Annotated in this window: 50 protein-coding genes, 18 tRNA genes, 3 rRNA genes, 1 other RNA gene, 1 pseudogene, 1 riboswitch and 1 other annotated feature (2 of these 75 cut by a window edge); of the genes and pseudogenes, 13 read left to right on the top strand and 60 right to left on the bottom strand. The window is 38.4% G+C overall.

Annotated elements, in window-relative coordinates:
- From LG296_RS01475 to LG296_RS01465, 3 genes are all read right to left on the bottom strand, one after another.
- Positions 1–195: the 5' portion of a hypothetical protein gene (locus tag LG296_RS01475; RefSeq protein ID WP_404427266.1), read on the bottom strand. Its footprint begins 75 nt before the window's first position; the window shows 195 of its 270 coding nt (coding positions 1–195); its start codon is at positions 193–195; the stop codon falls past the left edge of the window.
- A 16-nt stretch (positions 196–211) separates the two neighbouring features.
- Entirely contained in the window at positions 212–823 is a 612-nt protein-coding gene (locus LG296_RS01470) for a hypothetical protein (protein ID WP_404427265.1), read from the bottom strand.
- A gap of 308 nt (positions 824–1,131) precedes the next feature.
- Entirely contained in the window at positions 1,132–1,998 is an 867-nt protein-coding gene (locus LG296_RS01465; protein ID WP_251401953.1) for a DMT family transporter, read from the bottom strand.
- A gap of 402 nt (positions 1,999–2,400) precedes the next feature.
- Here LG296_RS01465 and LG296_RS01460 point away from each other — a divergent pair, with 402 nt between their 5' ends.
- From LG296_RS01460 to LG296_RS01450, 3 genes are all read left to right on the top strand, one after another.
- Positions 2,401–3,921 (top strand): aldehyde dehydrogenase family protein, encoded by a 1,521-nt coding sequence (locus LG296_RS01460; protein ID WP_251401950.1) that lies wholly within the window; start codon positions 2,401–2,403, stop codon positions 3,919–3,921.
- A 19-nt stretch (positions 3,922–3,940) separates the two neighbouring features.
- A complete protein-coding gene (locus tag LG296_RS01455) occupies positions 3,941–4,303 on the top strand; it encodes a DUF779 domain-containing protein (protein WP_251401947.1) in 363 nt (120 codons plus the stop codon).
- Between the two features lie 158 nt (positions 4,304–4,461).
- Positions 4,462–4,692, top strand: a complete 231-nt coding sequence (locus LG296_RS01450; protein ID WP_107936924.1) for a DNA-binding protein — start codon at positions 4,462–4,464, stop codon at positions 4,690–4,692.
- Positions 4,693–4,762: 70 nt separating this feature from the next.
- Here LG296_RS01450 and LG296_RS01445 read toward each other — a convergent pair whose 3' ends face one another.
- Both LG296_RS01445 and LG296_RS01440 read right to left on the bottom strand, forming a co-directional pair.
- Complete coding sequence (locus LG296_RS01445; RefSeq protein ID WP_251401944.1) at positions 4,763–5,749, bottom strand: homoserine dehydrogenase; 987 nt, start codon at positions 5,747–5,749, stop codon at positions 4,763–4,765.
- Between the two features lie 418 nt (positions 5,750–6,167).
- Complete coding sequence (locus tag LG296_RS01440; protein ID WP_251401942.1) at positions 6,168–6,557, bottom strand: hypothetical protein; 390 nt, start codon at positions 6,555–6,557, stop codon at positions 6,168–6,170.
- A gap of 565 nt (positions 6,558–7,122) precedes the next feature.
- A riboswitch (SAM riboswitch) is annotated at positions 7,123–7,233 on the bottom strand.
- A 153-nt stretch (positions 7,234–7,386) separates the two neighbouring features.
- Between LG296_RS01440 and LG296_RS01435 the strand changes: the two genes are divergently transcribed.
- A complete protein-coding gene (locus tag LG296_RS01435) occupies positions 7,387–8,016 on the top strand; it encodes a glycerol-3-phosphate acyltransferase (protein WP_251401941.1) in 630 nt (209 codons plus the stop codon).
- 201 nt (positions 8,017–8,217) lie between these two features.
- Positions 8,218–8,952 carry an oxygen-insensitive NADPH nitroreductase gene (nfsA, locus tag LG296_RS01430; protein WP_251401939.1) on the top strand — a complete coding sequence of 245 codons (735 nt, stop codon included), beginning with the start codon at positions 8,218–8,220 and terminating at the stop codon, positions 8,950–8,952.
- Positions 8,953–9,218: 266 nt separating this feature from the next.
- Here nfsA and LG296_RS01425 read toward each other — a convergent pair whose 3' ends face one another.
- A complete protein-coding gene (locus LG296_RS01425) occupies positions 9,219–10,904 on the bottom strand; it encodes a hypothetical protein (protein WP_251401937.1) in 1,686 nt (561 codons plus the stop codon).
- A gap of 141 nt (positions 10,905–11,045) precedes the next feature.
- On the opposite strand from LG296_RS01425, the gene LG296_RS01420 reads away from it, so the two are divergent.
- The 3 genes from LG296_RS01420 (at position 11,046) to LG296_RS01410 (ending at position 14,065) form a co-directional block, all read left to right on the top strand.
- The gene (locus LG296_RS01420) at positions 11,046–11,699 is read left to right on the top strand and encodes a lysoplasmalogenase (protein ID WP_251401935.1); all 654 of its coding nucleotides are present in this window, start codon (positions 11,046–11,048) and stop codon (positions 11,697–11,699) included.
- 28 nt (positions 11,700–11,727) lie between these two features.
- Positions 11,728–12,957, top strand: a complete 1,230-nt coding sequence (gene pepT, locus LG296_RS01415; RefSeq protein ID WP_251401933.1) for a peptidase T — start codon at positions 11,728–11,730, stop codon at positions 12,955–12,957.
- A 142-nt stretch (positions 12,958–13,099) separates the two neighbouring features.
- A complete protein-coding gene (locus tag LG296_RS01410) occupies positions 13,100–14,065 on the top strand; it encodes a multidrug resistance efflux transporter family protein (protein WP_251401920.1) in 966 nt (321 codons plus the stop codon).
- A 171-nt stretch (positions 14,066–14,236) separates the two neighbouring features.
- Here the strand turns inward: LG296_RS01410 and LG296_RS01405 are convergent, their stop codons facing one another.
- A complete protein-coding gene (locus LG296_RS01405) occupies positions 14,237–14,665 on the bottom strand; it encodes a DUF4395 domain-containing protein (protein ID WP_251401918.1) in 429 nt (142 codons plus the stop codon).
- Between the two features lie 132 nt (positions 14,666–14,797).
- On the opposite strand from LG296_RS01405, the gene LG296_RS01400 reads away from it, so the two are divergent.
- Complete coding sequence (locus tag LG296_RS01400; RefSeq protein WP_251401916.1) at positions 14,798–15,505, top strand: Fe-S oxidoreductase; 708 nt, start codon at positions 14,798–14,800, stop codon at positions 15,503–15,505.
- Positions 15,506–15,593: 88 nt separating this feature from the next.
- Here the strand turns inward: LG296_RS01400 and LG296_RS01395 are convergent, their stop codons facing one another.
- From LG296_RS01395 to LG296_RS01325, 15 genes and pseudogenes are all read right to left on the bottom strand, one after another.
- Positions 15,594–16,580 carry an alpha/beta fold hydrolase gene (locus LG296_RS01395; RefSeq protein ID WP_404427264.1) on the bottom strand — a complete coding sequence of 329 codons (987 nt, stop codon included), beginning with the start codon at positions 16,578–16,580 and terminating at the stop codon, positions 15,594–15,596.
- An 89-nt stretch (positions 16,581–16,669) separates the two neighbouring features.
- The gene (locus LG296_RS01390) at positions 16,670–17,887 is read right to left on the bottom strand and encodes an MFS transporter (RefSeq protein ID WP_107936947.1); all 1,218 of its coding nucleotides are present in this window, start codon (positions 17,885–17,887) and stop codon (positions 16,670–16,672) included.
- A gap of 147 nt (positions 17,888–18,034) precedes the next feature.
- Positions 18,035–18,300: a binding site (T-box leader), on the bottom strand.
- A gap of 78 nt (positions 18,301–18,378) precedes the next feature.
- Positions 18,379–18,723: a hypothetical protein gene (locus LG296_RS01385; protein ID WP_107936949.1), complete on the bottom strand. Its 345-nt coding sequence runs from the start codon at positions 18,721–18,723 to the stop codon at positions 18,379–18,381.
- 92 nt (positions 18,724–18,815) lie between these two features.
- Positions 18,816–19,469, bottom strand: coding sequence for a hypothetical protein (locus LG296_RS01380; RefSeq protein ID WP_107936951.1), 654 nt, complete (start codon positions 19,467–19,469; stop codon positions 18,816–18,818).
- Positions 19,470–20,011: 542 nt separating this feature from the next.
- A pseudogene (locus LG296_RS01375) lies at positions 20,012–21,357 on the bottom strand (IS3 family transposase).
- Between the two features lie 489 nt (positions 21,358–21,846).
- Entirely contained in the window at positions 21,847–22,374 is a 528-nt protein-coding gene (locus LG296_RS01370; RefSeq protein ID WP_107937782.1) for an HPP family protein, read from the bottom strand.
- Positions 22,375–22,495: 121 nt separating this feature from the next.
- Entirely contained in the window at positions 22,496–23,197 is a 702-nt protein-coding gene (locus LG296_RS01365) for an N-acetyltransferase (RefSeq protein WP_107937780.1), read from the bottom strand.
- An 11-nt stretch (positions 23,198–23,208) separates the two neighbouring features.
- A complete protein-coding gene (locus LG296_RS01360; protein WP_107937778.1) occupies positions 23,209–24,324 on the bottom strand; it encodes a mandelate racemase/muconate lactonizing enzyme family protein in 1,116 nt (371 codons plus the stop codon).
- Between the two features lie 33 nt (positions 24,325–24,357).
- A complete protein-coding gene (locus tag LG296_RS01355; protein ID WP_107937776.1) occupies positions 24,358–25,473 on the bottom strand; it encodes an amidohydrolase in 1,116 nt (371 codons plus the stop codon).
- A gap of 189 nt (positions 25,474–25,662) precedes the next feature.
- Positions 25,663–25,809, bottom strand: coding sequence for a hypothetical protein (locus tag LG296_RS01350; RefSeq protein ID WP_181418119.1), 147 nt, complete (start codon positions 25,807–25,809; stop codon positions 25,663–25,665).
- Between the two features lie 303 nt (positions 25,810–26,112).
- Positions 26,113–26,658 (bottom strand): 5' nucleotidase, NT5C type, encoded by a 546-nt coding sequence (locus tag LG296_RS01345; protein ID WP_107937774.1) that lies wholly within the window; start codon positions 26,656–26,658, stop codon positions 26,113–26,115.
- Between the two features lie 226 nt (positions 26,659–26,884).
- Positions 26,885–28,900, bottom strand: coding sequence for a TRAP transporter permease (locus LG296_RS01340; protein ID WP_107937786.1), 2,016 nt, complete (start codon positions 28,898–28,900; stop codon positions 26,885–26,887).
- Between the two features lie 31 nt (positions 28,901–28,931).
- Positions 28,932–29,450: a DUF1850 domain-containing protein gene (locus LG296_RS01335; protein ID WP_107937772.1), complete on the bottom strand. Its 519-nt coding sequence runs from the start codon at positions 29,448–29,450 to the stop codon at positions 28,932–28,934.
- Between the two features lie 116 nt (positions 29,451–29,566).
- Entirely contained in the window at positions 29,567–30,535 is a 969-nt protein-coding gene (locus LG296_RS01330; protein ID WP_251401912.1) for a TAXI family TRAP transporter solute-binding subunit, read from the bottom strand.
- Positions 30,536–30,959: 424 nt separating this feature from the next.
- Entirely contained in the window at positions 30,960–31,526 is a 567-nt protein-coding gene (locus LG296_RS01325) for a superoxide dismutase family protein (RefSeq protein ID WP_107937768.1), read from the bottom strand.
- 147 nt (positions 31,527–31,673) lie between these two features.
- Between LG296_RS01325 and LG296_RS01320 the strand changes: the two genes are divergently transcribed.
- The 3 genes from LG296_RS01320 (at position 31,674) to ssrS (ending at position 33,214) form a co-directional block, all read left to right on the top strand.
- The gene (locus tag LG296_RS01320) at positions 31,674–31,859 is read left to right on the top strand and encodes a YjfB family protein (RefSeq protein WP_107937766.1); all 186 of its coding nucleotides are present in this window, start codon (positions 31,674–31,676) and stop codon (positions 31,857–31,859) included.
- A gap of 316 nt (positions 31,860–32,175) precedes the next feature.
- Positions 32,176–32,817, top strand: coding sequence for a YfbR-like 5'-deoxynucleotidase (locus tag LG296_RS01315; protein ID WP_181418120.1), 642 nt, complete (start codon positions 32,176–32,178; stop codon positions 32,815–32,817).
- 205 nt (positions 32,818–33,022) lie between these two features.
- Positions 33,023–33,214: non-coding RNA, 6S RNA (gene ssrS, locus LG296_RS01310), on the top strand.
- A 240-nt stretch (positions 33,215–33,454) separates the two neighbouring features.
- Here ssrS and LG296_RS01305 read toward each other — a convergent pair.
- The 29 genes from LG296_RS01305 to LG296_RS01165 form a co-directional block, all read right to left on the bottom strand.
- Positions 33,455–33,526, bottom strand: a tRNA-Glu gene (locus tag LG296_RS01305).
- Between the two features lies 1 nt (position 33,527).
- Positions 33,528–33,602: transfer RNA gene (locus tag LG296_RS01300), tRNA-Asn, on the bottom strand.
- A gap of 9 nt (positions 33,603–33,611) precedes the next feature.
- A tRNA-Ile gene (locus tag LG296_RS01295) sits at positions 33,612–33,688 on the bottom strand.
- 4 nt (positions 33,689–33,692) lie between these two features.
- Positions 33,693–33,766 (bottom strand) — tRNA-Gly (locus tag LG296_RS01290).
- 6 nt (positions 33,767–33,772) lie between these two features.
- Positions 33,773–33,848, bottom strand: a tRNA-Phe gene (locus LG296_RS01285).
- Between the two features lie 25 nt (positions 33,849–33,873).
- A tRNA-Asp gene (locus LG296_RS01280) sits at positions 33,874–33,949 on the bottom strand.
- A 3-nt stretch (positions 33,950–33,952) separates the two neighbouring features.
- Positions 33,953–34,027: transfer RNA gene (locus tag LG296_RS01275), tRNA-Met, on the bottom strand.
- Positions 34,028–34,063: 36 nt separating this feature from the next.
- Positions 34,064–34,156: transfer RNA gene (locus LG296_RS01270), tRNA-Ser, on the bottom strand.
- Positions 34,157–34,165: 9 nt separating this feature from the next.
- Positions 34,166–34,242 (bottom strand) — tRNA-Met (locus tag LG296_RS01265).
- Between the two features lie 19 nt (positions 34,243–34,261).
- Positions 34,262–34,337, bottom strand: a tRNA-Ala gene (locus LG296_RS01260).
- Between the two features lie 20 nt (positions 34,338–34,357).
- A tRNA-Pro gene (locus tag LG296_RS01255) sits at positions 34,358–34,434 on the bottom strand.
- Between the two features lie 5 nt (positions 34,435–34,439).
- A tRNA-Arg gene (locus LG296_RS01250) sits at positions 34,440–34,516 on the bottom strand.
- Between the two features lie 10 nt (positions 34,517–34,526).
- A tRNA-Leu gene (locus LG296_RS01245) sits at positions 34,527–34,615 on the bottom strand.
- A 5-nt stretch (positions 34,616–34,620) separates the two neighbouring features.
- Positions 34,621–34,695, bottom strand: a tRNA-Gly gene (locus tag LG296_RS01240).
- 46 nt (positions 34,696–34,741) lie between these two features.
- Positions 34,742–34,816, bottom strand: a tRNA-Lys gene (locus tag LG296_RS01235).
- Positions 34,817–34,823: 7 nt separating this feature from the next.
- Positions 34,824–34,907 (bottom strand) — tRNA-Tyr (locus LG296_RS01230).
- A 10-nt stretch (positions 34,908–34,917) separates the two neighbouring features.
- Positions 34,918–34,990 (bottom strand) — tRNA-Thr (locus LG296_RS01225).
- A 7-nt stretch (positions 34,991–34,997) separates the two neighbouring features.
- Positions 34,998–35,073, bottom strand: a tRNA-Val gene (locus LG296_RS01220).
- Positions 35,074–35,087: 14 nt separating this feature from the next.
- Positions 35,088–35,203: ribosomal RNA gene (gene rrf / locus LG296_RS01215) — 5S ribosomal RNA — on the bottom strand.
- A 65-nt stretch (positions 35,204–35,268) separates the two neighbouring features.
- A 23S ribosomal RNA gene (locus LG296_RS01210) occupies positions 35,269–38,191 on the bottom strand.
- A gap of 439 nt (positions 38,192–38,630) precedes the next feature.
- Positions 38,631–40,184: ribosomal RNA gene (locus LG296_RS01205) — 16S ribosomal RNA — on the bottom strand.
- Together the 16S, 23S and 5S rRNA genes with 18 tRNA genes alongside form the textbook arrangement of a ribosomal RNA operon.
- A 545-nt stretch (positions 40,185–40,729) precedes the next feature.
- A complete protein-coding gene (locus LG296_RS01200) occupies positions 40,730–41,335 on the bottom strand; it encodes an alpha/beta hydrolase (RefSeq protein ID WP_107937905.1) in 606 nt (201 codons plus the stop codon).
- Between the two features lie 21 nt (positions 41,336–41,356).
- Positions 41,357–41,968 carry a flavin reductase family protein gene (locus LG296_RS01195; RefSeq protein ID WP_107937904.1) on the bottom strand — a complete coding sequence of 204 codons (612 nt, stop codon included), beginning with the start codon at positions 41,966–41,968 and terminating at the stop codon, positions 41,357–41,359.
- Between the two features lie 19 nt (positions 41,969–41,987).
- On the bottom strand, positions 41,988–42,926 hold the full coding sequence (locus LG296_RS01190; RefSeq protein ID WP_107937906.1) for a ring-cleaving dioxygenase: 939 nt from the start codon (positions 42,924–42,926) through the stop codon (positions 41,988–41,990).
- Between the two features lie 382 nt (positions 42,927–43,308).
- A complete protein-coding gene (locus LG296_RS01185) occupies positions 43,309–44,586 on the bottom strand; it encodes an IS110 family transposase (protein ID WP_107937931.1) in 1,278 nt (425 codons plus the stop codon).
- A 328-nt stretch (positions 44,587–44,914) separates the two neighbouring features.
- Positions 44,915–45,505 (bottom strand): NADPH-dependent FMN reductase, encoded by a 591-nt coding sequence (locus LG296_RS01180; protein ID WP_107937613.1) that lies wholly within the window; start codon positions 45,503–45,505, stop codon positions 44,915–44,917.
- A gap of 16 nt (positions 45,506–45,521) precedes the next feature.
- The gene (locus tag LG296_RS01175) at positions 45,522–46,505 is read right to left on the bottom strand and encodes a ring-cleaving dioxygenase (protein WP_107937611.1); all 984 of its coding nucleotides are present in this window, start codon (positions 46,503–46,505) and stop codon (positions 45,522–45,524) included.
- Positions 46,506–46,725: 220 nt separating this feature from the next.
- Positions 46,726–47,253 carry a YceI family protein gene (locus LG296_RS01170; protein WP_107937609.1) on the bottom strand — a complete coding sequence of 176 codons (528 nt, stop codon included), beginning with the start codon at positions 47,251–47,253 and terminating at the stop codon, positions 46,726–46,728.
- Positions 47,254–47,457: 204 nt separating this feature from the next.
- Entirely contained in the window at positions 47,458–48,456 is a 999-nt protein-coding gene (locus LG296_RS01165) for a M23 family metallopeptidase (protein ID WP_404427954.1), read from the bottom strand.
- Between the two features lie 259 nt (positions 48,457–48,715).
- Between LG296_RS01165 and LG296_RS01160 the strand changes: the two genes are divergently transcribed.
- Positions 48,716–49,033, top strand: coding sequence for a co-chaperone YbbN (locus LG296_RS01160; RefSeq protein WP_107937607.1), 318 nt, complete (start codon positions 48,716–48,718; stop codon positions 49,031–49,033).
- A 182-nt stretch (positions 49,034–49,215) separates the two neighbouring features.
- Here the strand turns inward: LG296_RS01160 and LG296_RS01155 are convergent, their stop codons facing one another.
- From LG296_RS01155 to hydA, 9 genes are all read right to left on the bottom strand, one after another.
- Entirely contained in the window at positions 49,216–50,247 is a 1,032-nt protein-coding gene (locus LG296_RS01155; RefSeq protein WP_181418116.1) for a hypothetical protein, read from the bottom strand.
- A 185-nt stretch (positions 50,248–50,432) separates the two neighbouring features.
- Positions 50,433–50,777 (bottom strand): GIY-YIG nuclease family protein, encoded by a 345-nt coding sequence (locus LG296_RS01150; protein WP_107937603.1) that lies wholly within the window; start codon positions 50,775–50,777, stop codon positions 50,433–50,435.
- 24 nt (positions 50,778–50,801) lie between these two features.
- Positions 50,802–51,557, bottom strand: a complete 756-nt coding sequence (locus LG296_RS01145; protein ID WP_107937601.1) for a DUF2087 domain-containing protein — start codon at positions 51,555–51,557, stop codon at positions 50,802–50,804.
- A gap of 235 nt (positions 51,558–51,792) precedes the next feature.
- A complete protein-coding gene (locus tag LG296_RS01140) occupies positions 51,793–53,883 on the bottom strand; it encodes an MMPL family transporter (protein ID WP_107937599.1) in 2,091 nt (696 codons plus the stop codon).
- Positions 53,884–54,002: 119 nt separating this feature from the next.
- Positions 54,003–54,566, bottom strand: coding sequence for a TetR/AcrR family transcriptional regulator (locus LG296_RS01135; protein ID WP_107937597.1), 564 nt, complete (start codon positions 54,564–54,566; stop codon positions 54,003–54,005).
- A gap of 151 nt (positions 54,567–54,717) precedes the next feature.
- The gene (locus tag LG296_RS01130; RefSeq protein WP_107937595.1) at positions 54,718–54,933 is read right to left on the bottom strand and encodes a hypothetical protein; all 216 of its coding nucleotides are present in this window, start codon (positions 54,931–54,933) and stop codon (positions 54,718–54,720) included.
- A 59-nt stretch (positions 54,934–54,992) separates the two neighbouring features.
- Positions 54,993–56,258, bottom strand: coding sequence for an NAD-dependent dihydropyrimidine dehydrogenase subunit PreA (preA, locus tag LG296_RS01125; protein WP_107937593.1), 1,266 nt, complete (start codon positions 56,256–56,258; stop codon positions 54,993–54,995).
- 15 nt (positions 56,259–56,273) lie between these two features.
- The gene (locus LG296_RS01120; RefSeq protein ID WP_107937591.1) at positions 56,274–57,641 is read right to left on the bottom strand and encodes an NAD(P)-dependent oxidoreductase; all 1,368 of its coding nucleotides are present in this window, start codon (positions 57,639–57,641) and stop codon (positions 56,274–56,276) included.
- A 22-nt stretch (positions 57,642–57,663) separates the two neighbouring features.
- Positions 57,664–57,671, bottom strand: the final stretch of a protein-coding gene (gene hydA, locus LG296_RS01115) for a dihydropyrimidinase (RefSeq protein ID WP_107937589.1). The gene runs 1,423 nt beyond the window's last position; 8 of the gene's 1,431 nt are visible here — the last part of the coding sequence; its start codon lies beyond the right edge, outside the window; the stop codon is at positions 57,664–57,666.

Genomic DNA, 57,671 nt, shown 5'->3' with positions numbered 1-57,671 from the left:
TAAAATTATTTCTTCCACAAAACAATCGGTATCTTTGGTTACATAATTTAATTCCTGTAATTCAGGGAAAAAATCTTCAAGTTGGTACTCTTTACTATTTGTTACGATTTTACTCTCTTGTTCTTCAAAACTCACTTTTAGACCTAATTTTTCAGCTAACTCAATTGCTTTTACTTTATTTATTGAATTTGTCATGTTATCCACTCCTATACTATACAGATAATCTTCGTGGCTCTTTTCTTTTATTTCTTTTATATAACTTTATTTCTTTACCGTTTATACTATTCCCATTTATTACATTTTTATTCCTAACACAGACTTGAGCTCCAATTAAATTGAGTTGCATCTGGCTAAATAACTCTTTTTTATCGAATATAGATTTTACAGGGAAACTACGCTGTATCATCCAAATTTCATCAGATACTAATGATAGTAGAAAACATCGAACTTTTGCAGAAGATTTTTCATCATTTTCATTATATTCGATTACTATTCCCTCTGATCTTAATTTTTTTATATGACTATCAAGATAATTAAGACCTTTTCTGCTATCTAAATTTAAGACATTTTCTTCAATTGCCTCAAGTATTACTTCTATAACATACGGTGTTTCACCTTTATAATCAGAAGAATTTGTTACTTTTGAAATTGCCCATTGAACAGCTTGTTCTTCATCGTCTTTAAAAAAATATGCTCCTTGACCTAACCAATGGTCTTCTCTAGGTTCCCCCAGCTCAAATTCTTTTGTTTCTAGAATGTTATTGGCGCAACTTTCAGCCGTACCATGAAAACCATAAAATTTATAAAATCTCTGTTTTTCCATTCCCACCTAGTCCTATTTTCGAATAAATGCACACAAACATACTTAAATACACGTAAATACACGTAAATACACGTATTTAATGATATTTTTATAATATCATATAATCATAAAAATAAATAAGTTAAAATACTCCACGAATAGTTTTGTATTGCCAGATAAGTTATTAAAGATTATCGAAGTAGTTCTATTTTCTAGTATTTTGGGGTACAAATTGGGGTACACGATATTTACATACCTATTTAATACCTCTATATAGCAATCTTTTAACGTTATGAATCTTAAGAAATTCTTAATTTTTTATAAATAACTTACTCTTCCCCCGTTTTCCGACTCCCCAATGTCAGCACAATAATCCCACCTAATAATAAAACAACACCTACCCATGAAGTTGGGCTTAGGTATTCTCCAACTAAAAAGACGCCCAGCAATGCGGCGGTTAGGGGTTCTGCCAAGGATAAAGTGACTGCAGAGGATGAAGAAATCTTCTCTAACCCTCCTAAAAATAAAAGGTAGGCTACACTTGTTGCGGCCAAGCCCATGAAAATCATAGGGAACAGATTTTGACTGTTGAATGCCCACATGACTCCGTCTCCTGAAAACGGCAATAGCAGCAGGGCACATAATGTGAAGGTCATTGCCACTGCAGGAAGTGTTTCTTCTTTTTCTGTTAATTGCTTACTACAATTTGTGTAAAGAGCGAACATTAGTCCAGCACATAAAGCCAATAAAATTCCAATTGGATTTACTGAAGCTTCTCCTCTATTCACAAATAATAAAACACATCCAATAATCGCTAGAGCTGTTGCGATCGCCCAAACTCGATTCGGCTTTCTTTTCCAAATTGCCCATTCGACTAGACCTGAAAATACTGGAGAACTCCCAATTGTCACAACTGTTCCTAATGCAACACCAGTAAAACGTACAGAGGTAAAAAATAGTGATTGGAACAGAGCAATCATTATTGCTGCTAGAATCGTCCACTTCCACGACCAAGTTTTAAACTTGATTTTTCGCATGAAGAGGGCCAATACAAGTAGTACCCCTCCCCCAATTGCTGAGCGGACTCCTGCCACTGCTATGGAAGAAACCTCTGCTTGTAAAAAGGTTTGCGTTGTACCCACTGTTCCCCAAAGCATTGCTGCTAATAACACAAATATGTATGCCATTAAATTCATTAAATACACCCCATAATCACACTTTTTATGAATCATCTATCTAATACAAACAACTTGTTAAATTATACCAAAATCGAATGAGAATCGATAACATTTCTTATTAATAGGAAATGACGAAAACTGTTGTACAACACTCATCAGGGAAATTCTCGCAAATTAATAAACTATAAGATTTTCTCGCATATACTTACTTTCCCTTTATATATGAAGAAATTTCTTTTCGACAAAAACCGATATTTTTTACTTGATAATTTCATGATTAAGGTTCATTATATGATTATAGCAGTAGAAAACTAGTTAAAAAATTCTTCATAGAATATTTTTTTATACAGAAATGTAAGCGTCAACATTTCTATATTTTCAAAGTTTTCACTGTATATACTTCCTAAGGGGGATCACATTATGATCTATGCAAATCCTAACACAGCAGGAGCAATTGTTAATTTTAAAGAGAAGTATGATAACTTTATCGGCGGCGAATGGGTTGCACCGGTAAAAGGACAATATTTTGAAAATAGAACACCAGTAACTGGTGAAGTATTCACAAAAGCAGCTCGCTCAACAGAAGAAGATATTGAATTAGCATTAGATGCAGCTCATGCAGCAAAAGATGCTTGGGGAAAAACGTCAACTACTGAGCGCGCGATTATTTTAAATAAAATTGCAGATCGTTTAGAAGAGAAACTAGAATATCTTGCAGTAGCAGAAACTTGGGAAAACGGGAAAGCTGTTCGTGAAACGTTAAATGCTGATATTCCATTAGCAATCGATCACTTCCGTTATTTTGCTAGCACAATTCGTTCTCAAGAAGGACATATGACGCAATTAGATAATGATACAGTAGCATATCATTTCCAAGAGCCACTAGGTGTTGTTGGACAAATTATCCCTTGGAACTTCCCGATCCTTATGGCAGCATGGAAAATCGCTCCAGCGTTAGCTGCTGGGAACTGTATCGTTCTAAAACCAGCTGAACAAACTCCAGTTTCAATCATGGTATTAGTGGAGTTAATCCAGGACTTACTTCCAGCAGGTGTTTTAAACATCGTTAACGGTTTTGGTATTGAGGTTGGTAAACCACTTGCTACAAATCCAAGAATCGCTAAAATTGCCTTCACGGGTTCTACAGCTGTTGGTCGTCAAATTATGCAATATGCAACAGAAAATATTATTCCAGTAACTCTTGAGCTTGGTGGTAAATCGCCAAACGTATTCTTTGAAGACGTTATGGACAAAGACGATGAGTTCTTAGATAAAGCAATCGAAGGTTTAGTATTATTTGCATTAAACAATGGTGAAGTTTGTACTTGTCCATCTCGTGCCTTAATTCAAGAATCTATCTATGATAAATTTATGGAACGTGCATTAGAGCGTGTTAAAGCCATTAAAGTTGGTAACCCACTTGATACTGAAGTAATGATGGGTGCGCAAGCTTCTTCTCAGCAAAAAGAAAAGATTCTTTCTTATATCCAGCTTGGACAAGAAGAAGGAGCAGAGTTACTAATTGGTGGTGAGGAAAACCATTTAGGTGGTGACCTTGAAAACGGTAACTACATCAAACCAACAGTATTCAAGGGCAACAACAAAATGCGTATCTTCCAGGAAGAAATCTTTGGTCCAGTACTTTCTGTTACAACATTCAAGGATTTCGATGAAGCAATTGAAATTGCAAACGATACACTTTATGGTTTAGGTGCTGGTGTATGGTCACGTAGTGGAGATATCGCTTACCGTGCTGGTCGCGCTATCCAAGCTGGTCGCGTTTGGACAAACACTTATCATCAATACCCAGCAGGTGCTGCATTTGGTGGCTTCAAAATGTCAGGTATCGGCCGTGAAAATCACGCAATGATGTTAGATCACTATCAACAAACAAAATGTATTTTAACAAGCTATAATAGAAATGCTATGGGCTTCTTCTAAATCGAAGGGAGATTAGGATATGATAGATCGTGTTATCGCAACAGATGAGGCACTTGAATTCTTAAAGCTGCTTAAAGAAAAACATGACTCTATTATGTTATATCAATCTGGAGGTTGCTGTGATGGCTCTGTACCAATGTGCTACAGAGAAGGAGACTTTCTGTTATCAGATTCTGATGTCTATCTAGGTTCATTAAATAATGTGCCCTTCTATATTCATAAAAGCCAATATGAATATTGGAAGCATACACAGCTGATAATTGATGCACTTGTTGGTGGCGGTGCGGAATTCTCGTTAGATAGTATAGAGGATAGACACTTCATTACACGCTCACGAATTTTCACTGAGGAAGAATATTCAGAGGTAAAACAGCTATTCTAATTAAATAATCGAGCAGTCTGATTGGATGGAAGTTCAATTGGACTGCTCGATTTTGTTTGTAGCGTTTTTTGCAGAATAACTTATAATAAATAAGGGAAATCTCTCATTAATTAGTTTGAGAGACTAGAAAATACAATATGAATGGAGGTCACCATAAAATGTATAAAACTGTTGCTGAGACTGCGCAAGAAATATCTATGCCCGAGGAACAAGTACTTCGTTACATCTATGCTGGCCGCATTAAAGCAGTGCATGATGGAACTCAATACCTCGTAAACAGTGCTCAATTTGATTTGTATCATGAGCAGCTGGAACGCATCAAAGAGGAAATTGAAATTTGGCGCAATACACCGATTCCTGAAGATCCAGATATTAAGGATGAGGATTAATCTATATCCTTCACTTATAAACGCAAAAAACATCTTGAAGCGCGAATTTCTTTTCACGCCTCAAGATGTTTTAAATTGTTACGACAAAGCCCGCACGTTTGCCGATAATTTCTGCATAGTCTTCCACCATGACACTTGCTGTTGGGTACATACCTGCTCCAGGTCCGACCAGTGTTAAAGTTCCAATATAATTCGTTTCCATTGTAACTGCATTAAACACGTCATCGATTGGATATAGTGGATGCTCTTTATCTACTAGCATTGGCGCTACTTTTGCATATAGCGATCCATCTGGATACTTTTCAACCTCTGCTACATGACGATACCGTAAACCTTTTTCTATGGAATCAGATACCTGTTCAGCAGAAATGCTGTCAATCCCAATTACTTCTACATCTGCCCAGTTTGGCTGATCTCCAAATGCCAAGGAGGAGAGAATCATAAGTTTTTTGAATGCATCCTGCCCAGAAATATCATTATATGGATCAGCCTCTGCATAACCCAGTACCTGTGCTTCTTTTAAGGCATCTTCAAACGACCAGCCTTCTGCACGCATTTTTGTCAAAATATAATTTGTTGTACCATTTAAAACCCCTTGAATTCTGGAAACATCATTTACTAATAGAATATTCTTCATGGTTTTAATAACTGGTACCCCACCTGCTGTTGTTGCTTCATATCCAACAAATACTCCATTTTGTCTTGCTAATTCCTGTAATTCTAATCCCCTTTTAGCAAACATTACTTTGTTGGCAGTAATCACATGGCACTTATTTTCAACAGCCTTCTTTAAATAACCAAATGCAGGCTCTTCGTTTACAATCGCTTCAAATACAACCTGGATTCCTTTTACTGAAAGACAATCATCTATACTGTCTGTTAGTAAATGTGCAGTCCCTGGTACGCGTTCCTTTGTTGTATCTCTAACTAGGATTTTAGCTACTTCTAATTCAAGCCCTAGTTTCGCACGTAGCTCTTCACGTTTTTCATTTAAAATATGATATATTCCCTGACCTACTGTGCCAAAACCTAAGATGGCCGCCTTGATTGTTGCCATTTCTATACTCGCCTCCATCTTTACTCTACATGTTATACCTTTATTTGGCATCTACGAATCTAAATCTATAAGGATAGGTGATGTACGATTCCTTACATTATCTTACGCCAAACCGATAAGTATATTTCAACACAAAAACAAACAATTCGAAAAATTTAACTTAAGTGAATTTTATCTTATATTTGGAAGGAACTCAAGAAAATTCTTCCTAAGGAGGACAATTGTTTTTCTAAGAAGGTCAATAAGATTTATAAATTATTTCTATTTTAATATGCCTATAATAAATTTCAATTAATTAGCTCGTACAGCTTTTTTTATAAATAAAAAGGCATCTCATGATTCGAGATACCTTTTTAATTTTAATTGATTCGAAATCCGTTACTTGTATCGGGAAAGTGAATTATTAAATGGGAGATTACTAGGATGCTATCTTTAAAGAGATTTTACAAAACTTGTTAAGTACACTGTTAACTATCAGTGCTTCTTTTGATGTAAAAACTGGCACGCCATACGTACGTTGGACAAGCTGAAATTGTCCATATTCTAGATGCCACTCTTTAGCAGGTAATGTTAAATGCTGATTACCAAACTCCTCGTATGTTTCGTAAATGTCTTTTACATAGTAATTACTTTCTGAAAAAGATGCTGTATCTTCCTTGAAAGCACTATGTCCAAAGGTCTTATACCAAAGCTTATCAACCACAGCCAATAAACGCTGAAGAGAATGCGAGTTTATAAACGCACCTTTTTCATTTAATTCATATATAAAATATGCTGCAATGTTTTGCGCACTATAGATGTTTCCCATTTAACAACTCTCCCTTTCTAAGTAAACAAAAGTCAAACCTTGTTTAACTACGCATCCTGCAAGTGGTAGATTTTAATTCCGACAATTCTTCTCTATATTAACTAGTATACGAACTAAAACCTCTTAAGTCAATAAAACAAATTAATTTACTTGGTTTTAATATTTATTGCTGCCCAATGATTGGCACGCTTCCTAAATCGGCCGTGAAAACCATCCTTTTCACAAATGAGTTAAAGGTACTTTCATCTAACCAATTTAGTTATTTTCGCTAATGAATGCGATATTTTTCATAAACTTCACAAATGAGTGATTTTACCATAATTGCTGGTTGTCCACGCAAATGAAGCGTATTTTGACAATGCAAATGGTAACGCAGGGATGAGCTGCTTTTTAGATCTTTGCTTTTAGTGAATTTACTTTGCTAGCCCAATGAATGGCCAAGTTATTACTTGTTTCCCCCTCCTTATTTAGAATCGATGGTTCGATCTTAACTTTGAGGAGGACTTTTTGGAAAAATAAAAAGCCCTCTTCTAAGAAGAGGGCTGCATAGCTGCAATTTTTCCTCCCCTTATCTCTCAGATCTAATCAAAAATCTGTAGGAATTAGCACCTTTGCGTAAAATACGCCGGTTGCTGGGCATCGTAGGGCCTAGTCCCTCCGCCTCTCTGGATAAAGGTATTTGATTTTATGTTCCATCGTTAAAGCTACTATAAAGTATAGTAATCTACTATGTCAAGTGTACTTTTTAATTTTTCTAATTTTTTCGATACTTCCTTTATAATCTTAGAGTATATTGTTATAAAGGGGATTACTGGAAGGGGTTTTTATTTTGCTTTATGCTAATATTATTGTTTTGTTGGCAGGTTATCTTCTGGGCTGTGTTCATGGCTCTAATATTGCTAAATTATTATCTGGCGTTAACTTAAAAGAAGTTGGACATGGAAATGCAGGCGCTTCTAACGCTACCCTATCCTTGGGCTGGAAATACGGTATTCTAGTTGCTTTAATTGACATTGGAAAAGCGATTGCGGCGATTGTATTAGTCCGCCTTTACTTAAATAACATGGAGACGTTCACTACTGAACAAGCTTCTATATTACTCTACCTAACTGGAGCAGCAGTCATTCTGGGGCATAACTTCCCTATTCACATGAACTTTCGTGGTGGAAAAGGGACGGCATCTTTGATTGGTATTTTTATCGCCCTAGACTGGAAATTGGGGTTAATTGGGGTACTCGCTTTTGTAGCCGCTTCACTTATAACAAATTATATACTAATTGGTGTTTTTGTTTTATATATAATATTCGCTGTAACTGCGCTTTTAATGGAGCCAACCATTTGGCCGTTTATAATCTCATTGACTTTAATTTTAATTGCGCTCTTTCTTCATATCGAGAACATTAAGCGTATGCGCCACGGTACGGAACCAAAAGTTACTGCGGCTTTTAAAAAGAAGTAATCAGCGGTAACGTTTCTATTGAATGTAGCTCCCTTTTGTGTGACTGCCGTTAAGGCTTTCTTCACAAAAAAAATACAATCTCTCATGTATCAAACGAGAGATTGTATTTTTGTAAAAATTTTTAAAATATACTAAGATTGCCTTATAGGGTACTTTTGCTCTGTAAGGCTTAAAACATGCAATTTTTGGGGAGGAAATGAAATGTCAACAAAAGGATTATTACGTAGTCATTCATCTGTAAGAAAGTATACAGGTGAAGCTATTTCAAAAGAGACAGTTGTAGATTTAATCAAATCTGCGCAAATGGCAGCTAGCTCACACTTTGTACAAGCATATAGCGTTGTTTGGGTTACAGATGAAGAAAAGAAACAAAAACTAGGTGAGCTTTCAAAAAACGATTTCCAATTCCAAACAGCTGGTGCTGCTTTTCTATTCTGTGTAGACTTTAAACGTCTTCAGGTTGCGGGACAAAAACACGGTGTCGACATTGTTGCTGATAGTGCCGAGAACGTGCTAGTGGGAATTGCAGACGTTGGCATTTTTGCTCAAAACTTTGTAATCGCTGCCGAAGATGCAGGCTATGGTATTTGTTATATTGGCGGTGCTCGTAACAATCCGCAGGAAATAAGCGAGCTATTTAACTTACCTGACTATGTGTTCCCTCTCTTTGCGATGACAATCGGAACACCAACAAAACGAAATGAAACGAAACCACGTCTTCCAGTAGAGGCTATTCTACACGAAAATGGGTATGACGTTAAAAAATACGATACGTTACTTGATCAATACGATACAACAATGGAAGAGTACTACGCTAGCCGTAGCTCAAATCAAAAAATGGCTAACTGGACGAAACAAATGGCCGACTTCCTTGTTGAACAAAGAAGACCACATATTAAAGAATTCCTAGCTACTAAAGGCTTCAACTGGAAATAAAATAAAGAGGGTGACACCAAAGGCAATTTAACCAATTGCATTGGTGTCGCTTTTTTATTAAGTGCATGGGAAGATTTTGTGTAGAGTGGAGCAGAATCTAGCGACTTTTTGCCATAATCTAGCCAGTTCGAGAAATATTCTAGCCACTTTTCTTAATAATCTAGCCACTCTCTCCATTAATCTAGCAACTTCAAAATTTCCGCCTAAAACTCACCCAACTTGCACATAAAAGCCCAAACCAGGTGAGGTTTGGGCTACTATCTAATTTACTGTGTGACAATATCTTCAATCATAATTTCTTTAACAGGAAGGAATTGCTCTTTCGTCGCATAATACGTAATTACGACATGGTCACCTTCTTGCAGATAGATTGCTAATGGTGCATTCTGTGAGCTAATTGTAAAGTTTTGCCCCGTGTTTAGCAGGAACGACACGACTGTGTAATCACCGACACGTTCCTTATAGACACGAAGTACATCGCCGGAAATGGTAGCTTCCTCAGAATTCGAAGTACCATCCACCGTTCCACCACCACGACTTAGGGCAGTTCGATATTGCTTCAACGCATCGTTTGGTGTTGTACCAAATGCTGAGATTTCAGGATTTGCAGCCGAAACAATAAAGTAGTTTTGCAGGAATCCATTCGAATCTAGAACCGGTGCTAGCCAGCTTGCTTCTCCGTAGAAGTTATAAAGAATTGGCATTTCGCCTTCCCATTCTTTTTCGATGAATTTCTTTTCAATGATATCTAATGCCCCTCTTGAATCCATATAAGATTCTTCAAGGTTACCTGTATAATATGTGGATTCCCCTGAGCGAGCATCTGTTAAAGCATACCCTAGCATCGAGTCCACTCCCTCTTTCGGACTTGTAAAGTCTGTGAAGTAATACATTTCGCCATTCTCATTAAAGATTGGACTTACATTTGCTTCAGTTCCTTCATCTGAAGGCAGCTTCACATCTTTTTTACCGAATACACTATTCCAAAAACCGTGTATATAGTTTCCGAAATAGCTGTTTTGAAGACTAACCGATTCTGGAGAAACCGCGCCATCTATAAATTCAGGTACTTCATCTAATGTTAGTACTTGAGAGTCTCCTGTTGCTGCATCAACCATCACGATTCCTTTTACATCGAAACCATTACGAGCAGAGATAAATTCTCCATAAGAACGAATATAAAATGGTTTCCCTTCATCATCCACCTCAAGCTGCGGATCTCCATAGAAGATCAAGGTTGGATTTGCTAAGCGTATATGACGTTCAAGATTTTTGTTTAAATAGGCAGAGGGTACATAAGTCATCTCTGATTTTACAAATTTCGGATTATCTGTTGAATCTGTTGCGCTCATCGTGAAATAACCCGGAGTTGTTTTTCCGTTAAACCATTTGAAAAGCCCTGAAAACTCAACTGGTGCAATATAAACATATTCCCCATCCACTTTTTGAATTTGTAAATTTCCAAGCTCATAGTAGCTTGTATTTGGTACTTGCCCAAAGGCTTTTTTCATCTTATTTTGTGCAAAGCGAGGAGGGACACTTGCTGGTGTTTTTGTTTCATCGAAAGGTTCAATTTCAACCTGTTCTTCCTTTTGAGCAGATTCATACTTTTTATCTGCATTAAAGAACGGTGCACTAAACATATAGCCAAGCAGAAGTATGCTTGCTAAAAACAAAAATCCTTTAAGAGTTTGTTCTACTCCCTTAGAAACCAGCGCCCCTATTAAAGTAATAACCGGTAATACGTATGCGAAAACTGTCCAATGCAGATCGATTTTTGTAATATAAATGATTGTAAAGCCAATGACAAAGCTTGCGATTAGGACAAAGATAAACGAATTTAAAAGCTGCTTATTTGTTATTTCTCCTTTTTGTACCTTCTTTGTAAGTGGGACAATCAGAATTGTAGTAATGACCGAAGCAATTAACGCCATTATTAATGTTTGAGTCAATTGAACCCTCCTTTCTCTTATATTTGTTCTACGGAATAGCTAACCATATAGTTTCATAAATATAATAAATCCTTACTTTTCTGAAAAATGAATAGACAATATTACACTTAGTTGTTAAATTCTATAAAAGGAGTGGTGCATTTGTTACGGAAAATACTTTTAGCTCTCATTATTATTTTAGGCTTGTATTATGTTTTCTTTATTAATACCATTAGTGAACAATTTGTTATGTTCTTCAAATTACTGCCCATGGTACTAATCATTTTATTAGCAATACTAACCAAAGCTGAAAATGTTATTCCTTATAAATCACTGATTATCATTGCTCTAATTTTTTGCGCCTTAGGAGACTATACGATTCAATGGTTTATCATTGGTCTTATTTGTTTCTTAATTGGCCATTTGTTTTATATTCGTGCTTTTTTAACAGCTAAAGAAACAATTGCTCCCCTATGGATTACCATATGCTTAAGCTTATATGGTTTAGCCATGATGATTTGGATTGGTGGCTCTCTCATAAAAGAGGATAATATGATTCTGGCGATTGCAGTCTTTGCTTATATGATTATCATTTTAATAATGGGCTGGACTTCCTTTAGAGCTGGGTCAAAGCTTGCAATTCTTGGTGCCTTCTTGTTTATCATTTCGGACTCAATTCTAGCAATCAATAAATTTATGTTCCCAGTGGAATATTCTCATCAGCTAATTATGCTGACTTATTATAGTGCACAAATTTTAATAGTTTTAAGTATCCCAAAATATTCCGCTATTCGAAGCAAAGTGATACAATTATAACAACCAATCTGTTAGGAGGCTTTATATAATGAAAGAACAAGTGATTGAACGATTAATTCGCTATGCAAAAATCGATACTGAATCAAATCCTGAAAGCTTAACTACCCCATCAACAGAAAAACAATTCGATCTATTAAACGTGTTAAAAACTGAACTAGAAGAAATCGGACTAACAGAAGTTACTCTGGACGAAAATGGATATTTATTTGCCACTTTACCTGCCAATACAGATAAAGAAGTTCCAACAATCGGCTTTTTAGCCCATATTGATACATCACCTGATTTTTCAGGTAAAAACGTTAAACCTCGTAGAATCGACAATTACGATGGTGGAGATATTCAGTTAAATGATGAGCTTACTATGTCTCCTAGCTACTTCACTAACTTAAAAAATTATGTTGGGCAAACTCTTATAACAACGGATGGTACTACACTTTTAGGTGCTGACGATAAAGCCGGAATTGCTGAAATTGTAACGGCTATGGAATACTTAGTACAGCATCCAGAAATCAAACATGGCAAACTGCGTGTGGCTTTCACTCCAGATGAAGAAATCGGCCGTGGTCCACATAAATTTGACGTAAAAGCCTTCGGTGCTGACTATGCTTACACAATGGATGGCGGTCCACTTGGTGAATTACAATTTGAAAGCTTTAATGCTGCCGGCGTTAAAGTAACAACTCGAGGAACAAGTGTACACCCTGGTTCTGCAAAAGGAAAAATGGTCAATGCCATTACATTAGCTATTAAATTCCAAAATTCGATGCCTGTAGATGCTGTCCCTGAAAAAACAGAAGGCTACGAGGGCTTTATCCACTTGATGAGCTTTAATGGACATATCGAGGAAGCAAAACTTTCATATATCATTCGTGATCATGATCGCGAAAAATTCGAAGCTAAAAAAGCACATTTCCTTGAAGTCGAAAAAATGGTGAAAGAAAAATTCGGTGAAGATGCTATCACTGTAGAAATTGAAGATCAATACTACAACATGCGTGAAAAAATCGAACCGGTAAAAGAAATTGTTGACATCGCTTATAAAGCAATGGAAAATTTAAACATATCACCAATTGTTGAACCAGTTCGCGGCGGTACAGATGGCTCTCAATTATCTTACATGGGCTTGCCTACCCCTAATATTTTTGCAGGTGGCGAAAACATGCACGGTAAATTTGAGTTTGTATCCGGCGAAACAATGGAAAAAGCGTCACAGGTTATTTTAGAAATTGTTCAATTATTTGAAGCACAAGGGAAATAAAATAAAACTTGCGAAGTGGGAACAAAGCCTTACTTCGCTCTTTTTTACATTTAATATATCAGAATATTAAGTCACCTATCATCAAGACTACTCAAATACACTTGTGACAGAGTTAAATTTGGTATGGAAGTAGGTTATTAGTTTGAAGGAAATTGCCTTAGGTATACTTGCAAGCCTGTTTTTTGCAGTTACATTTATCTTAAATCACTCGATGGAATTAGAAGGTGGCAGCTGGCTATGGAGTGCGTCTTTACGTTATTTCTTTATGCTCCCCTTTCTACTAGTCATTGTGCTTTCGCGTAAAGGGTGGCAACCACTCACGAAAGAAATGAAGGCTCAGCCAACAAAATGGCTGCTTTGGAGCTTTGTCGGCTTTGTTTTATTTTATGGACCGCTCACTTATGCAGCTGCCTTTGGTCCAGGATGGATTGTTTCTGGAACCTGGCAATTTACAATTGTAGCTGGTGTTTTACTCGCTCCGCTATTTATAACTGTTGTTGGGGATAAAGCCATTCGACAAAAAATCCCTGTCATTTCTCTATTAATTTCAATAGTTATTTTACTAGGGATACTACTTATACAAATTCCTCAAGCACAATCGGTCTCTTTTGAAACCTTGATGCTTGGAATTTTACCAGTTATTGTGGCTGCCTTTGCCTATCCTTTAGGGAACAGAAAAATGATGGAGGTTTGTGGTGGCAGACTGGATACTTACCAACGAGTGCTCGGGATGACCATCGCCTCTTTACCAGCATGGATCATCTTGGCTGTTTACGCCCTATTTACTGTCGGACTTCCATCTGGGTTCCAAGTGTTCCAGTCATTGATTGTCGGGATTAGCTCTGGAGTAATAGCAACGGTTTTATTCTTCATAGCTACAGATCGCGTTCGAGATAACCAAGGTAAGCTAGCAGCAGTAGAAGCTACTCAATCGACAGAGGTATTATTTGTTATTATTGGTGAAATGGTGTTACTAAGCGTTCCCCTGCCGACGCCGGTTGCTTTGATAGGTATTGGCGTTATTATTATCGGGATGCTATTGCACAGCTATCATACGATGCAGCTTTCAAAATCGGTAGAAAAAAAAGAGGCCGAGCTTCAACATTGAAGCTCGACCTTTTTCGCGCCTAAACGTTCTAAATAGGGGGGAAGAACGTTTGACTTTATTTTGGAGAAAAGCACTTATCACAAAAGTAATAAGGTTTTTTATTCATATGATAATGATAATCGTTTTCAATTAGAGAGTCAACTATTTGCATAAATTTTTAGAAAACTTTTTTTAGGAATGTCTTAAGCTTCGACGATACTGAAACTGTTTTATCTGGAAGAAGATAAAACAACCAACACAAAAGCCTAATATAGCAATAAAAGATGCAACTGCTACCATGATTGTAAATACGTAACCTAAAATCGTCCATCCAGCGATAAAGCTAATAAGCCCTCCTGCTAAGCAAAATACTGCAATACAGGCATTGAACTTTTGCTGTGTTATGTCTTCAGGGATATACTTCTTCCCTTCTTTTATAAGAAATACTCTAGCGATTTTCATAATCGGGTTATAGTTAAACAAGATGCCCATCAAATTAGCTACAAGAGGAATTGCTAATAGCCATTCTGCTCCTGTAATCCATGTTAAAACGACAGAAAGGAAAATTGTCCATTGGTTTGTTCTTACTAATGGTCTAGGTATTGACGGTATTTGTGCCATTTATAAAACCTACTTTTCTTATTAGTTTTATATATTTTATTATGATTAAGGATTTTTGTATAGCGAAATCAAAAATCTTCATCAAATTTCTTGATAGTGTTATAGTTAATGTAAAAAATGAAGGTGAAATAAATGCCTGCTCTGACTTATGATCAAATACGTGTTTTAAATTCATTTGGTGTCTTTACTGAGAATCCTGATCGCCCATTATTTACACTAGAAAATTTACATAAGGATTTTTATTTAACGGATTTTCGTAACTTGATGATGGGGATTACACAAGCGAGTACGGAAACAGCCGCAGTTTCCCACTTCAGTAGACGCTATGGAATGTTCATGGCCATGCAGTTTTATATGCTTTCTATGTACGACGAAATTTGGGATGGCAAAAAGGTAGATGTTCGCTTCAGTCTCATTAATGAGTTCGGGGTGAATACTCTTGGTACATTTATAACGCCAAATGATTATCGCTTTGTTGAGGATAAAGAACGTGAGTATGTAATTAGCAAGCTTTTATATCAATGCCATGAAGTATTTCAGCAATTCCGAAAAACTACTTCAATTTCTCCACTTACATTATGGGAAAATCTTTTCGGCTATATGCTTTGGAATTATTATGAACAGCTTGAAAATCCATTGCTAGCAGACCGTGCCTTTGAGGATTTAGAAATTCTGGAGGGCACAAAAGCATGGCAGCTCTTCTCCAACAAATCCTGGTTTTATCAATACACTGACGGCAAAAACCCTGCCGACCTTATCAATAAACCATTAAGAAAAAGCTGCTGCTTCTCAAAAGACATTCCAGGCTTAATGCACTGTGAATATTGCCCGATGAAGTAAAGTAATCTAAAAGCAACCAAAAAATAAACAGTCTTTAGTAGGTTAAGTGACGTACATGGACTGTTTATTTACTGGTTTCATAAGCCAATTATCTTAAGTTTGAAGAGCTGATTTTTATAAGCTCGCTCACTGCCTTGCTTATTTCTTTATAGTGAGTCCAATGAAGATAATGATGCCCCTCTAAAATAACAATCTTACTAGCCGGGGAATTAGATAGCTGCGTTTCATAAAAGGTCACGCTGTTTTTCCCATTCGTGGTTTCCTTCTCTTCTTTAGTCGTGAAAAGTAAAACTGGCATACTAGAAGGAAATTTCATATTAATCGTTTTTCTAATATTATTCTCTATCTCATTGGTCTCATTTACAACGGTTTTGTTATAACCCTTCCATGCAGAAATCGCCTCGGTCATTTTTTGATTTTCTTCGGAATAGGTGCCATCCACAGCAATCGGCAAAAATCCTTCTGGATCAATATTTAGTGCGAATCTTGCAATTCCAGTAGGTGCTACATAGCTTAAGATTTCAGGCATGGTAGGTGCTGTTTCATCAAAATAATCCAACGCCTCTGGCAATGTAGGGTCGATTCCCACAATGGCTTTTACTTCCTCAGGATATTTATTGGCAAAATACATACTATAGATTCCAGATATCGAATGGGGCATTAAAATATACGGTCCTGGTAAATTCGATTTTGTTAAAGCTATTCTAATCTCCTCAACTATATTCTCAACCGTTCTTTCTTTGTTTGTTACATCGCTCCACCCATATCCAAATGGCTCTACCACTACTACCTTGTTCGTTTTTGCCATTTCATTTATTAAAGGTTCAAAATCCAGAACAGGCGCTGCTGTTCCAAGCCCGCTCAATAATACTACTGTATTATCACCATTGCCCTTCGTATAAATGTGCATATTTTCACCATTTACATCTACTAATTCTCCGATTGCTGGATACTTTTTTTGTTCGTATGCAGTCATCAAATTACTTCCCATTACCCATATCAATAGTGCTGCGACAATAGCTAAAATAATAATCCTAAGCATCTTCCAAAATCTAAATTTCTTTTTAGTTTTCATTTTCTCTAGTTCCTCTGCTCATTTGTCTATTAATTCCATTTTATCGCAAGAGCAAAACCCCTAGTAATAAACCTGAGCAGTATTTTAGACTAGTCCTTGAGACTTACATTTTCTAAATTTGCACCCTTCCCACCATTAACAGTTTTAATAGCTATTAGTCCTAATATAAAGAAAGCAAATGAAGCAACTAATCCGACTGGGCGAATAGAGGAGAATTCTGAAGCTAAACCTGTTATTAGCGTTAATGAAATTATTAAAGCTGCTTCGATGACACTAAAAATGCTTATAAATCTTCCCATCATGTTCGTGGGTATATTATCTTGGAAGTAAGTGAGATAGCCAGTATTTCCAAACGTAACTGCAAGCCCTATTATGAATACAGCAAAACTGGCACTAACAAAGCCGTTAGCTCCATAAAACAAAACATAGCCAATTGAAGTAAATATTGTTCCGAACCCTATTAAACCAGTAACTGCAAGCTGTTTTGAAAATACTATATTTATAATTGAGCTTAATATTATTCCTGCACCAAATATACTTAATAAAAACCCATAATTAGTATCAGATATGGAAAGCACTTTTTTGGCAAATGCTGCCTCAAGAGAATCTATTGCTGTCATAAATATAATTGTGCCACTGAATAATAAATAGATCCTAGTGATATAGCTATTTCTCTTACTGAAATTAAAAATCACTCTAAAATCATTTACTACCATACCCCAAGTGGAGCCATTTACCTTAGTTTCTCTGTGACTTGAATCTACATTGGGGAGCATCATGAGAATAAGCACTGAACAGAATAACGCCACTGCATTCACATAGATAGCAGTATAAGGAGTTCCCATCCAAAATAAAAGTCCAGCAATGGATGGGCCTATTAATGAACCACAGGAGTTGAGAAAACTTCTTAGGGCATTAAAGCGTTGGCGAGCCTCTTCAGGTATCAGTTTTGTCATATAAACCATTGATGTTGGCTCAAAAATAGCACTTCCAATATTTATCAAAAATGCGAGTACATACATATAGATTAGTGACGGTGACAATGGGATTAACGCTATACAGAAGGCTCGGAAAAAATCCAACAACATCATAAGTCGACGAGTATTTATCCGATCAATTAAACTGCCTGACCATACATTAGAACAAATAGTTGCGATGGGACCCAGCATATACAACAAGGCAATCGCAAGTGGAGAACCGGTTTCATTCAATATAATTAAATTGAGAGCAATGAGGTAAACCCACCCACCAACATTAGAAATTCCGATTCCCCCTAATAGCAAGAAAGGATACTTCCATTTAGACATATACACCACTCCGATTTTATTTTTTTACATTAGAAAAACAAAACTCGACCAGTATAGGTCGAGTTGATGTCTTTTCTTATGCGGATTTCCTTTAAAACTTATACATTCCAATCCGCAAATAAAAAAACTCACCCCCAAGATATTTATCTTGGGGGCGAGTCTTGTCGCGGTGCCACCCCAGTTCACCTCCACATTACTGCAAAGGTCTTATCGAGTACGGCCCTGTGAATACATCAAATTGCGATACTCTATCTCTTTAACGTGAGAATACGTTGCATCATCATTGCTCTAAACGAGCAAATCCATTGCACAGCTCCAAGTCTTGTTTCAACAAATTTCCTATCCCTCTTTTTCAGCTGACAGAGGTCTCTGCAGATAGTACATCTGTTTACTCTTCTTTTCATAGCCTTTATATAGTTTTTTATATTCTAAATTATTTACAAATAAAAACCAACAACAAAATGGAATTTTTGGTAAACTTTAATGCCACACTACTTTATAGACTTTGCATGCCTCCTTGCAAATGTAGAAGGAGAAAACGTTACTTTATATCTCTCTTTAAGTTCATTTTTCACTCTGTTTGCAAGCTTTAATCCTTGTATATTGTGTGCTTCTTCAAGTTCAACTCCATTTGAAACGATTTTATCATTTTCCCAATCAATCCACTCTCCATATTTTAATATCCATTTTGTAAGTTCTGACTGTAGTTCAATGGAAATTGGAACATATAATATTTCAAAGTTACAAGAACATTTATTACACCAGATTGCATCAGCGCCAATATCCGCATCTACCTTTAAATCATAAGTTTCGTCACATTTACATAAATCTTTCATTTTAAATGTGCCTCCCTTTTCTTAATTATAGATATGGTATCTATAGTTTTTTTGTCCATCCTTTAAAATAGTCATTTATTCTATCCCTGAACCTACAATATACGTGCACTCTTACCATCCATTAATTTGAAATGAATTTTAGCAGTACTCCCCCATTCAATATGTTTAGGAATCCCTGATACATCTAGGATTTCATTTACTTTAACCGACCTTTTTTCATTCGCTTCTATTGTTAAATTATATGGTCCAGCTAAATTCATGAGCGACTCCATTCGAACGGCATCAGCCATCACATCTGAATCTAAAAATTCTAATTCGAATGACACTGCTTCATTGCTATGATTATGTAGTATGAAATTGCATTCACCTTTTAATTGTTCTTCTCCTATTGATTCAAAATGGCATTCTCCATTGCCATCATATGAAATAGAGTCTATGCCACTTGCTAAAGTTTCTTGGTACAATGTTATGAGAATGAGTGGAGACAATCCATATAAGACGGCAACGATTGCTACCGTTCTAAAACGATATCTCTTTAAACCTAATACGATTAAAAACAATGCTATTATAAATAAAATGGACCCAATAATTCCAAACAGAATATATCCATCTTTATAATTGATAGGGAACGTCATAAATTGCGATCGGGCGCCTATTTTCTCAGCATCTGAAATTGAAAAAGTTAAATATAAACAGATACATAAAAGCATGGCCGCACCAATAAGCGCTTCTTTACTTCTAATCATCTTTTTATTCACCACCTCAATATTAATATGCGATTATGCCAATTCAACGCTAATGGTCATATAACTCACTGTATTATTTTACCATCATTATTCTTTAAAGAAAGAAGCTTTCGTTACAGAATTGGCATAATAATTTCCCGGATCGAATTTAATTAAAGAGTTAAAATTTAGAACTGATTTTTTACTTATCCATTTGACTTTTCATAGAGAGATGGATAATTAACTAGATTTAAGGTAAGATAAATTATAAAGAAAAGAAGGAGAGATACGATGTTCGATCAATTAGCAATAGGTATTTTACAAGGTCTAGTAATTTTAACATCTGTAGTTGTAGTGATTGGAATCCCTCTGGCGGATACATTACTTCGCAAAAAATAGGAGCTCTGGACATAAGAAGAATTTTTATCATAAAGCTTCGAAAACCTATAATTAGAAACCGATACTTATAAATTGATTCAACGCATAAAAGCACAAATCAATTTAAGCTATGCAAAAAACACCATTACGTTGTGATCTGACCCAAGAAAGTTAGACATATGTAATTAAGCTGCTTCAAGGACCTGAGTTCGGTATTCCACCGGGCTTAGGTCTTTTAATTTTGCCTTCATACGTTTGTTATTATAATAGTGAATATAATCCGATAGTTCCTTCTCAAAATGCTCCATGCTCTCAAATTCTTGCAGATAAAGTAGCTCAGATTTTAGTAAGCCAAAGAAATTTTCAATGACTGCATTATCCAAACAATTGCCCTTACGGGACATACTTTGTGTGATATTATGTTGTTTTAATGTTCGTTGGTATAGTTTCATTTGATAGTGCCAACCTTGGTCTGAATGTAGAAGGACTTGATCATCTGGTCGAAGCCGCATTACTGCTTGTTTTAACATATCGCCAACTAATTTATAAACTGGGCGACTCATTACCGTGTAGGCAATGATTTCACCGTTACATAAATCTAATACTGGAGATAAATAACGCTTCTCACCAAATAAATGAAATTCTGTTACGTCCGTTACCCATTTCTCGTTCATGTTTTTCGCTGTAAAATCACGATGTAAAATGTTCGGTGCAATTTTCCCGACATTTCCTTTGTATGATCGGTATTTTTTCATACGTACTTCGCATTTAATGCCCATGGCATTCATCAATTTATTAATTGTTTTTGGATCATGAGAGAAGCCATATTTCTTTAATTCTTTAGCAATTCTACGATACCCGTAACGCCCTTTATGTTCGTGGTAAATGGACTGAATAACAGCTTTAACTTCTGCATATTTATCATCACGATTTAAACGCTTTTCCCAGTAGTAATATGTGCTACGTGGAATATCAGCGACTTTAATTAATTCCACCACTTCATAGATTTCCTTTAGTTCATAAATTACTTGCGCTTTGATTTGGTTGGTAATTTTTCTTTCATTTGAACTAAAGTGTTTAACTTTTTTAAATATGCATTCTCCATTTCCAGTTGCTTTATACGCGCCTCTAGTTCTTCTACAGATCCTTCAGCTGGTAAAGTTTTCGTGTCCTTTTTCATAGGTGGTCGCCCCTTTTACTTAGAAACAAGAGTATCATAACCACCAATTTCAAACTTTATCTTCCAAGTTCGAATCAAGCCAGGAGATGAAATGTTAAATATCGCAGCTGTGTCAATAGAGGATGTACCTGTTTCGTTCATATAGTTAAGTACATTCATTTTAAACTCAGCAGAATAGTTTGTATAGGATTTTAGGAATGCCTCTCTACCGTTCTCTTGATAAAGACGAACCCAATCACTGATTACACGCCGAGTAACACCAATATCCTTCGCGATTCCATTCATTGATTCATGCCCATTTATATAACGTTCAACTGCTTGAATTTTTTGTTCGATAGAAAATTTAGCCATAAAAAAACCCCCGTAAAAGTTAGATTAGTGTCTAACTTTTACGGGGCAGTTCATTGAGAATGGTGTTTTTTTTGATTTATCCTAACTTCGTTGAGAGCCCATATCTGTAAAGACGAGATGGATATCAAATAAGAGGAGATTTTCCGCTTATATACTGAATGGAGCTGGTTTAGGGGTTATATAAGGGAAGTTTTTTCGGTTATGTTAAATAAATTTCCCTATTTTAATGTTTTTCCGGTCAATAGAGGGAATTTCTTCCGCTATTCAAGCTGTTTTTTACCTAACATTCTAAATAACGGAAATTTCTCCGTTTATTTATCAGGTTGGAAGCTTAACCGAATCTCTTCCTCCCCCAGTACCCACTCCAGTTAAGTCTACTAGCCCTCATAGTATCTGTCCAACTTAGTGTAACCGATTCATTATTAATCCCATCCCCCATAACACCCCTTTCAGCCCTCCCCATCCCAAATTATGAGAAAGCCTGCTATTTCACCACCAATATAGCGGATACTTTCGTTTTGGATGTAGATTATTAATAATTAATCCAAAAACAACTATAATAATCGCCCCGATTAAAACCGGATGAAATAAAAATCCCCAACTGTACCCGCTCATCATAATGATAATAGGGTCGCCACATGCTGGTGGATGAAAGGTTCTCGTCATAAGCATGCAAAAAATTGTACAGCAAAGGGCTAGACTCATCATTACTGGGGATGAGCCAAATAAATTCAGGATCGCTATTGCTATAAAGGAAGCAATCAGATGGCTTCCAATTACATTGCGAGGTTGGCCAACAGGTGCATTCCATGCTGTCATTACAAGCATGCTACTTGCACTGAAAGAGGCAATAAACCAGAGTGAATGCGTATATTGAGTTAACTCAAAAATAATAAACATACAAACAAAAACCCCTACCGAGGCGATGAGGGCATCTGATATTGTTGTACGGTTATTAACTGCAGTTTGTCCTTTCATTTTCTGTAGGACAGGCTTTATATGATGGTTATTAATCACAATCTAACACTCCACTAATCTATAATTTCTAATCTAAACTAAACTAAACTCTATTTCTCATGATTTCACACGAAAAAGCTACCTTACTAGTCTAATTGACCTTTAGGTAGCTTAACTATACTTACTTTAAAACGTTCAAAGGCTTTTGATATTCGACTACCCAGTCATCTGCCAGCTGCTTCATTGCAGTCCCGACATAGCCTTCTTGCTGGATTCTTTGTTGAGCCTCAATATCCCCCATCGAAATGGTTACCGTGTCCTCTTCATATTGCTGCTTCTTATGTAAATCTAAAGCAAATACATAGCGTAATTTACCACCATATGCATATTTTAAACGTACAATATGGAAGCCCTGTGAGAATTTATCCTTTAAGCTTGCTATATTGTATGGCATTACTGTTGCTGCAATATAATCAAAGTCCTTTGTATCGATTTGCTGCATGATGACTTTAGCTAGGGTTTTCTGAAGACCAAAGCCTCGAAAATCTGGATGAACATTCGAGATTTCCTGATAAAGAACCCGTTTTAAATCCGACTCATTTACTAGCCCAATCGCGTAACCCAGATGATCAGCATCAATTGCAGGTACTAAAAGTGCTCGAAAAGCAATGAGTTGTTCTTCAACAAATGTACCTACCAATAGACCTTGCCCCTCTAATATATAGAGAAATTCTTCATCTGTTAATGGCTCCAATATATCTTTATTTAGTAAGGCATCATAAACTAATTCCTGTAAAGCAAGAATCTTAGGCAAATGGTTCTTATCGAGTACCTTTACTTCAAAAGGACGCTCACCTAATAGCCCTTCATAAACTGAACTCAAAATTTCCCCACCTACTCTACTAAATCCGAGTATTGAGTAAGCTCAGCAAGAATTGCCTCATCTACACTTACACCTAAACCAGGACGTTCGTTTAGTTGAATATTTGGAATAACATAGCTTTCCTTTAGATCTCCAGGATCCTTCGAAAATTTAACTGGACCGGTTAGCTCCACACTTTTAATAATTTTTTTCGAAAAACCAACATGGAAACCAGCAGCAGAACCAATTGAAGATTCAACCATCGAACCAATTTGGCACTCCATGCCAGCCATCTCAGCCATATTCGCCAGCTTCATAGCAGGATAGATTCCACCACATTTCATCAGCTTAATGTTCACTTTATCCGCTGCACGCTTGGCAATAATCTCACGCATATTGTACATATCACGAATTCCTTCATCAATCATGACAGGAATAGTTGATTTGGATTTAATTTCTACCATTGCATCAATATCGTCCTGAGCAACAGGCTGTTCTAACCAATCAATCCCAAGAGCCTCTAAGTGTCGAATAGCAGAAAGTGTATTTGCACTATTCTCCCAGCCCTGATTTACATCAACTCGAATAGCAATTTCTTCACCAACACGTTCACGTACAGCTTTAATGCGTTTTACATCACTTAAGACATCTTGGCCCACTTTCATTTTGAAAGAGGTATATCCTTCTTCCATCTTTTGTGTGGCTTCCTCTGCCATTTTTTCAGGCTCATCAATACTTAGAACGTGTGTAACCGGAAATTTCTCATGATAACGTCCACCTATTAATTGATAAACTGGAACGCCTAACTTTTTCCCTACCGCATCAAAGCAAGCAATATCAATAGCTGCTTTTGCTGCTGGTGCCCTGTGAACCTTTTTATCCATTAGTTCATGAATCTTTTCAAACTCCATTGGATTTTGTCCAATCATTAATGGTGCTAAAGTATTTTTTAGCATCGCATAGGTTGAATGCGGAGTTTCACCTGTTATATGCTCGTCTGGAACACTTTCTCCCCAGCCGACTACCCCACACTCTGTTGTCATTTTAACTATAATCGATTGAATGTTTGGGTAAGTTGCATAGCTAATTATAAATGGATCGATTAATGGTAAATTTACTGCAAAGATTTCAACTTGCTTGATTTTCATAGTAATTAAACTTCCTTCATCTAAACTAATCTATTAGTTTGTTTTTGCTGCATTACGTAGAGTAGTTGTTAACACTTTGGCACCTGTAATTAAAGCTTCTTTGTTGAAAGTCATTTTAGGATGATGGAGACCTGGTGTTAAATCCGCACCAATTCCAATCATTGCTGCCTTTAATTTCGGTCTTAGTACCGTATAATAGTGGAAATCATCGCTACCAGGTGTGTAAATTGGTTTTTCTAAATGCTCAGTCCCTATTGCCTCGACAATTGAATCTGCGGCAATTTGAGTAGCTAACTCAGAAACCTCTGCTCCTGGTGTGCTATCCAACCAATCCCATTTTAACTCGATTCCAAACATATTGCGAATTCCTTCAAAGCCCTTATCAATTCTTTTTTGAAGCTCTTCAAGCACCGAATTTTTTTGTGCACGAATATCCATTGAAAATGTTGCGTTTCCAGGGATAATATTCGTACTTCCCCCATCTGCAACGATTTTTGTTAGCTTTGCACTATAAACCTCAAAGGGGTCAATATAAATGCTTTTTAGCATTTGTTGAATGGCAAAAATAACATCAATTGAATTTTTCCCTTGATGTGGTCTCGCTCCATGTGCATCAACCCCATGAATGGAGCCCTTCAGGAACATTGCCGCGCCATGATGAATGGCCGGTGTTACTTTTCCTAAAGGTAATTCTTCAATCGGACGTAGATGTACACCAAACAAATACGAAACATCATCGATAACACCATGCTTTACCATTTCAATTGCACCACCACCAGTCTCCTCAGCAGGCTGGAAGATAAAGCGAATGCGTTTATTTAATTTTTCATCCTTTAAATCAAGAAGCGCTCCGAGTACCATCGAAATATTGGCATCATGCCCACAAGAATGATTTGCACGCATTGTACCATCTACCTCTTGCCATAACGCATCAATATCTGCACGTACTGCAATAACTTCCTCTCCCTGTCCTATCTCTGCCACTAGACCAGTTACATCAGAAAAGAGTTTATATTTTATTTTCATTTCATCTAATATCGATGCTATTTTCTTTGTCGTTTCTACTTCCTTCCAGCTTACTTCTGGATGAGCATGAAAATGATCGAACCATCCATAGATTACTTCTTCATAAGTTTTTACCTGACCCATTTTCCACACCTCAAATTATATGTTGGCTTTCTCTATTATACATATGAAAGCGTTACTTATTAACTGCTTCTGCCTATAAATTAGAATTTTGAAAACTAATAACTCACTTCTATAATGGAAAAAACGGCAATTCCCTAGATGGATTTTGCCGTAGGAAGGAAGGAAAGTATTCCCTCCTCATATTAAATCTTATAAGCCTGAAAAGAATCCAGGTGGATATTCTTCATAATTTACAGACTCTTGATAGTTATAATCTACTTGAGCCTGCTGATTCTCTAATTCAAGCTCTTCATCTAATAAATAAGTTTCAAACTTGGATAATAATAGGTTTGTCATTATTTAAACACCTCTTAGTTTGAATTTTCTGATATTTTATATCATACACATTTCTCTTGTTCAATACAACCCATTTTCGTTAACTATGCAAAAAAAGTATCATAAAAATCGCAATTTGTGATAATTATTCATTTGCAATTGTCGAATTTTGCTTATAATCATTGTACAATACAAAAACCCAACTATATAGTGGTAGATTCTTCATTTTGGCTTTGAATTTTGTTGGCTATTGTGGCTTTTAGAAAGGAGTAAAAAAGCCCCTACTAAGAGGGACTAATTTCAAAGTATTTAATATAGTCTTACTTAATCATTAATATGAATTACAGGTAAAAATAAATCGCGAATCTCTTTCCAATTACGCACTCGTTTAAAATCCTCACAGCACTCATTATAAGGCTGGGAATATAGGATACCTTCTCCAGTAAAGGAGTGTAGCTGCTTTACATTATCATCAATGAGGTAATCTGCCTTTACTACCTTTTTGTCCCCACAGAAAATAAAGTGCTCCGGATTTAAAAATGAGAAGTGTTCAAGTAACCATTCATACTTTGCATTAAAGCAACCAGGCACATCCATTGCAGCTGTAGCAATATAGATTTCATAATGCTCACTAAGCTCCTTTAAAACTGAAATTGCATCTGGATCTAATAACTCAAGATCCCTAAAAAAGTCAGGCTCATTAATCATTAAAAAGAATTTTTTCACAAGCTCCGGATGATGTGCCTCTAGTTTAGCTACATCAAATTCTTCTTTAGAGATTGAAAGGTTAAATCGCTCCTTACAAGCTCTTGATGCCTTACCTAGGAAATCTGCTAGTACCTGATCCATATCCACCGCTATACTTTTCATAGTTACCCCCATTAATATAATATTTTTATCCTCAGCATACCTCGACATTTTTTCACCGATTCATAAATTCTAGCCCTCTTTGTTATTAGTGTAAAAAAACCTGTAACGAAAAACAATGAGAATCGGAAACTATTTACAAAAAATATATATCTTTAACAAATTCCGAACTAGTCCAATAACATGGAAAAAAGCCTGCATACGTTAATATGCAAGCCCTTTGAATCTACTAGTTCGTAGCTGTATTTAAGTCTTTGTTGTTCGGTTTGTTTTTATCTTTTGACATTAATTGTAATATGAACATAATGCCGAATACGGCTAATCCCACAAAGTCAGAGAAGGACTCTGGATAAATCATCGCTAAACCTGCCCCAAGCACGATTAAACGCTCTAGCCAGTTGATTTTACGATACCAGAATCCGATAACTCCTGCTCCAATGGCTATCATACCCATTATTGCTGTAAACACTACCCAAATCACTTGCCATAATGTCACATCGATCATTAGTAATGCTGGTGAAAATACAATCATGTATGGAATGATAAACGCTGCTATCGCTAGCTTAGCAGAATTCACCCCAGTTTTGATTGGATCCCCGCCGGATATTCCGGATGCCGCAAAGGCTGCAAGAGCAACTGGCGGTGTGATATCGGCAATAATTCCAAAATAAAATACAAAGAAGTGCGCCGATAATATAACTGTAATTGGTATTAAAGCTTGTGATACATCAGGTGCTAGTAATGTAATTATCGCTGGCGCAGCAATTGTCGATGTAATAACATAGTTTGCTGTAGTTGGTGCACCCATCCCTAATACTAGAGAGGCGATCATAACAAAGAATAATGTTAAGAAGATTTTACCGCCAGCAAGGTCTACTAAACTATTTGCTAAGCTCAAGCCAAGTCCAGTTTTTACTACTACACCAACGATAATCCCCGCACATCCAGTAGCAGCTGCAACTGCCAATGCCGTACGAGCACCATCAACTAGTGCATCGATGATTTCGCGAACACCAAACTTTATCTCTTTATTAATCAATCCAACAAGAATACATGCAACGATTCCATAAAGTGCTGCATGAATAACAGGAATTCCTGACATCATTAATACAATGATTAAGACAATTGGCGTTAATAAATAGATTTTCTTAAATATTGCTTTTCTATCTGGTATTTCTTCATCTTTTAGTCCTTGAAGTCCTAGACGTTTCGCTTCAAAGTGCGTCATAATCCAAATTCCTACGAAGTAAAGAAGGGCTGGAATAGCTGCCGCTTTTGCGATATCCCAATATGTGACACCGCGGCCAATAAACTCAACCATTAAAAAAGCTGCTGCACCCATAATCGGAGGCATTAACTGACCACCAGTAGAAGCAGCTGCTTCTACTGCTCCTGCAAATTCCTTTTTATACCCTAATTTTTTCATCATTGGAATTGTATAAGAACCTGATGTTACTACATTCGCTACAGAACTTCCTGAGATAGTACCCTGCAAAGCAGAAGAGAAAATTGCAACTTTAGCAGGACCACCTACTAATTTCCCTGCTATAGCGATGGCTAAATCATTAAAATATCCACCTACACCCGTTTTAACAAGGAAGGCTCCAAATAATAAGAAAGCAAAGATGTATGTTGCAGAAACACTAAGTGGTGTTCCTAAAATACCGTCTGTTGAGTAGTACATTAGGTTAACAATCTGTTCTAAAGACTGGCCACGATGGGATAAGAAATCTGGCATATACCGTCCAAACATAGCGTAAGCCAGGAATAAAGCGGCGATAATTGCAATTGGTAAACCAACTGCACGTCTTGCCCCCTCTAATACTAATATGATTACGATAAGACCGACAATAAAGTCCATTTGTGTAATACTACCAAGACTTTTAACTAGTCGTTCATAGTTAATCGTCCAATATAGCCCCGAACCCATGGCAGCTATTGCAAGGATGTAATCATAAAACGGTACTTTATCTTTTCTTCCCTTTTTAAAGGACGGGAATAGTAAAAAGATAAATGTTAAAGCAAAGCCTAAATGGATTGAACGTTGAATATAGGCAGTAAATTGACCGAAAATAGCTGTATATAATTGGAATAGTGAAAATGAAAGTAAACCAATATAGATAACCCATTTCATTACACCAGCTAGTCGTCGCAAGTTCGATTCTGTATCATATTTTTCTAATAATTGCTGTTGCTGTTCTTGAGATAACGCTTCAATTTGGTCTGCTGCAGGTATATTTTCCATACTGCCTGCACCAACTTTAGAAGACTTTTTGTCATCCTTTTTCATGTAACATAACAACTCCTTTCAGCTTCTCAAATAATGAAATCCTTTTGATTTCAAATAGAAAGGCATTTCCTCGTCCTAATGACTTTTTTAAATCATAGGTATTCCCTTCATAAATAAACGCTAATTCTAGATTAATATCTCCAACATAAAGTGTAAAGCTATCAATTATTTGATTCTCAAATTCAAGCTTATATTTACCATTTTTATAGCTCAATGTTTGACCCTCCTCAGCATGCGCAGGCATACCGATGGCAACATCCTCATATTCCATTGAAAGTAGCCGTATCTGATTAGAGTCAGTTACTTCATAGGTTTCAAGTACATCTGTTAAATGAATTGAATGGATATAGCGGATAATAAATTTATTATCTTTTGTTACGTTTATGTAAGTACTTTTGGGATGATTCGTTTTTGTTTCTTCAAACGACAGCACCGTATAATTTGGTGAAAACAAAAAAATAATACCAAGTATAGATACAACTAAGAGTAAAATTGCTCTTTTCATTACATCGCCTCATCTAATCAAATGTTCCTTAAAAAGTACACTGAGCTATATATAAGAAAGCAAAGTCAAAAAGAGCTTGAAGAAGCAGTTTCTTCAAGCTCTTCTTTACTACTTATTTATTGTTCATCAAAGTATTTTTGAGCACCTGGATGAACGTCAATTCCAATACCATCTAAAGCAGTTTCAGTTTTAATGAACTCTCCTTTAGGATGACTGATTTCGCCAGCATTTCCGTAAATTGCTTTTGCAATTCCGTATGCTACATCTTCAGATAAATCTGATTTAACTGCAATCATAGCTAAAACTGATACAGTTGGAACTTCTGAAGTTAATCCATAAGTACCTGAAGGAATTGTATCTACTGCATAATAAGGATATTTTTCAATTAGAGCTTCAGCTTTGTCAGCTTCAACCGGTACGATTACTACATCAGCTGTTGCACCTAATGCTTCAACAGCTGCTGTTGGGTAACCAGCTGTGATAAACGCAGCATCGATTTGACCAGTATTTAAACCATCAGTTGATTCACCAAAGTCTAAATTTTGTGCTTGAATATCGTCCATAGTTAAACCATGTACTTCTAATAATTGCTCAGCATTTGCATAAGTACCAGAACCTGGTGCACCTACTGATACCTTTTTACCTTTTAAATCATCAAATGAAGTGATTCCAGATTTTGAAGTTGTCACTAAGTGAATTGTTTCTGGATATAATCCACCGATTGCCACAAGATCTTCAACCGCCTGTCCTTCAAACATTAACTCACCATTTTTTGCATAGTAAGCGATATCTGTTTGTAGGAAAGCAATTTCAGCATCGCCAGCTTTTAATGCATTAGCATTTGCTGCAGATGCTTGAGAAACTTCAGCAGTTGTTTTAATACCCGTTTCATCTGAAATTAAATCTGCAAAAGTACCACCTAGAGCATAATAAGTACCTTGTGTACCACCAGTTGCTAAACTTAAAAAATCATTAGATTTTGTTTCTTCAGAGTTACCGTCAGTAGCCTCATCTCCGCCACAAGCCGCAAGAACTAGAAGTAACAAACCTAAAACTGTCATTAGTAAATAATTATTTTTCTTCAACTAAAACCCTCCAGTACTAAATTGTTACATTACAGTTTCAATTGTAACTATTCACTTTCCCTTGTGTCAATGATTTTGACACTCTATTAATAGAGTAATTGGTATTTTTACAGCATGAAGGCGCTTTCTTAAAGAGGTTTTAGATATTCCACTATAACGATTTTCCTAGATAGATAGCTTCTTGTTATAATACAGAATTAGTAATTACTGGTATTAACGAACTACATATGCAATTTTAAACCTAAAATAGACTAGCAAATTATTATATTACTTTAAATAAATTTCTACTTTTTAAAATTGAAAAATATGTAAATTCGAATTTCCCTACATACCCATGTAAAGAATTGATTTTCCTCCTCTTTCTAAAATTCAGAAAAAAACTGTGCAAAAGCGCAAAATTTTGCCTTTTTACACAGCCAATTTACTATTTAGAAGAACTAATAACACCACATGCTATACGATCTCCTGAGTTTCCAGATGGGTCTGTTTTATAATCATCTGGACCTTCATGAATTACAATTGCACTACCATCCTTGTCCAAGATAGAGTTTTCCATACCCGGTTCTAATGTTAAGTTTTTCGCTACAAATTCAACTTGAACCGTTCCATCCTCTTCTGGTGCAATGTTTGGTAAATCTCCAAGGTGAGGTCCTTTTGGATTTTCGATACCATGTTGTTTTTCAAGTGGGTTAAAATGTGCTCCAGCTGATTCAAATGTAGGCTTTTCACATTTTCCTACCTCATGGATATGAATACCATGCTCGCCTTCTGGAACTTTAGTTAGTCCAAGAGATATTAATACACCATCTGAGCCTTCAGTTAACTCCATATGTCCAATTTCATTACCTTCATTATCTACAACATTAGCTGCTGCCTTTAAAGTCTCTGGCGCCGCAACTGGTATTTGTTTTTCATCTTCAGCCATTCCAAAAAATCCACAGCCACTCAAAAGAACTGTCATACTACCTAAAACAATAAGATTTTTCCACATATTCATACCCTCCTATATGTACAAGTATTACCCATAATTATGAGAAGTATTCCGATACTGTGGAAAGATACCATTTATACTATTTTAGAGAAAATATTGATTTTCCATGTGGTTAGACCGATATAAAACAAAAGGAGTGATGAATATATGGAATTAAGTTCATTTATGTCTACACAAGTGGCACAGCTACAGCAAACAGTGCAACTGAGCATTATGAATAAATCGCTTAACATGGGTGCAGCCAGTGCTGTTCAAATGCTAGAGCAAATGCCAGCACAGCAACCGGCTGCCCCACACCCTCATAAAGGAACAACGATTGACGTTTCTGTATAAGGGAAAGGATCTTTGATTTTAATCAAAGGTCTTTTTTTACAAAGTTCTCTCTATTACCATAAGCCAAAGAGCAAGGTAGGATATATTGATAAAAGAACACCCCTCATCAATTTTCTTAAAAAAGAATTATTTTATTTACAATTTAGTTCACATTTTTACCGCTGTTGCATATCTTATAAATTAAACCATTTAAATTTTATTATTTGTAAATACCTTATTAATTGTTTGTTAAATGATTTAAATCCACATCTATTGGGGTAAGAATAATTGTATGATGCAGATATAGGCATATTTATTATGCTAAAAAAGTTGAGGAGTGATTTTTATAGGTATCCATAGATTTTTTACAAGCTTAAATGATTTAGAAAGAATTTTCCGTGCTCCTGGTCGTTTTAAATTCGAAGAGCATAATGTAGCTGCTCATTCTTGGAAGGTTTCACAATATGCTATGTTTTTTGCTACACTCGAAGAAATGAATGGTGCAACGATTAATTGGAAGTCACTATATGAAAAAACAATCAATCACGATTTTGCTGAGGTGTTCATTGGTGACATTAAAACACCAGTTAAGCATGCAAGTATAGAGCTTAAACAAATGCTAGCCCATGTTGAAGAGAAAATGATGGAAAAATTCATACAGGAAGAAATACCTTCAGATTTTCAAGAAGTCTTCTCTGAACGTATGAAGGAGGGAAAAGACGAAACAATTGAGGGCCGTTTACTAGAGTTTTCAGACAAACTTGACCAATTTTATGAGTCCTTTGCAGAGTTAAAGCGTGGGAACACTGATAAGGAGTTCGTAATTATGTACCAGCAGGCCCTAGAAAAGCTATTGAAGATGCCTCTTCATGTAAGCGTCCGTTATTTCCGTAATGAAATTTTAAATGATGTAATGCATGAGGACACGCAAATTAATATTGCTGCCCTTACGAATGAAGTGTTAAATACATCAGAATAATTTTAAAAAGTTTTCCAATAATGGAAGGCTTTTTATTTTATCAAAAAATCAATATTACTTCGATTTAAGCCTATTTTGTCCTCTCCACTTATCCAACCATCCCGTTAAATCCATTATTTACAATGGAAAATCGCATGATAAAAATTTGACAATTATCTGCGATAGTACTTACTTGCACAACCCCAAATAATCGTTTAATATAACATTAAAGCTGCGTTGTTCGTACACATATTAAGTTTTAACCTTTGAACTGTAAAAGGGAGTTTTATATAGAAGATGGAATGGCGAGCGTCACACCAAGGTGAATGACGATATACAGGAATTCTTTTGCGAACACCCACTTTGAGGAGTGGTGGTTAAAAACTTTCTATAATTATTACGGCAAGGCGGCTTTGCCATACATATTGTATAGCAAGGCTCATAAGAAATCTTCCTGCATTCATTTGCCGGAAGATTTTTTTGTTGTCTAGTTAAGTTAATTAATTGATTGATGGTTTCTATCCAGATGATCAAGAAACAGAATATCTAGACTAAGCCAATCTTTTTAGAAAGCCCTTAGACACTTTTTATGCATTCGATGATGAAGTTCTTATTAATTAGAAAAAAAGACGTGTAGCAAATGCTACACGTCTTTTTATGACCCGTACGGGATTCGAACCCGTGTTACCGCCGTGAAAGGGCGGTGTCTTAACCACTTGACCAACGGGCCGTGGCTCCGAAGGTAGGACTCGAACCTACGACCAACCGGTTAACAGCCGGTTGCTCTACCACTGAGCTACTTCGGAAAAATTGTATGGTGGGCCTAAATGGACTCGAACCATCGACCTCACGCTTATCAGGCGTGCGCTCTAACCAGCTGAGCTATAGGCCCCAATTGGAGCGGGTGATGAGAATCGAACTCACGACATCAGCTTGGAAGGCTGAGGTTTTACCATTAAACTACACCCGCAAAAAATGGTGGGTCAGGACGGAATCGAACCGCCGACACTTAGAGCTTCAATCTAATGCTCTACCAACTGAGCTACTGACCCGTTCAACTTAAATTTCATAAAAAAATGGCGGTCCCGACCGGGATCGAACCGGCGATCTCCTGCGTGACAGGCAGGCATGTTAACCGCTACACCACGGGACCATTTGGTTGCGGGGACAGGATTTGAACCTGCGACCTTCGGGTTATGAGCCCGACGAGCTACCACTGCTCCACCCCGCGAAAATATAATTGATTGAATATGTATTAGAATAAAAATGGCGGAGGCAGTAGGATTCGAACCCACGCGCGGTGTAACCCGCCTGTCGGTTTTCAAGACCGATCCCTTCAGCCAGACTTGGGTATGCCTCCGAGTTTATATGGTGGCGGCAGAGGGGATCGAACCCCCGACCTCACGGGTATGAACCGTACGCTCTAGCCAGCTGAGCTACGCCGCCATTGAAAAATTATAAGTTTTGGTGGAGCCTAGCGGGATCGAACCGCTGACCTCCTGCGTGCAAGGCAGGCGCTCTCCCAGCTGAGCTAAGGCCCCATTAATAAAGTTAAAGTTAATGGTCGAGAAGACAGGATTCGAACCTGCGACCCCTTGGTCCCAAACCAAGTGCTCTACCAAGCTGAGCTACTTCTCGTTATATGGCGCGCCCGGCAGGAGTCGAACCCACAACCTTCTGATCCGTAGTCAGACGCTCTATCCAATTGAGCTACGGGCGCATATATGAAATGGTGCCGAGGACCGGAATCGAACCGGTACGGTAGTCACCTACCGCAGGATTTTAAGTCCTGTGCGTCTGCCAGTTCCGCCACCCCGGCACATTTGGAGCGGAAGACGAGGTTCGAACTCGCGACCCCCACCTTGGCAAGGTGGTGTTCTACCACTGAACTACTTCCGCATGTGCATATATATTAAGTATTTAATTTCATAGTTTAATAAAAAACTGGTGAGCCATGAAGGACTTGAACCTTCGACCCTCTGATTAAAAGTCAGATGCTCTACCACTGAGCTAATGGCTCTTGCAAATGGTGGAGGGGGACGGATTCGAACCGCCGAACCCGAAGGAGCGGATTTACAGTCCGCCGCGTTTAGCCACTTCGCTACCCCTCCATTTAAACGATGCCGGCGAAAGGAGTCGAACCCTCGACCTACTGATTACAAGTCAGTTGCTCTACCAACTGAGCTACACCGGCATATTTATGGTGGAGGATGACGGGCTCGAACCGCCGACCCCCTGCTTGTAAGGCAGGTGCTCTCCCAGCTGAGCTAATCCTCCACATTAAGAAACAAGCGAAGCGACGTCCTACTCTCACAGGGGGAAGCCCCCAACTACCATCGGCGCTAAAGAGCTTAACTTCCGTGTTCGGTATGGGAACGGGTGTGACCTCTTTGCCATCATCACTTCACTTATTTAGTTGAAAAGAAACTTGTTCTCTCAAAACTGGATAAAGACATTGATTGCATTCAAGATTTGGTTAAGTCCTCGATCGATTAGTATTCGTCAGCTCCATGTGTCACCACACTTCCACCTCGAACCTATCTACCTCATCGTCTTTGAGGGATCTTACTTACTTGCGTAATGGGAAATCTCATCTTGAGGGGGGCTTCATGCTTAGATGCTTTCAGCACTTATCCCGTCCACACATAGCTACCCAGCGATGCCTTTGGCAAGACAACTGGTACACCAGCGGTGTGTCCATCCCGGTCCTCTCGTACTAAGGACAGCTCCTCTCAAATTTCCTACGCCCACGACGGATAGGGACCGAACTGTCTCACGACGTTCTGAACCCAGCTCGCGTACCGCTTTAATGGGCGAACAGCCCAACCCTTGGGACCGACTACAGCCCCAGGATGCGATGAGCCGACATCGAGGTGCCAAACCTCCCCGTCGATGTGGACTCTTGGGGGAGATAAGCCTGTTATCCCCGGGGTAGCTTTTATCCGTTGAGCGATGGCCCTTCCATGCGGAACCACCGGATCACTAAGCCCGTCTTTCGACCCTGCTCGACTTGTAGGTCTCGCAGTCAAGCTCCCTTGTGCCTTTACACTCTACGAATGATTTCCAACCATTCTGAGGGAACCTTTGGGCGCCTCCGTTACCTTTTAGGAGGCGACCGCCCCAGTCAAACTGTCCACCTGACACTGTCTCCTGCCCCGCTAAGGGGCATGGGTTAGAATTTCAATACAACCAGGGTAGTATCCCACCGACGCCTCCCTCGAAGCTGGCGCTCCGAGTTCTCTGGCTCCTACCTATCCTGTACAAGTTGTACCAAAATTCAATATCAGGCTACAGTAAAGCTCCACGGGGTCTTTCCGTCCTGTCGCGGGTAACCTGCATCTTCACAGGTACTATAATTTCACCGAGTCTCTCGTTGAGACAGTGCCCAGATCGTTACGCCTTTCGTGCGGGTCGGAACTTACCCGACAAGGAATTTCGCTACCTTAGGACCGTTATAGTTACGGCCGCCGTTTACTGGGGCTTCAATTCAGAGCTTCGCTTGCGCTAACCCCTCCTCTTAACCTTCCAGCACCGGGCAGGCGTCAGCCCCTATACGTCACCTTACGGTTTTGCAGAGACCTGTGTTTTTGCTAAACAGTCGCCTGGGCCTATTCACTGCGGCTCTCATTGCTGAGAGCACCCCTTCTCCCGAAGTTACGGGGTCATTTTGCCGAGTTCCTTAACGAGAGTTCTCTCGCACACCTTAGGATTCTCTCCTCGACTACCTGTGTCGGTTTGCGGTACGGGCACCTCCCGCCTCGCTAGAGGCTTTTCTTGGCAGCGTGAAATCAGATACTTCGCTCATAAGAGCTCCCCATCACAGCTCAACGTTACAGGAAGCGGATTTGCCTACTTCCACGCCTTACTGCTTGGGCGTACTCAACCAACGGTACGCTTATCTTATCCTACTGCGTCCCCCCATTACTCAAACGGCGGGGAGGTGGTACAGGAATATCAACCTGTTGTCCATCGTCTACGCCTATCGGCCTCGACTTAGGTCCCGACTAACCCTGAGCGGACGAGCCTTCCTCAGGAAACCTTAGTCATACGGTGGATGGGATTCTCACCCATCTTTCGCTACTCATACCGGCATTCTCACTTCTAAGCGCTCCACCAGTCCTTCCGGTCTGACTTCAACGCACTTAGAACGCTCTCCTACCACGGAACATCTAAGATGTTCCATCCACAGCTTCGGTGAATCGTTTAGCCCCGATACATTTTCGGCGCAGCGTCACTCGACCAGTGAGCTATTACGCACTCTTTAAATGATGGCTGCTTCTAAGCCAACATCCTGGTTGTCTAAGCAACGCCACATCCTTTTCCACTTAACGATTACTTTGGGACCTTAGCTGGTGGTCTGGGCTGTTTCCCTTTTGACTACGGATCTTATCACTCGCAGTCTGACTCCCGTGTATAAATATCTGGCATTCGGAGTTTGTCTGAATTCGGTAAAGCGAGATGCCCCCCTAGTCCAAACAGTGCTCTACCTCCAGTATTCTCAATCACGAGGCTAGCCCTAAAGCTATTTCGGAGAGAACCAGCTATCTCCAGGTTCGATTGGAATTTCTCCGCTACCCACACCTCATCCCCGCACTTTTCAACGTGCGTGGGTTCGGGCCTCCAGTGAGTGTTACCTCACCTTCACCCTGGACATGGGTAGATCACCTGGTTTCGGGTCTACGACCACGTACTCATTCGCCCTATTCAGACTCGCTTTCGCTACGGCTCCGCCTTCTCAGCTTAACCTTGCACGTAATCGTAACTCGCCGGTTCATTCTACAAAAGGCACGCTATCACCCATTAACGGGCTCTAACTACTTGTAGGCACACGGTTTCAGGATCTATTTCACTCCCCTTCCGGGGTGCTTTTCACCTTTCCCTCACGGTACTGGTTCACTATCGGTCACTAGGTAGTATTTAGCCTTGGGAGATGGTCCTCCCGGATTCCGACGGAATTTCACGTGTTCCGCCGTACTCAGGATACACTCAAGAGAGAATGAACTTTCGACTACGGGGCTTTTACCCGCTACGGCGGACCTTTCCAGGTCGCTTCGTCTAACTCATTCCTTTGTAACTCTTATGTTGAGTGTCCTACAACCCCAAGAGGCAAGCCTCTTGGTTTGGGCTCTTCCCGTTTCGCTCGCCGCTACTCAGGGAATCGAATAATTTCTTTCTCTTCCTCCAGGTACTTAGATGTTTCAGTTCCCTGGGTCTGCCTTCAAGACGCTATGTATTCACGTCAAGATACTGTTCCATTACGAACAGTGGGTTCCCCCATTCGGAAATCTCCGGATCAAAGCTCACTTACAGCTCCCCGAAGCATATCGGTGTTAGTGCCGTCCTTCTTCGGCTCCTAGTGCCAAGGCATCCACCGTGCGCCCTTAATAACTTAACCTAGTTCGGCTTCCAATCCACATCGTTATACTGTGTCAACTGCACTCACTCACATCCTCATGTACTAAAGTACACTGCGGTGTTCGCTCGCTTGTTTCCTTGTCTAACTCGTGTCTTGAAACCCTCGATTAAAAGTTACTGCTTTTCTTAAAAAGAAAAGACTTAAGAACTACACAATCAATTACTTGAATTTTGTTGCTTTCAATGTCGTTTTATCCAGTTTTCAAAGAACAAATCAGCTGACTTCAATCACATCGTGATTAAACATCAGTGATATTACTCCGTGCAGATTTGCGACGATAGCTTTGAGTTACCTCTTTGCTTATTCTTCGCGGCAGGAGCACATTTTGAAGTTTCATTACTGAACCTTCAAAACTGAACACAAAACGTTAATGTTGGTTTGACCTCGGAAGGTCAACCATTCCGTTAATAATCCTTAGAAAGGAGGTGATCCAGCCGCACCTTCCGATACGGCTACCTTGTTACGACTTCACCCCAATCATCTGTCCCACCTTCGACGGCTGGCTCCCAAAAGGGTTACCCCACCGGCTTCGGGTGTTACAAACTCTCGTGGTGTGACGGGCGGTGTGTACAAGGCCCGGGAACGTATTCACCGCGGCATGCTGATCCGCGATTACTAGCGATTCCGGCTTCATGTAGGCGAGTTGCAGCCTACAATCCGAACTGAGAACGGTTTTATCGGATTAGCTCCCCCTCGCGGGTTGGCAACCGTTTGTACCGTCCATTGTAGCACGTGTGTAGCCCAGGTCATAAGGGGCATGATGATTTGACGTCATCCCCACCTTCCTCCGGTTTGTCACCGGCAGTCTCCTTAGAGTGCCCAACTAAATGATGGCAACTAAGAACAAGGGTTGCGCTCGTTGCGGGACTTAACCCAACATCTCACGACACGAGCTGACGACAACCATGCACCACCTGTCACCACTGTCCCCGAAGGGAAAGCTATGTCTCCATAGCGGTCAATGGGATGTCAAGACCTGGTAAGGTTCTTCGCGTTGCTTCGAATTAAACCACATGCTCCACCGCTTGTGCGGGCCCCCGTCAATTCCTTTGAGTTTCAGTCTTGCGACCGTACTCCCCAGGCGGAGTGCTTAATGCGTTAGCTGCAGCACTAAGGGGCGGAAACCCCCTAACACTTAGCACTCATCGTTTACGGCGTGGACTACCAGGGTATCTAATCCTGTTTGCTCCCCACGCTTTCGCGCCTCAGTGTCAGTTACAGACCAGAAAGTCGCCTTCGCCACTGGTGTTCCTCCAAATCTCTACGCATTTCACCGCTACACTTGGAATTCCACTTTCCTCTTCTGCACTCAAGTCCCCCAGTTTCCAATGACCCTCCACGGTTGAGCCGTGGGCTTTCACATCAGACTTAAAGGACCACCTGCGCGCGCTTTACGCCCAATAATTCCGGACAACGCTTGCCACCTACGTATTACCGCGGCTGCTGGCACGTAGTTAGCCGTGGCTTTCTAATAAGGTACCGTCAAGGTACAGCCAGTTACTACTGTACTTGTTCTTCCCTTACAACAGAGTTTTACGATCCGAAAACCTTCTTCACTCACGCGGCGTTGCTCCATCAGGCTTTCGCCCATTGTGGAAGATTCCCTACTGCTGCCTCCCGTAGGAGTCTGGGCCGTGTCTCAGTCCCAGTGTGGCCGATCACCCTCTCAGGTCGGCTACGCATCGTCGCCTTGGTGAGCCGTTACCTCACCAACTAGCTAATGCGCCGCGGGCCCATCCTATAGCGATAGCGTAAACCATCTTTCAACATTCCAACAGGAGAAGGAATGTATTATTCGGTATTAGCCCCGGTTTCCCGGAGTTATCCCCAACTATAGGGCAGGTTGCCCACGTGTTACTCACCCGTCCGCCGCTAACTTTAGAAAAGCAAGCTTTTCTAAAGTCCGCTCGACTTGCATGTATTAGGCACGCCGCCAGCGTTCGTCCTGAGCCAGGATCAAACTCTCCATAAAAGAGAAAATTTGATAAAGCTCAAATTTTGTGCTGGCATCAATTTTGATGTCCAAAATTTCGTTTCTCTAATTTAATAGAAGAAACTATGTTCATTAACGTTTTGTTGTTCAGTTTTCAAGGTTCACACTGCCGTCATTTCTCTACAGCAACTTTAATATAGTATCACATCTTCTCTCGAAGTGTCAAACACTTTTTTAAAAAAGTTTTAACAGTTATTCGAGACAACTTTTATATATTATCAACTTATCGAATCGATGTCAATTACTTTTTTTCGAGTTCAATTAAGTTTTCATCACGTCACCGTAGCGACTTTTACTATATTACATGTCTAAATAATACATGTCAACACTTTTATAGCAATTTAGTTACTAACCTTCTGGAAGATTTCAAAACGATGTATCACTCAAATTAGTTCCTTCCATATAGAAGGAATAAATTTGTACTCATATTATTTCAAACCTTCCTTATCAAACTTTTACTTCTAAAATAAAAGCGCAGACATAGTCAACAAGACTTTGCCTACGCATAAAATTAATTAATAACTTTATAAATTCTGTTCATACCATTGCTTACCCGCTTGAACCTCAGTCATTGTTAATTGGTGTCCACGATCTTCCCAGTGTACTTCTACCGAGGCACCAGCTGAATCTAATATTCGTTGTAGCTCCAAGGATTCTTGCTGTGGACAAATCGGATCATTTGTTCCAGCAGTGATAAGCACTTTAGTTTCTTTTAAATCTGGTAAATCAATTCCACGTCTTGGCACCATTGGGTGATGTAAAATTGCACCCTTTAAAGCGTCTTTATAATGGAATAAAAGACTAGCGGCAATATTAGCTCCATTTGAATACCCAATCGCTACGATATTTTGACGATCAAATTTATATTCCTTTGAGGCATTTTCTAGAAACTCATTTAATTCCTTAGTACGGAAAATTAAATCCTCTTCATCGAAAATACCTTCTGCTAAACGTCGGAAGAATCGCGGCATTCCATTTTCTAAAACATTTCCTCTAACACTTAACACTGAAGCTTCAGGGTCTACAATATCAGCTAAAGCTAATAGACCGTTTTCATCTCCACCTGTACCGTGTAATAAAAGCAATACCGGTTTAGTTGGATTAGTACCTTCTTTAAATATATGCTTCATAATTTCTCCACCTTATTCAAATTATTTCGGTCTTTCAATTGAGAAAAATTCTCCTAATTTTGCATAATCAGCACCAGCTAATCGACTAACTGGATTGAGCATCCCAGCAGTTATTCGACCATTCGCCTCATAAATTCCTTCATCTAAATGAAATTGAATCACTTCACCTATGAATAGATCACAAATAACCTTACCATCCTTTTCTATAGGAATTACTTTTACAAGATTACATTCCATTCGGACTTTCGCTTCCATTACACCTGGTACGCTTATCTTTTCACTTTGAACCTCGGTCAAATTAGCAAGCTCCAACTCGCTTTTATTATATGGTAGTGGAGCAGCGGTTTCATTTACCTTCGCCACGTTCTCCTCATCTACAATATGAACAACGAATTCCCCATTGCTCTCTATATTTCGGGCTGTGTCCTTTACGACACTCCCCTCTCTTTGTATGGATAAGGAAATCATAGGAGGGGATGCAGTTACAATATTGAAATAGCTAAATGGTGCTCCATTTACAATCAGCTCATCAGAAATTGTTGTTACAAAAGCAATCGGTCTTGGAATAATTGTGCCTTTTAATATTTTTGCAGCCTCATGCTCACTCATAGCTTTGGGATTTAGAGAAATCATAGATATCGCTCCTTATTACTTAGTCAAGCGGTTTCACTTCAATTGGTATAAGCGACATTTCCAAACGGTCTCGGAATTGTTCGTATTGTTCTGGAAGCATCAATTGTGTACCCATTGTTTCATACGATTCATCATGAGCAAAGCCTGGAGGATCAGTCGCTATTTCAAATAAGATTTCCCCAGACTCTCGGAAGTAAATTGCATTAAAATAATTACGATCTTTTATTTCAGTTACGCGTTGTCCATGGTTCATAGCATAGTCTTGCCATTCTTGATGATCTGCATCGTCTTTTGCACGCCATGCAATATGGTGAACCGTACCTACACCCATCGTCCCTCGCACACCTGTAGTCATTTTCACATCTATAATGTTGCCGATATCAGCGGTTGCTTTAAAGCGAGTATAGTCTCCTTCTGTTCCTACCACTTCAAGACCCATAACATCCACTAATGTTGAAGCAGTTTCTTCTGGGCTAGCAGAGTATAAAATCGCTCCGCCGAAACCTTTAATAGCAACTTCCTTTGAAACGCCCCCAAATGTCCATGGGTTTAGTTCACCTTCTTCTCGTTCAACAATTTCAAGATGTAAACCATGCGGATCGTCAAACTGAAGATAGTTTTCGCCGAATCGTACTGCTTCTATATATTCAATATCAAATTTTGTTAAGCGATTTCTCCAAAAATCAATTGAGCCAGAGGGTACTACATAAGTAGTTACCCCTACTTGACCATCCCCTATCCTCCCTTGATAGGCATTCGCCCATGGAAAGAAGGTAATGATAGAACCCGGTTTACCTCCCGCGTTTCCAAAATATAAATGATATGTTCCTGGATCATCAAAATTAACGGTTTGTTTTACGAGTCGTAAGCCTAGTACACCTACATAGAAGTCTATATTTTCTTGGGGATGCCCTACAATTGCAGTTATGTGGTGTATCCCTGTTGTATGTTTTTTCATCATGATTTGCCTCCCTCTATAAATGTTGATATATCAACGGTTTAACCCGTTTTTATCAATTCATAAAATTATTTTTTATAGATTTATATTTTAGTATTTTACAGTACTTCAATTGATTTACAGTTTTGGGATACGCTTCGCTAAAGCTAATTGGTAGTAATTAACTTTCAGTTCCAATATGTGATGCACAATTGGATCTCTGCGATGCTTATGATGACGTACCCTCCCATGTCTCTTGGCGTCTAGCGCATACATTCCTTCGTGCGGTCTATTCATAAGGCAGAGGCTGGCGATGCTCCTATAGGGACTCGTAGTCGGATGGGATAAATAATGCCGGCTTCTCCGTGTCATCCTTCTGTTTTAGTTCGAGCTAAGATGTTGCTTAGGCTGCCCTTTCGAGACAATAAAGATTTTTCATCATTTGTTGTTCATCAAACTGTATTTTTTTCTTACATAAAGCGTGTAAAATCTTCAGTAATTTCCCACAAAGCACGACAATCGATTGCTTCTTTCGAAGCGGGTTGATGGTGCGTGTAGTGTAATATTCATGTAATTGCTTAAAGGCTTGGTTATGACGAATTAACGGTATCATGACACGGAATAAGAGAGCTCGTAGCTTCCTTCTACCTCGTTTAGAAATGCGTTTCTGACCCTTGTGCTGCCCAGATGAGTTTTCACGTAATGTAAGTCCCGCTAGTTTGATTATTTGGCGTGGATGCTCATATTGCGTGAGAGAACCGACTTCTGAAAGCAGATCGACAATCGTAATATCGCCAATGCCTGGTACAGACGCTAAGTACTCATAATCCTTCATTTGTTTGGCTAATTCGCCTAATTGTTCATTTAGCGTGTCAAGCTGCTCTTGCAATAAATGGTGCTGTTGAAGGAGTGTGGCGATTTCTATTCGTGCCATCACAAGGCCTTCTGTCAGCCCAATGGAGTGCTGAGCCACCTCGACTAACTGCTTCGCCTTAGGTAACTGAGGTGATTTCATGCCCTCTACTTGGCGATATAAAAACAATAATTCTTCCGGTGTTTTCCCTTGAATATCTACTGGAAGAGGCGTTTTTTCTAGTACCGCATACGCCATCTTTCCGAAATTTTTAAATACCTTCGTGAATTCAGGGAAGAACCGATCAATCCAACGTACAATGCGATTTTGAAGTGCATTGAGGTCTTCTTGAATTTTCGAACGCAATGTTGCCCCGTTGCGTAATTCAGCTTCTACGCCTTCAAGTAGTCGTGGATAGCTGAAGCGACCATCCCGCATTAAACGGGCGATGACAAGCGCATCCTTTTGGTCATTCTTTGTTTGAAGATTATCGTCTAACTCTTTTGAACGATTGACATGTAACGGATTTACCATCACAAATGGAATCCCATAGTTCGTTAAAAACGTAGCTAAGTTCATCCAGTAGTGTCCGGTTGGTTCGAAGCCAACGATAATATCCTGTTTTCCATGTATTGATTTTAAAGCGAGTAAGTGCGTGTAAAACGCTTCAAATCCATCCCGTGATTGTGTGACGGGGAATGATTTTTGGAGCACACGCCCTCGTTCATCAATCGCACAGGCATAATGTTTATGCTTGGCGATATCGATGCCGATTACTAAAGTATTTTCAGAAACTTGATTAATTTTATGGTTCGTATTAGAATTCATAACGTAAGTCCTCTCTGTAGATGTTCGAGTCAATTTTCCGGTTGACACTCAAGCATCATACAAGAGGGCTTTTTTTATTTCAAGTCCCCGAAAATCCTTCTAACAGGAATGCTCCTATATAATACGTCAGCATAAAATCTGAGTACATCCTTCAAACAATTTAATTGATTTGCTCAAACTTCATGCACTTAAAATTTCTAATCTTACTTACAACACGTACACAACCTATGTGTACATGTTGTAATTGTAAGAAATCCGTTTACTTCATTCTTTAGTCGATACTTTTCTGACCTTACCCGGAGCTAATTGAGCACCTTCCACTTTTCTTTTAACGAATTGTTTTTAGAGCTGTCGCCCAAGGAATTACTTGGTCTAGCATTTGATTTACTGAATCCGCTTGAACTTCCTTCGGCTTGAAGTCGGTACCATTTTCAAAATCTGTGAATAAAGATAACGCTGGGTGTACACGTACATCGGCTACTAATAATTCACCTAAGATTCCGCGTAAGTGTTCTGCTGCACGAGCTCCGCCAACGGAACCATAAGATACGATACCAGCAGCTTTGTTATTCCATTCCTCACGTAAGTAATCTAATGCATTTTTAAGAGCTCCTGAAATTGAATGGTTATATTCTTGCACGATAAATACAAAGCCATCTTGAGCTCCTACTGCCTGTGACCAAGCTGCTGCTCCTGAAGCATCTCCCGCTTCGCCTAGTAGTGGCAATTTATAATCAGCGATATCAATGATTGTATAGTTTGCATCACCGCGTTTGTCTGCTAATTCTTTAACCCAAGCACCAACTTGCGGGCTTACACGTCCATCACGTGTCGATCCTAAAATAATCCCTATGTTTAATTTAGTCATTGTTTGTTCTTCCTCCTGTTTTTTACCGAATAATTTATCTAAAAACCCCATATTCCTTGTTTCCTCCTTATTCGTATTCCTTGTCAAAATGCTTTGTACTACGAACTGTATCGATTGGTCTTACTAATTTTTCAATTTGGTCACGTTTTTCTTCAAAGAACGGAGGTAATGCTAGTTTTTCACCGAGCGTTTCGTATGGTTCATCTCCCATAAAGCCAGGTCCATCTGTTGCTAGTTCAAATAAAATTGAAGGGGCAACATTTGAATATAAAGAGCCGAAATAGAAGCGTTCTACGTAACCTGAGTTTGGTAATTTGAAGCTTTGCAGACGTTGCTGCCAGGCTTCTAAATCCGCACGATCATCAACGCGGAATGCCGTATGATGAACTGTGCCAAAACCTTGTCTAGCTTGAGGAAGCACTGTGTTGTATTCAACGATTACCTGTGCCCCATTTCCACCCTCACCCATTTCAAATAAGTGGAACGAATCTTCTGCTGCTACTTCTCTCATAAAGAACACTTTTTCGAGAACCTCTTTGAAATAGTCAAAGTAGGAAGTTCGAACAAAGATTGGGCCTAATCCTGTAATGGCGTATTCTAGAGGGATTGGTCCCTTTTGCCACGGTGTTCCCGACTCTACTCCTTCATTGAACTCATCCGAAATCAACTGATATTGTTGGTCGTCAAAATCCACGAAGCCTAAAACCTTCTTACCGAATTGTTCTTTAATTCCCGTATGCTTTACGTCTAAACGATCAAAACGCTTTACCCAATACTCTAATGCAGTATCGTTTGGTACACGGAAGGATGTTTTAGAAATTTCATTTGTACCGTGAACACCCTTTGGAATACCAGGGAAATCAAAGAAGGTCATGTCCGTCCCAGGACTTCCAACGTCATCAGTAAAGTATAAATGGTATGTTTTAATATCATCTTGGTTAACAGTTTTCTTTACTAAGCGAAGACCCAGAGTATAAGTGAAGAAGTCATATATTTTTTCCGCACTACTTGTTATAGCCGTTACATGGTGAAGACCTTTTAGTTCATCCATTTTTATTCCTCCTACACAATTATCTCGAATTCGAGATATTAATATAAAAAAATTTTGTCCTATCAATATTATGGTTTGGTTTTTATATTTCATTCAAAGACTTAAAATATCTTCAATTCGAGATAATAATAACACCTGTTCAAGACTGTTGTCAATCTCATCACTTACTTCAAAGAGGAGAGCAACTCAAGTATATGAATTGCCCTCTTACCTCTATAAGTTAAGCAGCTGGGTTAACTTCTAATTCAACTTTGATTTTGATGTCTTTTCCTACTAATACGCCACCAGTTTCAAGAGCTGCGTTCCAAGTTAAGCCGAACTCTTCACGGTTGATTTTAGCTTCTGCTTCGAAACCATAAACCTCAACGCCCCATGGGTTTTTACCTTTACCGCCATACTCTACATCAAACGTTACTGGATTAGTTACACCCTTGATTGTTAAATCACCAGTCACTTTGTAGTCATCGCCGTCTTTAGTGATGCTTGTAGATTTGAAATCGATTGTTGGGAAGCTTTCTCCATCAAAGAAATCACCTGATTTTAAGTGATTGTCGCGGTCTTCGCTACGAGTGTTGATGCTAGTTACATCAAATTTAAATTCGATTGTTGCTGTAGTTAAATCAGCAAGATCCGCTGCTTCTACTTCTGCAGTATAAGCATCAAAAGTTCCTTTCACCTTTGAAACCATCATGTGTTTAACTTCAAAACCAACGCTTGAGTGTGATTGATCTACTGTCCATTTTGCCATTTTATATTCCTCCATTTTGTTTATCTCGAAATCGAGATATTATATTAAAAAAATAATTTACTTACTGTTTCAATGTTTATACTTAGAATTAATTTATCTCTAATTCGAGATAAATTTATCACATTTTAAATGCATCTGTCAATAAGGTTCCTTAACTTTTTAAACAAAATAAAAAAGTTGCCCTATAATAGAGCAACCTCATGTTTACTTCTTTTTTTGCTGTCTAGCGAATTTCTCCCATTGAACAAGGGATGGGTATGGGTCAAATGCCCACTCTGTGCGACCATTAAATTTGTACATTCCATAATGTAGATGAGGAGGGAATTTTCCAGAAGTACCTTCCTTCCCATATCCCGAGCTTCCCACTCCGCCAAGGAGCATTCCCGGTTCCACAATATCGCCCACTTTTAAATCTTTGTTGAAGTATGCTAAATGAGCATAGTAATGGTACGTATTGTGATTATCTCGTACACCTACTCGCCAGCCACCAAATTCATTCCATCCCATTACTTCAACAACACCATAGGATGTAGAAACTACTGGTGTACTATAGCCTGCAAAAATATCTGTACCTTCATGTATACGTCTTCCGCCCCAGCCACGATTGGCACCCCATGTTCCTCTATAGCTATAGTTGTAGCCACGTACAGGAACAGGGAAAACATGTATATCTAAATCAATGGTGTCGTAATGCTTATACATTTTAGTAATGGTGAGTATTTGTTTAACCACCTGTTCACTTTGGTAATAATCATATAAAGCCAGCTTGAAGTCCTCTTCAGTCGGGCCAAATTTACTTAGAAAATTTGCCATTGTGAACATTACATCCTCGTCATCATCACGACTTGCAATGCCATCACCATTCCCATCAAGTCCTAAACCGCCAAAATATTCGATTGAAAACGGCGAGGTATCATCTTGCTGCGGATTCAATGCTCCAGACCAATACTCTTTAGAAAACTGAATGGCAACGGTGCTTTCTCTTTTTGGAATGTCCGGTCTAACCGATTGGATGTTTCGCTCATATTGATCGATTGCAGCTAAATAATACCAAGGAATAATATGATCCTGATATTGTACATACATCGACATTCGCTGTTCTACTACCTGTTCCCTGGAAGGTGCTTCATTTGCATTTGCGACATCAGAAATGACTGTACTACTAACTAACATTAATATAAACCATGGAATCAAATGCCGGATCAAATAGAAACCTCCTTTCGTTTTTAGAATGTCCGAAAATTTTCAATCCATGAGTAATGAAATATTTGGCTTCTAATTTAGAAATTGAACTAAAATGAACAAGTAAATTCTTCACTAGTTAAAGCAAAATTTCTAATGTAAATATTTTGGTCAGTTTGTGGAATATTATTTGCAGAAGTTTTTGTCATTCCTTAGCTAACTTATAGGAAATAATACTTCAATATGGTAAGATGAGGTAAAAAATATAGGGGGAATTACCGTGGAAAATTTACAATCCGTTGAGCAATTTGAACAGCTAAAAGCAGAAGGAAAAACCATTTTTATGTTTTCAGCAGACTGGTGTGGGGATTGTCGCTTCATAGATCCTGTTATGCCTACTATTGAAGAGAAATATGCAGACACATATAAATTTGTAAAAGTAGACCGTGACGAATTCATCGACCTTTGTATACAGCTTGATGTGTTTGGAATCCCAAGCTTTGTTGCTTATAACAATAATGAAGAAACAGGCCGTTTTGTGAGTAAGGATCGTAAAACTCAAGAAGAAATCGAAGCATTTATCGATGGTTTAAAATAACAATCATGATTTTATCATCTGTGGGTACTATAAATGTACATTCAAAAAAGCGCCTTATAAAAGACGCTCTCTTCTATAGATGAATATAATAGCCGCAGAAAATAACATCCCCGACGCATTAGGCGAAGGGGGTTTTTCGCGCTTCATAAAAATAAATTTATATAAGTTCAAAATGTTTCGGGTTACTTTTTGGCTTTAAGAGCGCTTCGAACTAACCATGTCGCAGTTCTTGCTAAAATTTCCGTACGTAATTGCACTAGCTCTTCATATTCATAGAAGAATAAAAGCTTTTCTTCCTTTACGTTTTGCCCACTAGGTGTTTTCGTTAGAACAAAATGAGCAAAGGACTCCGAAAAATCCTCTTCAGGAGAGTACATTGCATATCTTGAAACATAAAAATCCTCTATTTTACCTTGTCCCCCCTGCTCCCAAAACCGCTTGTAGAAATTACTTAAATAGGCATTCTCATAAAAACACCCTGAATCCTTCAAAAATAACGAGGTACATCTTTTTTCAGGCACCCAATAATCAATTTGACTTTGATTTAAAGAGAGAAAGTGTGCATATTCATGTAAGTATGTAACAAGCGTTTCTGAAGCTAGCTCGATATCCTCATTATTCATTCCTAAAGTCCAAAATCTCCCGTATCTATCGTGCATCGATACATAGGCAAGAGTGTCACCACTTTCAAAAACCTCAAGTCGGTTAATTTCTTTTCTATATTGTTCAGGAACCAACCAGCTAAAGCTATACCAAAGATGTGAGTGATATTGCATCACTTCTTCAGTTACTGCTTGCTCCGTATAAATGACTTCTCCTTCATGATCAACATTATAGCTTGCGAGTAAGGTTATCCCTTCATTCCCAGTTGCAACAGATTCCTCATAAACTAATGAACCATAATCAGCTTCTAGATCTTCTACTACTCTATTCCCCCATTCAATGCAGGAACTATTATCGGTACACTCAATTTTTAACGAACAGGCTTTTTCTTCTTCAATATAGATTTCATTACTATAGCAAACATTCAATAACTCAATTTCGTCACTGGAAGTCTCCAATTCTAATATCTCTTCTTCTGGAACTTCTTTAACTGAACTTGCTTCAATCGCTGGTTTAGCATATACCGTAACAACTGGATTATCTTCCACTGACTCTTCACAACCTAACAAAAGTACAATGAAGGCAACTAAGAGAAAGTGGAAAAGCTTCAAAAGGGACTCGCCTCCTTTCATACGTCACACTATATATTACTAAAATTAACCAATTTAAATGAATGAAAATAGAAATGTTTTTGTCGCTTTCTTACTACAATTTACTTAAAAACTTCATAGTTATCGACATAAAAAAGTGCACCCTTTTAGATTCTAGCTAAGTGTGCACATTCTTCGTAAATTTTTTAATTATATCCTTTTTCATGAAACGGCTGCAGCTGATCTAACCACTTTTGTTCCATTGCCATTAGCGCATCTCTCTCGTTAAAGTACAAATCACCCTCATCCTTTTTCAAGGTTTCCAAAATTTTAAAGGAAAACGCTTCTTTACCAAACTCATTCCAATCAGATTGCAGTTCTTTATTTATATGAGTATTGTTATTGAGCGTAAATTTAACCCCATTAATGGTTTTTAAATTTCTTGTGCTTTCTACAAACACTTTACCATTAATATTATTTTTAATTTCATAGACACCAGCAACAATCGCAATCTCTTGATATTGATGCTTCAATTCTTTTTTTCTATCCATACGAGTATCTCCCTTCCGAATAATCTATTTTTTAACCCAGTAAGCACTGCCGTCTGCTTTTCTATCAAAAAAGCCATATTCGATTAGATATCTTCTTAACAATACGAAATCTTCATGTATCTCCTTCAAAATTCCGTTCATTTCCTTTTCTGTATAAACCGCAGCCTCATCAAATCGCTCTACAATCGCTCGTAAAATAACGATACGCTGCTTTTCTTTTGGAGGAAACTTTACTATTGGACCATTTAACCCTTGAGTAAAATACTTCTCCAGGATTTTCGTCTGTTCCTCAGTCGTAACAGAATAACGATCATCCACCATTGTTGCATGCTTATGTGGCGTCACAAAAGCTGGTGCATTCTGATCCTTTTCCTTTAATAGCTCCATAATCGCTAATAGTGTTTTCGCCTGACGTTCCTTCTCCTTCAATACAAAGCGATGATGGCGGATTGTCGAACTACTTCCGATTCCCATCTCTTCTTGTATTTCCTTATCACTCATACCTGTGTAAAAATGACGAAGAAGCGTTGTTTGATGCTCTGTCAGACCGGTGAATTTCTTATCCAACCCAACTAAATACTCGAACACAGATCCATGCTGTTGTTCAACATGCAGCCGAATAAATCGACTTGCTTCGTACAAAACCTTTCCCTGTGGATAAATCACACCTTTTTCGATTTGCTCTCCACATAAAAGACATGTATATCGATTTGCATCTTCTGTATAACCATCCTTCATTTCCTCTAATGTTGCATTCCAAAACAATTCTGATTGACTCATATACCACAACACCCTTCACTCTAAACAGAAATCACATTCGTTTACTAATTAAATAAACTAAAATGTAATACGTTTGTTTAATCACTAACAATTTATCAAAACGTTTAGAAACTGTCAAGGTTGAAATTGGGGAACTTATACATTTATACTTTCATAAAAAATAGAGTAACTAAGGAAATCCTCAGTTACTCTTCTAGATATGGTTTTATAGTAGCTCACATTAAGATAAACATAACTACTTATCTTTTTCCAATAACACGATCAACCCCGGTAATAGAATTCCTCGAATTAGGAAAGTATCCAACAGGATTCCAACTGCCACTATGAAGCCAAACACAAATAACAGTTCCATTGGTTGGGTCATAAGTACAGCAAAGGTTGCTGCAAGAATTACACCCGCAGATGATATAACCCCACCGGTGTTTGTAATTGCAATTTCTACCGCCTCTTTCACCGAGTGAGCCAATCTTTCCTCCTGGAACCTGGAAATAAGTATAATATTATAGTCAATTCCTAGGGCTACCAAGAAAACAAATGCATAAAGCGGCACTCGATCACTAATAGAACTTATATCAAAGAATAAATTACTCAAAAATAATCCAAGTCCTAAAGCTGCTAGGAAGGATATCAAAATCGTACCCATCATGTAAATCGGCATTTTAAATGACTTCGTTAAGAAAATTAGCATTATAAATATTAAAATAGTTTCTAACACTACAATAACGATAATGTCTCGATTATTAATATTTCTATCGTCAACCTTTGTAGCGGTTTCCCCTGCAAAATAGAGATTTCCTTCAACACTACTTTCAGTCAGAATTTCATCACCATTATTAATGATTTCTTCCATAGCATCGATGGTTTTATTAGCGTAAGGATTATCCTCAAAGGTTAGACTATAATTGATTACCTTTTGGTCTTCTGTTACAGCATTAATACGAACATCACTGACTTGGTTCTGTTTTGCTAGTATCCTTCTTAAATCTTCTACTTCTGCAGATTTTACTGCTTGCTCACTTTCAAATAAAACAGTTGTGGGTGCAAGAGTTCCTTTATCAAACTTTTCCTCTAATACTTCATAGCCTTGACGTGAAGGCATATCATCAGGAAAAGACTTCATAGTGTCGAATTCATACTTCAAGTTAAAAATATTACTTGTAGCTAACAATAAGATAATGCTAGATATAGCAACAGAAATACCTGGTTTTTTTGCAACAAATTTACCTACCTTTCCCCAAAGTGTCTCTTTGCGAGAAATTTGATCGTCAACTTTCGGGATTCTCGGCCAAAATGATTTTCTGCCGAATAAAGTAAATAGCGCTGGAATAAGCGTAATTGACGCAACCATGATAATAATCATCGTAGTGGCAAAAGTAGGTGCAAAATTACGATAGTCTCCTGATTCTGCAAAAAACAATACAAGCATCGCTACCAAGACAGTTCCACCAGAAAAGAAGACAGGCATACCCGTTTCCTTCATAGCAGCTCTCATAGCTTCATATTTACTCTCTTTAGTCTTCAATTCCTCACGGTAACGTGAGAAAACAAATAAAGAATAGTCGATAACTGCTGCAAATAAGAGAATGGACATTATCGATATAGTTTGACTACTCATCAATACTCCGTTTTTCCCCATAAGGCCAAGTATTTGTGTTACAACCAGATAGACAATAGCTGCACCTAAAAGTGGGATTACGGCCAATAAAGGGGATCTATAAATTACAATTAATAATACTAAAATAATGGCAACTGTTGAGAAAATCAGCACTAAATCTGCTCGTGTAAACAATTCAACAGTATCAGTAGCAATACCAGCTGGCCCCGTTACATATAAATCCAAATCTGAAGAATCTTTCACAATAACACTAATTGCATCAATTAAATCCTTCATTTGATCTGTTTCTAAAGAAGAATCAAACGTTAAAGGAATCAGGGCAGTTGTTTGGTCCTCTGAAAAAAACTCTGTTGCCGCTTGCGGTGGAATCTTCGATAACTGGACTACTTGTTGTAGCCCTTCAATTTTTTCACTTTCAATTAAATCTAGGATATTGGCAATGTCTAAATAGTTAACCTGTCTATTGTTTGATTGAAACACTAATATTGCCGGTATTCCCTTACTATCCTCAAAATATCTATCCACTTTTTCTTGAGAGATAATCGATTTTGCATCCTCTGGAAGTGTTTCTAATTTTGAAACCTGATAATCTCTCACACTCGGTGTGAATAGTGTTAAGCCAATTGTGATTATTAACCAAGTCGCTAAGGTTACATACATACCTTTTTTAGTTGTAACTCTGTCGGTGATTGCTTGTAGCAATTTCCTCATAATGAACTCCTTTCAAAATGGATTAACAAAAGTAACACAAGTGTCACTTTAATCAAAAAAATTATTGACACTTATGTCACTATCATTATCTTTCAAAGTAACACAAGTGTCAATTACTCTTATTTTAAAAATCCATAGCAGAGTACTTCTTTAATCGAACGAACCCATTCCGATTGAGAAATCCCATGATGGTTAGGAATTAAAATGGATTGGAATATTACCCCTAAAATTAATGGGTCTGGAACGGAATCTCTGAACCTTTGCTCTTTTCGCCCCTGTTCGATAAACCCCTGAAGATATTTGTACATAACAAGATGGAGGTTTTCTAATTCGAAGATACCCTTTTTCACCTTTTCATTTAAGGGAATACGTTGACCAATCTCAATTAATTGCGGGATTGTGGAATTTTTAAAGATTAGGTCCATTAAATAAGTTAATTTCCCCTCAAATGAATCATACCGTTCTATTTGCTTTAATTCTTCAAGGAAAATGTTCATTTCATATTTCATAAAATTGATTATCAGTTCTTCTCGGTTATCAAAATATTTATATATAGCTCCTCTGGATATATCCAAATCCTCTGCTAAAAGACTAAAACTAAATCCCTCATAACCATTTTGAAGAAGGAGCTGTTTAGTTGCACGATATAAATCATCAGTTGAAAATTTCCGTTCACGTGCCATTTGGTCACCCCCTCAAAACACTATTATAGTGGAAGAGGATGCACAAAGGAATAAATGAGCGTACTAATAAGGCCGATTAAATATGATATATTAAGGTAAATATTAAAAAATAGAAGGGAAGCATTCAACACCTCCCTTCACCACTTTACACTTAGCTAACGAATAATAGCTTTGTAGCAATATATTTTCTGGCTTCTGCAGTAAGTAATTGTATTTGAACAACCTCTCGCTCAATTGCTTCTTCACCAGTAACAAAGTCAACAAATGTGCCACTTAAATTTTCAAAAATACTGATGACTTGGTAGCCTTTGTCAAAGTAACTATCAATTTTGTTTTTCTCTTCCATAAAAGTTTCATACTCAGACATGCTTACACCTCACTTTTCTACTCAAAGTCTTAGATTTTCAAAAATTATTTAGTGCTCTTTCAAGTCATAAAGCTGGCAATTCTCGACTGGCGTTCATTCCAGGTCATGCTTGGCAATGTCTGTTTTATCTCTACCATGTCGATAGCACCATCTACAGGACAAACAATAGAGCATAGGTTACATCCAACACAGTCCTCTTCACGTACCTTCAAATAAGACTTCCCAGTTGCATCTTTTAGCATATCGATACATTGGTGGGAAGTATCCTCACAGGATATATGGCATTTGTTGCAGTTAATACAAACATCATTATTAATGCGAGCGACCACTTTATAATTTAAGTCTAAATCTCCCCAATTCGAGTATTTCGGAACTGATTTCCCTACTAAATCCATTACCGAGGCGATTCCCTTTTCATCTAGATAATTATTTAAACCATCAATCATATCTTCAACAATGCTAAAGCCATGATGCATAGCTGCCGTACAGACCTGTACACCCGTTGCACCCATTAATATGAATTCAGCAGCATCCTTCCAATTTGAAATACCACCAATTCCTGAAATTGGGATGTCAATTAGGGGGTTACGAGCACATTCCCCAACCATATTCAACGCAATTGGTTTTACTGCAGGACCACAATAACCTCCATGTGCCCCTTTACCAGCAACATGCGGAACCGTATTCCAGCTATCTAGATCAACTCCCATTAAACTATTTATGGTATTAATCATACTGACTGCATCTGCACCGCCACAAACAGCAGCTTCTGCCGTTACTGTTATATCAGTAATGTTAGGAGTCAATTTAACAATTACCGGTGTTTTTGCTACTTCCTTCACCCAATAGGTTTGCTTTTCAACCAGCTCAGGGACCTGACCAGATGCAGCACCCATCCCGCGTTCAGCCATTCCATGTGGACAGCCAAAATTCAGCTCTAAACCATCTACACCGATATCCTCTACACGTTTAACTATTTCATGCCATTTTTCTTGCTTTGGCTCAACCATTAAGGAAGCAATTATTGCATGATTTGGAAATCTCTTTTTTGTTTCATAGATTTCCTTTAAATTGACCTCTAATGGTCGATCTGTAATTAGCTCAATATTATTGAATCCCGCGACCTTCTTACCATTGAAACTAGCTGCCGCAAATCGAGCAGTTGTATTTATGATTGGATCGCCCAGCGTTTTCCAAACCGCTCCTCCCCATCCTGCTTCAAAGGCTCTTTGCACTTGATAACCAGAGTTAGTTGGTGGAGCAGAAGCTAACCAGAAAGGATTTGGTGATTTTATACCTGCTAAATTAATTTGTAAATCTGCCATATCAATTCCTCCTTCTTATGCAATTTCAGACTGTAGCATAAAGGTACGGTGAATGGCTTTTGCTACTTCTTTTCCTTGCTGTGCTGCCGAAACAACCATTGCCTCTCCTTGACCGTTACCAAATATACAATCACCGCAAGCGAATATATTTTCTTGTGAAGTTTGGAAGGTCTCAGAATCCACATCAACTACACCCTTTGTATGATTTAAACCAAAGGCTTCGATTAGCTTTGTATGCTTAGATTGACCAATTGCCTTTATCACCACATTCACATCTAGTACGGTTTCAGAATTCTCAAGAGGCACCGGCTTTTGTCTTCCATCTAAGCCTGGCTCATCCAAGGTCATTTTCACACACTCTAAGCCTGCAACCTCATTTTGTTCATTACTCACAATTTTACTTGGTGCTGTTAACCATCTAAATTCCACACCATCCTGTTTAGCAAAATCATACTCAAACTGATAAGCAGACATTTCATTTTTTGTTCTTCTATAAACGATTTTGACATTCGATGCTCCTAGACGAATGGCGGTTGTCGCAGCATCGATTGCTGTATTTCCCGCACCAATTACCGCTACCTTCTTGCCGATCAATTCATCTGTTGGGGCATCTACCTTTGTCTTTTTCACAAATTCAATGGCATCATAGACACCTTTTAAGCCTTCTCCTTCGATACCTAAATTCGGTACTTGGCCCATTCCTACGGCTAAAATCACACGCTCGAATTGATTTATAATTTCTTCGGTTGAAATATCAACGCCTACAGTTGTGTTTGTTTTAATCTCCACACCAAGCTGTTCAACCTGATCTACTTCCCACTGAACAACTTCTCTTGGTAGTCGGAAAGAAACAATTCCATAGCGGTCTAATCCGCCTGCTTCTTCGGCCGACTCAAAAATCGTCACCTGGTAGCCTAGTAAACTTAGTTCTCTCGCAGCAGATAAACCAGCTGGACCACTCCCAATAATGGCAACTGATTTACCATTACTGTCTCCCGCTTTAAATAAAGGCTCTTTTTGTTTCATCGCCCAGTCTGTCGCATAGCGTTGTAGGTGCCCAATAGAAATCGGCTTTGTGTCATGATTTAAAACACATGCGCCTTCACATAATTCTTCTGTTGGGCAAACCCTTGCACAGCTTGCTCCCACTGGATTTGCCTCCAAAATCGTTTTAGCCGAGCCTTTTAAATTATCTGTGGCTATTTTTTTTATGAATTTCGGAATTTGAATACTTGTTGGACATGCCGTTATACAAGGGGCATCATAGCAATATAAACAACGATTCGCTTCCTCGATCGCTTCACTCCTTGTTAATCCTTTGTGTATCTCTTCAAAATTCTCCACTAAATTTGAAGAAATACGACCACCTGTAATAGTACTCATACGATTCCCCCCTAGATTAAAGCTAAAATA

The sequence above is a fragment of the Ureibacillus chungkukjangi genome, from assembly GCF_044795995.1.
GTDB lineage: Bacteria > Bacillota > Bacilli > Bacillales_A > Planococcaceae > Ureibacillus > Ureibacillus chungkukjangi.
The sequence above is the reverse complement of the archived record's forward strand: the minus strand, read 5'-3'. Positions and strand labels throughout refer to the sequence as shown.

Coding starts and splice junctions, on each gene's coding strand:
- LG296_RS01470 (WP_404427265.1), bottom strand. CDS start 823: ATGGAAAAACAGAGATTTTATAAATTTTATGGTTTTCATGGTACGGCT.
- LG296_RS01465 (WP_251401953.1), bottom strand. CDS start 1,998: ATGAATTTAATGGCATACATATTTGTGTTATTAGCAGCAATGCTTTGG.
- LG296_RS01460 (WP_251401950.1), top strand. CDS start 2,401: ATGATCTATGCAAATCCTAACACAGCAGGAGCAATTGTTAATTTTAAA.
- LG296_RS01455 (WP_251401947.1), top strand. CDS start 3,941: ATGATAGATCGTGTTATCGCAACAGATGAGGCACTTGAATTCTTAAAG.
- LG296_RS01450 (WP_107936924.1), top strand. CDS start 4,462: ATGTATAAAACTGTTGCTGAGACTGCGCAAGAAATATCTATGCCCGAG.
- LG296_RS01445 (WP_251401944.1), bottom strand. CDS start 5,749: ATGGCAACAATCAAGGCGGCCATCTTAGGTTTTGGCACAGTAGGTCAG.
- LG296_RS01440 (WP_251401942.1), bottom strand. CDS start 6,557: ATGGGAAACATCTATAGTGCGCAAAACATTGCAGCATATTTTATATAT.
- nfsA (WP_251401939.1), top strand. CDS start 8,218: ATGTCAACAAAAGGATTATTACGTAGTCATTCATCTGTAAGAAAGTAT.
- pepT (WP_251401933.1), top strand. CDS start 11,728: ATGAAAGAACAAGTGATTGAACGATTAATTCGCTATGCAAAAATCGAT.
- LG296_RS01405 (WP_251401918.1), bottom strand. CDS start 14,665: ATGGCACAAATACCGTCAATACCTAGACCATTAGTAAGAACAAACCAA.
- LG296_RS01400 (WP_251401916.1), top strand. CDS start 14,798: ATGCCTGCTCTGACTTATGATCAAATACGTGTTTTAAATTCATTTGGT.
- LG296_RS01395 (WP_404427264.1), bottom strand. CDS start 16,580: ATGAAAACTAAAAAGAAATTTAGATTTTGGAAGATGCTTAGGATTATT.
- LG296_RS01390 (WP_107936947.1), bottom strand. CDS start 17,887: ATGTCTAAATGGAAGTATCCTTTCTTGCTATTAGGGGGAATCGGAATT.
- LG296_RS01385 (WP_107936949.1), bottom strand. CDS start 18,723: ATGAAAGATTTATGTAAATGTGACGAAACTTATGATTTAAAGGTAGAT.
- LG296_RS01380 (WP_107936951.1), bottom strand. CDS start 19,469: ATGATTAGAAGTAAAGAAGCGCTTATTGGTGCGGCCATGCTTTTATGT.
- LG296_RS01360 (WP_107937778.1), bottom strand. CDS start 24,324: ATGAAAATCAAGCAAGTTGAAATCTTTGCAGTAAATTTACCATTAATC.
- LG296_RS01355 (WP_107937776.1), bottom strand. CDS start 25,473: ATGGGTCAGGTAAAAACTTATGAAGAAGTAATCTATGGATGGTTCGAT.
- LG296_RS01350 (WP_181418119.1), bottom strand. CDS start 25,809: ATGACAAACCTATTATTATCCAAGTTTGAAACTTATTTATTAGATGAA.
- LG296_RS01345 (WP_107937774.1), bottom strand. CDS start 26,658: ATGAAAAGTATAGCGGTGGATATGGATCAGGTACTAGCAGATTTCCTA.
- LG296_RS01340 (WP_107937786.1), bottom strand. CDS start 28,900: ATGGAAAATATACCTGCAGCAGACCAAATTGAAGCGTTATCTCAAGAA.
- LG296_RS01335 (WP_107937772.1), bottom strand. CDS start 29,450: ATGAAAAGAGCAATTTTACTCTTAGTTGTATCTATACTTGGTATTATT.
- LG296_RS01325 (WP_107937768.1), bottom strand. CDS start 31,526: ATGTGGAAAAATCTTATTGTTTTAGGTAGTATGACAGTTCTTTTGAGT.
- LG296_RS01320 (WP_107937766.1), top strand. CDS start 31,674: ATGGAATTAAGTTCATTTATGTCTACACAAGTGGCACAGCTACAGCAA.
- LG296_RS01200 (WP_107937905.1), bottom strand. CDS start 41,335: ATGAAGCATATATTTAAAGAAGGTACTAATCCAACTAAACCGGTATTG.
- LG296_RS01195 (WP_107937904.1), bottom strand. CDS start 41,968: ATGATTTCTCTAAATCCCAAAGCTATGAGTGAGCATGAGGCTGCAAAA.
- LG296_RS01190 (WP_107937906.1), bottom strand. CDS start 42,926: ATGAAAAAACATACAACAGGGATACACCACATAACTGCAATTGTAGGG.
- LG296_RS01185 (WP_107937931.1), bottom strand. CDS start 44,586: ATGAATTCTAATACGAACCATAAAATTAATCAAGTTTCTGAAAATACT.
- LG296_RS01180 (WP_107937613.1), bottom strand. CDS start 45,505: ATGGGGTTTTTAGATAAATTATTCGGTAAAAAACAGGAGGAAGAACAA.
- LG296_RS01175 (WP_107937611.1), bottom strand. CDS start 46,505: ATGGATGAACTAAAAGGTCTTCACCATGTAACGGCTATAACAAGTAGT.
- LG296_RS01170 (WP_107937609.1), bottom strand. CDS start 47,253: ATGGCAAAATGGACAGTAGATCAATCACACTCAAGCGTTGGTTTTGAA.
- LG296_RS01150 (WP_107937603.1), bottom strand. CDS start 50,777: ATGGATAGAAAAAAAGAATTGAAGCATCAATATCAAGAGATTGCGATT.
- LG296_RS01145 (WP_107937601.1), bottom strand. CDS start 51,557: ATGAGTCAATCAGAATTGTTTTGGAATGCAACATTAGAGGAAATGAAG.
- LG296_RS01140 (WP_107937599.1), bottom strand. CDS start 53,883: ATGAGGAAATTGCTACAAGCAATCACCGACAGAGTTACAACTAAAAAA.
- LG296_RS01135 (WP_107937597.1), bottom strand. CDS start 54,566: ATGGCACGTGAACGGAAATTTTCAACTGATGATTTATATCGTGCAACT.
- LG296_RS01130 (WP_107937595.1), bottom strand. CDS start 54,933: ATGTCTGAGTATGAAACTTTTATGGAAGAGAAAAACAAAATTGATAGT.
- preA (WP_107937593.1), bottom strand. CDS start 56,258: ATGGCAGATTTACAAATTAATTTAGCAGGTATAAAATCACCAAATCCT.
- LG296_RS01120 (WP_107937591.1), bottom strand. CDS start 57,641: ATGAGTACTATTACAGGTGGTCGTATTTCTTCAAATTTAGTGGAGAAT.